Raw genomic sequence first — 57,671 nt, forward strand, 5'->3', positions numbered from 1 at the left:
TCAGGAGTTAGAATCTCAATAATAGTATTTGGCGATGATTTTCTAATTTCGCTAATACACTCCGCAAAATGCGTAGCTCCGCCATCATCAAGATCATCACGATCGACGGAAGTAATTACTACATGCTTAAGATTTAACTTTTGTACCGCTTCCGCTAACCTTTGCGGTTCGTGCGGGTCGAGCAAATCCGGTCTACCCGTTTTGACATTACAAAACCTACAGGCTCTAGTACAAACCGAACCTAAAATCATCACGGTTGCATGTTTTTTCGACCAGCACTCACCGATATTAGGACAAGCAGCTTCCTCGCACACAGTATTTAATCTCAGATTCTTTATTAAATCTTTTGTATTATAATATTCTGCGGAATTCGGAGCTTTTACTTTTATCCAATCCGGTCTTTTGTTTAAATTAGACATATACTCCTGTGAAATGAATAGTTGTATACGAAGGTCAATTTCAAAAAGAGCGAGGAGTTCACAAGGCAAGGAGCGGAGCGTATAATAATACGTGGCTACCTGCGCTCTTATAGAACGATAACGCCAATTTTTGAAATTCACCGAGTATAAAACGGAAATAATTTAATTAGTTTTGTTACTTCAGTTAGTACTTTTTGCTCGGCTTTACCATTATCTTCATTATTTTTTAAGCCGTCTAAAATATCTGCTACCATATGACCGACTAATACAAAATCCTTTTCTTTAAATCCTCTAGTAGTGCATGCCGGAGTGCCAAGACGAATACCTGAAGTGATAAAAGGCGAAGTTTCATCAAAGGGGATAGCATTCTTATTACATGTAATCCCTGCTCTATCTAAAGAATTAGCAGCAAGCTTTCCGGTAATTCCGTTTTTACGCAAATCCACTAAAACAATATGATTATCTGTTCCGCCTGTTAATATATCATATCCTCTTTCTTGCAAGCTACTTGCTAAAGCTTTAGCATTACTTATTACCTGCTTAATATAGCTTTTATATTCAGGCTGCAAATTTTCTAAAAAAGCTACGGCTTTTGCGGCGATTATATGCATTAACGGACCGCCTTGTAGTCCTGGAAATAATGCAGAATTTATCTTTTTGCCTATCTCTTCGTCGTTAGATAAAATTAAACCGCCTCGCGGTCCTCTAAGTGTTTTGTGAGTGGTAGAGGTAACAACATGAGCATAAGGAATAGGGCTTTGATGCTCGCCTGTGGCAACAAGTCCTGCAATATGAGCAATGTCTGCCATAAAGTAAGCCCCTACTTTATCCGCTATTTCTCTAAATTTAGCAAAATCAATATTACGAGGATAAGCAGAAAAACCGGCTATAAGTAATTTCGGTTTATGCAAATCCGCTAAGCGTTCAATCTCATCATAATCGATTAAATAAGTCTCTTTATTTACGCTATAAGAAACGGCGTTAAACCATTTACCGGACATATTCGGGGCTGCACCGTGTGTTAGATGCCCGCCACTATCTAAAGACATGCCAAGAATTGTATCACTCGGCTGTAATAAAGCAAGATACACGGCTTGGTTTGCTTGTGAACCGGAATGAGGTTGCACGTTTGCATATTTGCAGTTAAAGAGTTTTTTTACTCGCTCTATAGCTAAATTCTCAGCTTTATCGACTTCCTCGCAACCGTTATAAAAACGTTTGCCGGAATATCCTTCAGCATATTTATTAGTCAGAATCGACCCTTGAGCTTCAAGAACTGCAGGACTTACAAAATTCTCTGATGCAATAAGCTCAATTACGCTATTTTGACGAGCTTTTTCGTGCTTTATTATTTCATCAATTTCTTTATCCGTTTCACGTAAATTATTATTAAAAATATTCATTCATCCTCATATTTTTTTGGTTTTTTTCGTCATTGCGAGGAAAATTACGAAGTAATTGACGAAGCAATCTAGTAAAAAATTCTGTAAATCAGAATTTTTTTAATTATTTTTTTTGGATTGCCACGTCGCTTCGCTCCTCGCAATGACGATTTAGTGTCCACGCAGCTTACGGCTGCTCGCAATCGCGGTTATTTATAAAATTAATCGCAATCTCAAGTCCTCGTCCGTCTATTGAATGAGCAAGAGAAGTTAATTTATGCCCAGTATGCTCTATATGAAGCTTAGATAAATAGTTTGAAGCATTATACATCTCACTAACACCGACCACCTCATCTAATTCCCCATGAATTAAACATATAGGGGTAAGCTTATTATTAACTTCCATAGGTGGAATTAATGCACCCGAAAAACCTATAGTACAAAAAAACGGTTCTCGCTGAATCAGGGTTAAATATAAACCAATCATAGTACCTTGAGAAAAACCGATAATGATAGTATCTTTGTTGGTTAGATTGAGCTCTTCTTGCTTTTGTTTTATTATATCTTCAAGTTTAGAAATATTATTCGCAATTAGCTTTGCTATAATATGTGGACTACGGTCTTGCAAGCTAAACCATTGTCTACCGTAAGGCATAATATCATAAGCCTCGATACCATGCGGGGAAATAAAATGACAATTGGGTAAATCATTTTTGATATAAGGCACAAGTCCTATAAGATCGTGTCCGTCTGAACCGACACCGTGCAGTAATACTACTAGCTTCTTCGGCGGCTGCTCTTTACTTTCTACTTCTGGATATTCTAAATATTTGTTCATGTTTTTTATAAAATTGTTATTTTTCCGTCATTGCGAACGAGCGGAGCGAGTGCGGCAATCTCAGAAATTTAATACTACTTCATGAGATTGCCACGTCAAGGCTTCGCCTTTCCTCGCAATGACATTACTCTCTTAACATCTTCTCAAGCTCACCGCTTTGATATAACTCTTTAGCAATATCACATCCGCCAACCAACTCACCATTAATATATAATTGCGGGAATGTCGGCCAGTCGCTAAATTTTTTTAAATCTTCACGTAATTCAGCATCAAAAAGTACATTAATATCACGAAATTCTACACCTAATTTATTTAAAATAGCTACTACGGTTCCTGAAAATCCGCATGCAGGCGATTCTTTAGTACCTTTCATGAACAATACTACTTTATTATTTTTTATTTCATTTTCTATAAATTTAAAATTTTTATTTTCCGTCATTCAAAACCTGATATAAATATTATTCTCTAAAATATACTCTTCATAATACATCATGCAAGCACAAATAGTTAATAAAATTTTTGAGATTTTCAGCAAGAATAATCCAAATCCGAAAACCGAATTAATATATAAGAATGATTTCACCTTATTAGTAGCGGTAATATTATCTGCTCAAGCCACCGATATATCGGTAAATTTAGCGACTAAATCTTTATTTGAAACTTACGATACACCGGAAAAAATTTTAGAACTAGGTGAAGAAGGGCTTAAAAAATATATAAAATCTATTGGACTATTTAACAGCAAAGCAAAAAATATTATCGCATTATGTAAAATATTGATAAGTAATTATCAAGCTTCAGTACCGAATGATTTTAAGGAATTAATTAAACTGCCCGGTGTCGGTAGAAAAACTGCTAATGTTGTACTAAACTGCTTATTCGGTATGCCGACAATGGCAGTTGATACGCATGTCTTTAGAGTAGCCAAAAGGATTGGGCTTGCTAAAGGTAATAGTCCTGAAATAGTAGAAAAAGAGCTACTGCAAATTATTAATGAGAAATGGCTAACTCACGCCCATCACTGGTTAATTCTGCATGGCAGATATATTTGCAAAGCTAGAAAAGCCGATTGCGATATCTGCCCTATTAAAGAGTATTGTGAGTATTATATTAGATACGCATCACCAATTATTTCTGAATAATATTCGTGTTCTATAGGATTAGGTTTAGGGTCAAGCGTTGCTAATGTTTCTAAATCACAAGTAACGAGCGGTGCACTATTACATTGATCCTTGAATAGATAAGGATGTTTACAAAACCAAGCAAATTCTCCTCCCATTTGTTTAACAGTTAGTTCATGTAATATGTTGTTATTTTTATTATAAAGACTGAATAAAGTTTTGCCCTCATCCTCAATCAGTTTTATAGGAGCTTTGTTTCCATCTGAAATTTCTTTCTGATGTCCTATATAGATTTTATCTAAAACTTTTTTTCTTTCATATTCTTTAAGAATTATTTGTGTCATTGCTTTTGCCGGTACAGTAATCATATATTCTTTATTAGAGTAAATCTCTTTGGCACAAGCAGCAATAAAACTGTGAAGCTTAACTGCAAGATTTTTATGTTTTATAGTAGTACTAGATGCTGCTTGATATATTGGGGTTCTTGCTATACCGGAATGCGAAATAAAGCTTGCATTTTGAGAAGTCAGCATGGTTATAACCATCTCTATAGATAAAGGATCAAGCTGGTTACCTTTTTCCCATATTTTATTGGAAACAAAGGCTATATATACATCAGTTAAATCTTGATCATGATAATTTAAGCTAGCGGAAAAGGCTTTCCTTCCCATATCAAAGTTTTTTATCGCTAGATCATTGCCTTTATAAGATTTTTGAAAACTACTTTGTTTATTCAAAAAAACTTGCCAAGTAGATATATTTGCTCCGGTGGCTTTTACCATATAAAAATGCAAATCATCTTCCTGCTTATAATGATGAATTTCTGAGTTTACCTCTTGTGCTTTATATAATTTTGTAAAACTAGATTGTAAATCAGAATATTTTGCATCTACCTTCTTGAAGTTAAACTCAGAACAAATCCGCAAAGCCTGAATATACTGGATTTCCATATCATCAGGTGTTTTTGCTTCTTTACAGGCAGCTTTTATAAATTGACTTAACTGTCCTTCATCTTTAGTAAAATTATTTTTTTTAAATTCCTCTAAGAATTTTTTTAATAAATCCTCTTTTCTATGATCTGCTAACTTAACATAAGTATCATTAGTAATATTTATTCCTGTTTTTAATCTTAAATTAAAAATTTCCTCCATATATCTATTGAAGATATAAATTTTTATCGCTTGAGGCTTAAAAGATGAATTATCATTTACTTGCGAAATAAAATCATTTACTTCTTTCCAATTTTCATAAGTCGATATATCAAGAGAGATGATTTTATCTTTTACTATATCAGGGCTTTGAAGAAAATTAAAAATCTCTTGCAAACTTATTTCCTCTAAATTCGTACAATCTAAAACCCCATCTTGCATAGAAGATAATGCTTCTTTCAATTGATCATCGATTCCTTTCATGCTATAACTTTTTTTAAATATTAATTCTTAATTAAGTACTAAGAAATTAATAATTTGTCAACAAGTATTTTCAAGTTGACAATTTCTTGCTTAATTCATAATATCTAAGCTCAATTTGATAAAGGTAAAATTTATGCGTTCAGCACTTATAACTTCTATATTAGTAGCTGTAGCTTTCTTAACAAGTGCTTGTAATACAATGCAAGGGGCAGGTCAAGATATGCAGGCAGCCGGTAAAAAACTTGAAAATTCAGCAGAAAGAAATAAGCCTAAAAAAGGCTGCGGTTGCCATTAGCAACCCATGTCATTGCGAGGAAAAACTGTAAGTTTTGACGAAGCAATCTCAGGAGTCCTACTTATGAGATTGCTACGCTCCTTTTAGTCGCTCGCAATGACGATTAGGTCTCCACTCTACTTACTCTCATTCACTAATTTATATATCTCTTTCTTACTATAAGCATCTTTGAATTTGTCATAAGCAAGTTCGGTAGTAGTTTTGCTACTTAAATTTTTACTTAAGCAAAGTTCTATAAATTTTTCTAAATTTTTTTGTTGATTTTGTTCTTGTATATTTCCTGAAATCAACAATACTATCTCACCTTTTAAAATATTATTTTTATAGAACTCTATTATTTCATCTATATACCCTGTTTTTATTTCTTGATATATTTTAGTTAACTCACGAGCTACGCATATTTCTCGATTTCCAAGTATATCTTTAGCTACCGATAAGGTGTTTATCAAACGAGGAGCGGTTTCAAAAAAAATCAATGTAGCCTTAAGATTTACTAGCTCAGAAAAAATCTTTTTCTTACTTTCTATAGTTTTGGGTAAAAATCCGTGAAATAAAAATCGATCAGTAGGAAGAGCCGATAAAGTTAGGGCAGTAATCGGTGCAGATACTCCCGGTATTACATCTATATGACAGTTAAGATTACGCAAACCTCTAACTAACTTATAGCCGGGGTCAGAAATTAAAGGAGTCCCCGCATCAGAAATTAAGCTTATTATATTACCCGATTTTATTAAACTTATGATATTTTCTCTATCTTTCTCGTCACTATGATCATTATAAATTTGTAATTTAGTACGAATATCATGTTTTGCTAGCAATTTTTGCGATATTCTAGTATCCTCGCATAAGATAATATCTGAATTTTTTAAAGTCGATATAGCACGAAGAGTTATATCTTCAAAATTACCGATCGGTGTTGAAACAATATATAATCCCGGTTTGGAAAGATATCTAATCATAGTTTTTAATTTTAAGTAACATTATGGCTAGTATAAAACATAAACTACGAATCGTTCTATCATTTTTTTGTTTGATATATTTAACATCCTGTCAAACTCCTAAAGAAGAACCGATAATCGTCCCTAAAAAAGAACAAAAAGAAATTGAGATAGCAGTTTTAATGCCAAATCAAGGTCCTGATAGTATTGTTGGGAAACAATATAAAGATCTGATTAAAATGGGGCTGAACGACGGAGTAAAATCTTATATACATGTGACTTCTTATGATGGTTCGGACGAGAAAAACGTTTTAGCCGCTATGGATAAAATAGTAGCACGCAAAACCAAAATTATTCTAGGTCCTCTATATTCTAACTTTACCTCTCTAATAGCCGAAAAAGCAAAGGCAAATGATATTATTATAATAACCATGTCAAATAATCCAGCTCTTGCGGAAGATAAATTATTTGTATTCGGTCATGCACCTTTAAAACAACTGATACGCATCATCAATTATTACGCAGATAACGACCATAAAGATTTTATGGCTTTATTACCTAAAGGAAAACATTCACAGACTATTAGTCAAGTAATGCAAAATATATTGATTCAGAAAAATGCAACATTATCACGGAGTGAACTCTATGATGATAACCCTGAATCTATAGCAAAAGCCGTGAGAAATATTTCAGACAATACCGATATTATAAATGAACGTAGCGACACGACAAAGCCAGTTATTTATCTATCGGATGATCCAAAAAATTTAAACCTACTTGCAGATAGCATTAGTAAATATAATTTAGATAAAAAAGCGATTTTAATCGGTGATAACCGTATTGATGTCGATTACCCTGAAAATATCGATATTAGCTTTACCGGTTCTTTAAATTTACTCAATAGCAACGTTCCGGATAGGGCAAAAGACTTAGGTATTAACCATATGGGCTTCATGCATCTTCTTTCTTATGATTTAGGACGTATGACTGCAAACTATATAGGCAATGAATTTGCATCTGAAAGGTTTTTAAATAGAATGAACAGTAGACAACCTTATATAGGTTTATCCGGTAATATTCATTTCATCGATGGAGTAGCACAGAGACGGTATGACATTATCAGGAAAGAGAATGGTGTATATTCTACTGTTTCAGGGAATTAGGGCGTTGTTGTGTGGCGGAATCGTCATTGCGAGGAGCGAAGCGACGTGGCAATCCAGAAAATAATAAAAAAAATTCTGTAAATCAGAATTTTTACTGGATTGCTTCGTCGAATTACTACGTAATTCTTCTCGCAATAACGGTTTAGTTATCCACGCAGGCAACAACATCAAGTATATTAATTATTTACTTTTATCATTATCACTACCATCATCTTTCATGCCGTCTTTAAAAGCTTTAAGACCTTTGGCTAAATCGGACATAACTTGAGGTAATTTACCGGCACCGAATAATACAAAAATAATTAATAAAACTATTAATAAATGGCTAAAGCTCATTCCCATGATATTTTTGCTGTATAAGTTAAAATTTTATTATATAAGATATTATAGCTCTAATCTAGGATAAAATATTAAAGAAATGTTTACTAAAAAACAATTTTCAGAATTTTTTGCTACTTTTTTTTATATCGGGAAAATAAAATACTGTCCAGGCACTTTTGGATCGATTGCCGCTTTCCCTCTAACTTACTTCCTAATATATTTTATTGTTAATAATAAAATAATCATTCCTTTCTCAAGTCTTACTCTCGGTGAAGCTCAACTTGTCAGTATATTTATTATAAGCTTTAGCCTATGTTTGATACTCTTAATACTCGGTACTTATTTTACTAAAATATATTTAAATTATACAAATTCAGAAGACCCCAAAGAAGTGGTAATTGATGAAGTAGTAGGGCAAATGCTAACTATCGTTTTAGTATTTTTTTCTGCTTTATTTGCTAACGAATCGCATTTAATTAAATATTTTAGTCCGCTAACAATAAATATTATATTACTCTTCATATTACCTTTTTGTCTATTTCGGTTTTTTGATATATTAAAACCATGGCCTATTAATTGGTTTGATAAAAATATTAAGGGCAGTATAGGGGTTATGCTTGATGATTTGCTAGCCGCAATATTTGCTGCGGTAACTCAATACGCAATTATATTTGTATTAATAGATATAGGCATTGCTAACTAAAGATAAATATCGTCATTGCGAACATTCATAGAATGCGTGGCAATCCAGAAAATAATAAAAAAATTCTGTAAATCAGAATTTTTTACTAGATTGCTTCGTCAATTGTTACACAATTTTCTCGCAATGACGTTAAATTTTTAACTAGTCTATATTTAGTTAGAAATACCATAGATATAACATAAGATTATCATTGACTAATTTCTAATATAATAATATGATACGACAAATATTTATAAATTTTTAAAGAGATAGTTTTCATGTTCGCAGTTATAAAAGCAGGTGGAAAACAATATAAAGTAGACAGAAATAGTATTATTAAAGTCGAAAAAATTGATAGAGAACTTGGCTCTAAAATTCAGTTTGATCAAATTTTAATGATTGGCGAATACTCAAAGCCTTCTTTTATTGGTACTCCAATAGTTAAAGGGGCTGTCGTTACGGCTGAAATTACTAACCAACTTAAAGATAATAAAATTATAGTCTTTAAGAAAAAGCGTAGAAAAAATTATCGTCGTAAAGCCGGTCATCGTCAAGAACTGACGGAATTAAAAATATTAGATATTACCAAACAATAATAATAACTTAAAAGGAATTATAAAATGGCAACCAAAAAAGCCGGTGGTAGTTCTAGGAACGGAAGAGACTCGGCCGGTCGAAGGCTGGGAGTTAAAAAAGCCGATGGACAATATGTAATACCCGGTAATATTATAGTTAGACAACGTGGCACAAAAATTCATCCTGGAACGAATGTAGGGCTTGGCAAAGATCATACAATATTTGCTTTGATAGAAGGTAGAGTAGAATTTTTAACTAAGAGAAATCATAAAGTCGTGAATGTTAAAGAAATTGCAAGTGCTTAAGTATTGCGGTTTGATCTACTAAGTGTTAAGTGTGAAAAATGCTTTTTGTGGCATTGTTGCGTGGGTTGGAAAACCCGTTCGATGTCATACCGTGGCTTATTCACGGTATCTAGTAAAACAACTAAAAATACTAATAATATTAGTATTTTTAACTGGATTCCGTGAATAAATCACGGAATGACAGCGTTGGAATTGATTCACGCTGGCAATGCCTGCTCGCAGTGACGAAAAAACCGGTCTGCACAATAATGTTTAGATGACAGCAAACGGAAAGTTAATTATATAACATAATATTCTATAGGCTTCCTTTAGTTATGGCCTTAATAATTCAAAAGTTCGGTGGTACTTCCGTTGCAAATATTGATAGAATAAAAAAAATCGTTCCTATCATAAAAGCCGAAATAGCTAAAAATAACCAAGTAATTATAGTAGTTTCGGCTATGGCAGGTGTTACTAATCAACTTGTCACATTATGTAATGAAGTATCAAGCCTTAACAACATTTCTCAATTTGCAGAATATGATGTAGCACTTTCTAGCGGTGAAATAGTCACTGCTTCATTACTAGCACTCGCTCTTCAAGAAGAAAACATAAAAGCTCGATCATTTCTAGCTTGGCAATTACCGATTCTCACCGATAATAATCATAGTAAAGCTTTAGTAGAATCAATTACTACAGATTTACTAGAAAAATATTTACAGTTAAATACCGTCCCTATAATAGCCGGTTTTCAAGGAACTAACAAATCCAATAGGTTGACCACTTTGGGCAGAGGAGGTTCCGATACTACTGCCGCCTTAATTGCTGCAGCTATGAAAGCCGATAGATGTGATATTTATACTGATGTAGAGGGGATATTTACTGCCGATCCAAGAATTATTTCAAAAGCAACGAAGATAAAAGAAATAGATTTTTCAGAAATGTTAGAGCTAGCCTCAAACGGAGCAAAAGTATTACATCCTAGAGCTGTAGAGTTAATAATGCGATATAAAATAGATATGCGTGTTCTTTCAACATTTTCACCGAATATAGAAGGTACGTTAATTACTTCAAAGGATAAAAATATGGAAAACGGGGCTATTAGTGGTATTACCTCTAATAAAAATTTATTGAAAATATCTATAAAGAGCGTTTCGCTAAGTTTTCTGCAAATTGCAAATATGATTACGCAAAATAATAATCATATTGAGTTTATGCAAGAGATAAAACATAATGAAGAGTATAGTTTTATTACCAGTTTAGCTGATAAAAATAATTTACAAGCTTTACTTACTAACTTAAAAAATGATAAGCAGATACAAGATTTTACTTTTGATACCGAAATTGCTACAATTTCCATTATCGGTTATGGAATTAAAAATGATTATAAACTACTTGAAGCGATATTATCAAAGTTAGCAAAAGATAATATAAATGTTAATATGATGCAATTATCAGAAATCAAAATTACTTTATTAATAAATGATCAAGAAGTAGAAAAAACAATTTTAAATTTATATAATCTTTTTGAAATGTCTAATATAGTAAATTAAATAGCTTAAATTTACTATTTTCGTTATAATTATCTTCTATTTACCATTTATTAGTTATATATTAATAAATAAGTCTAAGCGACTATCTATGAAGTTATTTTAAAGTTAATTAAATTATTATCATTTAAAAAATTATTTTAACTCTCAATTTTTAGGAGTGAATTTTATAGGAAAAAATAATGAGCGAAGATATAAGGTCAAAAGAAAGATTTAATCGGATTAACGATATATCAGAAACAAGTAAAGATGGTCCAGAAGAAATTAGAAATAATTTTAAAAAATTTGTACTGAATATATTAGAAACAGACAATATAACCCCGTATAAGTTAAGTGAAAAAATAGGTACCCATGAAACAGCATGGAAAAATTTCCTAGATGGTCGTACAAAAATGCCTGATATGGGAGCAATTGTTGCTCTTGCAGATTATAAAAATGTTCCATTAGATGAAGTAATAGGCAGAGATATTAGTAAAGAAAGAGCAGTAGAAATAACACACGCTCCAAAAATGCCTGCTTTTATGGCTAAGTTTCCTAAATCAGATCTTGAAACCATTCATGCACTGCGAGATAAAATACAAGAATTTAAGCATAAACCATCTCCAGAAGTAATTAACGAAACTTCGGCAGTTCAAAAAACTCAAGGAAAAAAATCTTTTGCTGAACAAGTTAAAAACTCTAATAAACCGAAAGGAAGGTCTATCTAAATAAAAATATGTTTTTCAATATTGATCCTAATATAAAACCTAAAACCTTACTTGATATTCTAAAATGGAAAATAACTTCAAAACGACCAAAATGGCCGACGCTACTTCCTCTTACTTCCACTGATATTCCACCACAAAAAATAACTGATAATGAGACTATAAGAATATCCTATATAGGACATGTAACCTTTTTAATTCAAATAGATGGTTTAAATATCTTAACTGATCCGGTATGGTCGGAGCGGGTTAGTCCTTTTACTTTTGCAGGACCAAAGAGAGTAGTAAAGCCTGGTATTAATATTATCGATTTACCTAAAATAGATATTATAGTAATAAGTCATAATCACTATGATCACTTAGATATCAGAACAATTAAAGATTTATGGGTACGAGATAAGCCTAAGATTATTACACCTCTAACGAATGACGTAATAATCAAAAAACATATTACTAATGCAGAAATTATTACCTTAGGATGGGGAGAATCAAATAAGGAGCAAAATATTTATTTAGAACCGGCACAGCATTGGTCGGCTAGAGGAATATTTGATAAAAATAAAGCATTATGGGGAACTTTTATCATTAAAACTAAGATAGGAGATATTTGTTTTATAGGTGATTCGGGTTATAACGATACTCTTTTTAAAGAGATCGGAAAAAAATATAATATTTTAATAAGCCTTATTCCTATAGGGGCTTATGAACCAAGATGGTTTATGAAACCGGTGCATATGAATCCTGAAGAAGCCGTATTTACTCATTTGGACTTAAATTCTAAATACTCTATAGCTAGTCATTTTGATGTCTTTCAATTAGCTGATGAAGCCTTTAATGCGGCTCCTTTGGAACTCCGACAAGCTATGAAAAAACATAATATTGATGAAAATAAGTTTATTATCCCTGAAATAGGTAAGTTTTTTCTATTTGATGAAGCGATTTAGAATCTATAAAACCATAATACCGAAATCGTCATTGTGAGGAGCGAAGCGACGTGGCAATCCAGAAAAAGATTAAAAAAATTCTGTAAATAAGAATTTTTTACTGGATTGCTTCGTCGAATTACTACGTAATTCTTCTCGCAATGACGAAAAAACCGTTCTGAAGCCTTAATTTTATCACTCTTCAGTATCCTTACTAAACAACATAGTCATAGAATAAGCAAGTATGGCAAACATACAAAGATATAAAATCGGGAATAGATTGAAATCAAATGATTTTATCACTTTTGCACAAATATAATTAGCAGTACCGGACATTAACATTGAACCGATATTATGTCCTAAACTTATAACACGATAGCGTTCTTTAACTACAAAAGACTTAATAACTATACTATGAGCAAGAGCATTAAAAGGTGCAACTGATGCAGCTAACATTAAGCTAGCTGCAAGCCCTAAATTAGTCATTTGATATTTTACTGCTATCACAAAAAATACACTTGCTGTAATAGTACATATAAATGCGATTTTTAATACTGAATTAACTCCTAAGCGGTCGGCAATAAAGCCGGCAATCGGCATGCAAACAGCAAAACATATTACTATTAAGACTGAAAAAGAACTCATAATAATACCGACTGAAGGTAACACAATCGGTAAATATTGCTTCATAAAGATGATCGCAATTTGATATGTTGCTCCAAAACCTCCGGCTAAAAATATTAACCGTGCAATATTTTTCCATTGCTTTTTAATTATAGAGCTAAGTTTTTCAATAGAATCTTGGCTATGATGTGCTTTTTTAAACTCCGGTGTTTCATCAAATTTCCGGCGATAATAAAGAGTTATTAATGCAAGCGGTAAACTTAGTAAAAACGGAATACGCCAACCCCACTCCGGAAAAATATGAGAATTGAAGAAATTAGTTGCACCAATCCCGCATAATAAACCCATTACTCCTGTACATCTAGTTATGGCCGAGGCAGTAAATCGGTATTTTGCTCCTAAATGTTCAATAACATAAATCGCTGCACCGTCATATTCCCCTCCAATAAAAATACCTTGCATAAAGCGACATAAAACTAAAATTATCGTACTCCAAACTCCTATCGAAGAATAATCAGGCAATAAACCTATTATTAAGGTAGGTATTACAATACCGATAATTGTAAAACTTAAGGCTTTTTTTCGACCGTATATATCCCCTATACGTCCAAAAATATAAGCACCCATAGGTTTTGATAAATATGCTGCTGCATAAACGGCAAAAACATTTACAAGCTTTGTTAACGGATCAGTACCGGCTGAAAAGAATTTATCGGCGATAATTGCCGCTGAAAAACCATATAAACTATAGTCGTAATATTCAATAATAGTGCCTAAAAAAGCACCAAGAACTTTATTGCTTGATTTTGTTTGTTTCATTTTAAAGGTATACTGTGAGTAAACGAAAAGTAGGTAGACGAAGTTTAATTTAGAAAAGAGCAAGGCGTCTTGAAGCTGATAACCGCAGCGTACATACTAGTACGTGAGGATTATCAGCAAAAGACAACGTAGCCAATTTTTCAAATTAAACGAGTATACATGACCGCTTTGGCCGTTACTTAAAATCCTTCAAAGACCTTTATGTAAAGGTGGACTTCATATATCTAAACTGAATTAGTATTAGACAGGGACGATGTCCTAAAAGTTAGTGGTAGTCCTAGGTTAATATTAAGCTCACGAACCAAGCAGCCAAGAGCTAATATATCACTTTCCCATTTTACGTGCAAGGTTTTCTAGGTAACCTGCTATAGTAGTTAAGGTTTCTGCGAATTTTTCTTCGTCGGGATGATTTTTTTGAAAGCCGTTTTTATTAAGTTTTTCTGTTAGACTAGCTATTTCAGCTTGAGCATTAAGAGATGCCATAACTAATAATAGCTCAAAAGAGGCTGTGGGACTACCAAGTTTAATTTCCGCTATTTTATCATTCAATTTATTCGCTAAAGATAGTAATTCTTCCTCATCTCCATTATTACAATATAATTGAAAGCTCTTGTTATTTAATGTTACCGTAACAATTGACATAATTATTTTTGCTGTTTTTTTATTTCTTCAAGTTCATTAATATAAATGTTAATTTGATCTAGCATTTTTATATAATTATCTTTTAATTCTTTATTTTCGTTTTGTAATTTTTTAACTTCATTTTGATTATTCGTTTGTGCCTGCAATAACTCGTCAAGTTTATGCTCAACTTCTTCCATTAATCTCTTTAATATTTCATTATCCATTTTCTTCTAAGCATTAATTATGAATGGATGACTTACAATAATAATCGATAACATTATAATAGATATAAGTACTAATTGTTTTTTACGTTTATAATTTATCAATGCCGTAGCTCTTTTATTACTTAATAATTTTTCGGTTTCGTTCTGTTTAGTAGCTTCTATCTGCTCTGCATTTCGATCTTTTACATTAAGATAATCCAAGTATAATTTTAAGTAACCTTTTACGTATACTTCTCCCGGTAAAACCTCAAAATCACCCTCTTCTAAAGCTACCAAATATTTTTTTCTAATTTTTAAATCACTAGATACCTGATTTAAAGTTTTACCCGAATCTAACCTAATTTGCTTAAGCATTGACGACATAATTTACTCAAGTTTTTGTAAGAATATTTCAAATTTCTTATTTGCTAAAATAATTATATTTAAGTCTATAGTTTCTTGAGATTTAATTTCTTTAATAAAATCAAGAAAATTTCTAACTAAGTTATTATTATTATCAATCCATAAATCTAAATCAATAGTTGTTTTACATTTATTAATTATTTTTATTAATAATCTACGTTGTTTGTCATATAAATCATCTTTTAGCGATTGAATACCGAGGCGTCGCCAAAATGAATCGTTCAATTGCTTATCACAAGCTTTACGTAACCAATCAAGACTAAACATATCGCTTATAGCAAAATAAGCTTTTGCTACCTCTTTATCATTCCCTGAAGTTTGCTTTGTTACATATATAATGTCAAATACTGAAATTAAGTTGTCAAATGTAGCTATAGTAGCAGCAAATGATTTATCTACTCCGTTATCTGTATAATAATTTAATTTTTCTTCAAATCTTATTTTAGTTTTCCCGACTAATAAAGCTCCTACTATTTTTCTTAAATTTTGCACAGGAATTCTAAACTCCTCTATAGTTGAGCTAATATTAATAGGATGCTTTAAATTTTTAATAAACCAAGAAATACCACGGCGCATTAATTTTGTTGTTTCAGTAAACATATCGATTTTTACATTGTAATCAATATTAGTAGGCAGCTTACTTATCGTTTCCCATATCTCGTCAAGGTCAAAAATTTCGCAAATAATAGTATATGACCTTATTATATCGCACAGAGGTGCTCCAATCTCACGCTTTACAATACTAATAAGCGGTCCTCCAAGCTGATTAATTATTTTATTTATAGCGACAGTTTTTATAATTTCATGCTTAAGAGGATGAGATAAAATTTCATCACGAAACTTTTTTTGCATCATTTCTGGAAAATAATCTATAAGATATGCGTCAAAGTATTTATCATGAGAAAAAGTAGAATTAATTAACTCGTGATACGCTGACCTTTTACTATATGATAGCAGTACGCAAAGCTCAGGACGAGTTAGTACCTCACCGCTAATAGCTCTTCTATTTAATTCTTCTGCACTAGGCAAGAATTCATTTTCCCGTTCTAATACTTTTTCTTCTTCTAAAATGTCTATAAATTGACTAAGTATATTAACGGTTAAAGTAGGCGATAACTGCATAATAGTTATTGCTTCGGTTTGCTTATAATTATCAAGCAATACTAACTCTTCAACTTGGTAAGTCATATCATTTAGAAGTTTATTACGTTCTTCTAAAGTGATTTTTCCTGAGGTTACTGCGCTACTTAAAGCAATTTTGATATTTACTTCATGATCAGAGCAATCAACACCTGCTGAGTTATCAATAAAATCGGCATTTATACGCCCGCCTTTTTTGGCATATTCAACTCTACCTCTCTGTGATACGCCGACATTACCGCCTTCTGCTATGACCTTTGCTCTAATTTCCTCGCCGTTGCATCTGAGATTATCATTTGCTTTATCACCGATTTCTAAGTTATTTTCCGTTTTAGCTTTGATATAAGTACCTATTCCACCATTCCATAACAAATCAACATCTACTTTTAAAATAGCTTTAATTAATTCTTCCGGTGATAACTCATTATCATTTATATCAAGTAATTTTTTAATTTCCGGTGATAATTTTATTAATTTACTACTACGTTCAAATACTCCGCCTCCCTTAGAAATAAGTTTAGGATCATAATCAGACCAATTAGAACCCTTTAAATTAAATAAACGCAAACGTTCATTAAAGCTTGTTAAAGGATGAGGAGTAGGATCGATAAATATATGTTTATGGTTAAAGGCAGCGACTAACTTAATAGCCTCTGACCTTAGCATACCGTTACCGAATACGTCTCCTGACATATCCCCTATACCTACAACGGTAATAGGGTCTATTTGGACATCTAACCCTAAAGTTTTAAAGTGATTAGTTACGGAAATCCAAGCTCCTTTAGAAGTAATAGCCATTTTTTTATGATCATAACCTGCAGAACCGCCGGAAGCAAAAGCATCATCAAGCCAGTAATTATATTCTCTTGCCACGCTATTAGCATAATCTGAAAATGAGGCTGTACCTTTATCAGCAGCAACCACTAAATAAGGATCTTCTTTATCATAAATAATAACGTCTTTTGGATGAAGTACTTTACCGTCAACGATATTATCAGTTATGTCTAATAAACCTCTTAAGAAATTCTTATAGCACTCTACCACTTTTTCCATATATTCATCACGAGTAAGCCCTTCCTCAGTAAAATGAACATAAAAACCGCCTTTAGAGCCGACAGGGACAATAACGGAATTCTTCGTCATCTGTGCTTTCATAAGTCCAAGGACCTCAAGCCTATAATCTTCTGCTCTATCTGACCATCTAAGTCCTCCGCGTGATACAGGACCGCCTCTTAAATGAACAGCTTCAAAATCCTTAGAGTAAACAAATGCTTCAGCAAACGGAACAGGTTTAGGTAAACCAGGTACTTTTGAAGAATCAAACTTAAATGAAAAAACATGTTTATGCGGTTGATAGTAATTTGTTCTAGTAATAGCATTAACTATACCAAGCATACTACGTAGTACTTTATCTTCACTACTCATCTCAACGGTTACTAAGTAATTATTCAGTTTATCTTGAATTACATCACAATTATTATCAGGATGTTTAGGATTAAATTTTATATCAAACAGATTTACCAACATTTTTGTATATTCGGGATGTTTAAGTAGTGTTAGTTGCACATAACCTTTACCGTAACTAAATCCCGTTTGATGTAAATATCTTGTTAAAGCTTTGATGAGTTTAACTTGCTTCCAATTAAAACCGGCCAGCACTATCAGTTTACTTAAAGAATCATTAGCAAGCATCCCAAGTGCCATTTTATCTAAAGCTTCTTCAACATTTATTTTTAATTCGGTAATATTATCCTTTACAGGTACAATAGAAGTTAAAATAAAATTATATATCCAGCTTTCTTTAATTTCGAGAGCCTCCTTAATTGCAAAAGTTTGTTCATCAATTGCTTTAAAACCTAAATTTTCGATTGGCGGCAATATGTTAGAAAGGGCAAGTTTTACTTTTGGACTATATATTTTTAAGTAAAATTCCGTTTCATTTACAGAAACTAGATTAAACATACATTCTTGTGACTTGCTTGCTTCCGTTAAATATTCAATATCTATTAAAGCTATTTCCGGAGAAAATTTTTGTCTATAATCTGCTGGAAAAACATTATCAAAAAGCTTTAAATTAATACCTGCTTGATATTCACCGAATTTTTTAAAAAGCTTAAAATAAAAATCTTCACTCCAACGTGTAGAGATACGATCTAAATCTTGCTGTATTATTTCTGCTTCAAAATTTATTTTATGTTCCCCTTGTGCTTCAAGCGTTACAAAAAGATAAGAAAAATTACCGACTACTTCGGTTATATAGTTGGATAAAATTTTACTACCGAATTTTTCTGCTAAATAACAATCTATCATATTATGTATTTCAGCCGTTAAACGTTCTCGTGGCAGAAAAATTATGATATTAAGAAAAGAACTCGACCAATCATATTGAATAAATAATTTAAGCTTCTTACTCATCATACTTGAGAGCATATGTAAACACATACAATATAAATCGCCTTGATCAATTTGTATTAAAGCTTCTCTCGGTAACGACTCCATTAAAATTCTTAACTTATCGGCATTATAACCGGATAATGCAAAACCGGCTTTCTCAATTACAAAATTAAATTTTTGTCGTAGGATTGGAATATCACTTATTGAATGGTAATACATATTTGAATTATATATGCCGAAAATTATACTTCCCGAAATATATTCACCCGAAGAGCTAAATTTTTTCACTAAGATATAGTCGATTAAATTATCTGAATGGATAAGCGAGGCACTATTTATTTTACCGAGTATTATTAATTGATTTTGATATAAAGGACTCGCTGAACATTTTATAATATCATCAATCTCGTCTTTTACTTCTTGCCATATTTTTGCTGCTCCTATTTCATTGCTTAATTTTAAAGATTTTACCTCAAAATCAAGCGTCCCTAATAAAACCAAATTATCGTTTTGTAACCAATTTAAGAATTCTTTAGCCTCTTCAAAATTTAATTTATCATTATCAATTATATTTTTAGATAAATCTTGTAATTTTGTGAGTAATTGCGGTAAATGGCTATAGCTTTGCTCTAACTCTTCTAATCTTTCATTTATAGCCTCAGTTAGAAATGTAGTAGTTTTATCGTCAAAATTTCCTAAAATGGTTAAATGTAGTATCGATTCTGATTTTTTATCCGAGACAGAATTTTCTAATATTTTTTCTAATTCTCCTTTACTATTTCGGACGCAATTTATTACCGGATGGAGTAAAAACTTAGTTTGCAAATTCATGTTTTTAAGCAGACATATAATAAAATCAACAATATGCGGTTTATTATCAAGTAATATCAAGACATTTATTGCCGGATCATTTTCTATAACCGTCTTTGTTATTGCTATTTTTCTTGCTCTTTCTACCCTTTGCTTAAAAAACTTAAAGGCTTCATCTGCAAAATTTTGAAATAGTTTTTCTCTATTCTCAAAATCATAATCTATCGGAATATAATTTAAGAACTTTTGAACAAAATCTATATATATGGAACTTGATTCACGTTCCTTGCTAAGTTCTAGAATTTTAGTTTTATAATTCGGGATTTGACAATTTAAACGACTAAAATTTAAAGAGGTTGTTTTTGGGGTCATGATTTTCTCAAGAATAATATTATATGCTATCATGTACTATCTATGTACTATCATATGCTATGCTATTATATTATATATTATTTAATAAACAAGAGTGTATAAAATAAATGGAAACGATATTTGCACAAAGCTCTGCATTCGGTAAAGCAGGCGTAGCGGTTTTTAGGATTTCCGGTCCTAAAAGCTTAGAAGTTTTACAGCTACTTACCGGCAGAGCGGACTTTAAACCACGTATCATGTATTATCAACAAATTACAATTCCTGAAACTAAGGAGCTAATTGATAATGCTATGGTTGTTTATTTTAAGTCGCCTAATAGCTTTACCGGTGAAGACGTAGTTGAGATTCATACGCACGGCAGTAAAGCTATATCCATAATGCTTATTAACGCATTGTTAAATATAGCTGATATTCGTTTAGCAGAAGCAGGAGAATTTACCAAAAGAGCTTTTTTAAACAATAAGTTTGATTTAACGGCAGCAGAAGGGATAGCCGATCTAATTAACGCCGAAACCATTATGCAGCATAGGCAAGCAATTAGACAGGCAAGCGGTGGGCTTGAAGAATTATATAATAACTGGCGCACTCAGCTTTTAAAAATTATCTCTCTGCTTGAAGCTTATATAGATTTCCCTGATGAAGATATACCGGATAGCGTTCTTAATGACGTTAACAACACTCATAAAAACCTTGTAAATGAAATATCTAATTATCTTAACGATAATAGACGAGGAGAACTACTAAATAGCGGTCTTAAGCTTGCAATTATCGGTCCGCCGAATGTCGGTAAGTCTAGCTTATTAAATTTTTTAATGCAGAGAGATATAGCAATTGTCTCAAATATTGCGGGAACTACTAGAGATATAATTGAGGGGCATTTAGACATTGGCGGCTATCCTATTATTTTACAGGATACGGCAGGTATAAGAGAAGAAAGTAGTGACATTATAGAGCAAGAAGGTATAAAAAGAGCTATTAATTCGGCTAAAACAGCGGATATTAAAATTATTATGTTTGATGCCGAAAAATTGGACTCCTCTATAAATGAAGATATTACAGGTTTAATTGATGAAAATACTATCGTAATAATTAATAAAATCGATTTAATTGAACCGAACCAAATATTTTCGATTGAAAATAAATATAAATGCTTAAGAGTTTCAGTAAAAAATAATATTGCTCTTTCAAGTATATTAAAAAATATCGAAAATATTGCCGAAAATATGGCAGGTTTTACCGAAACTCCTTATATAACAAATCAACGTCATCGTCATTATTTAAAACAAGCTCTCTCACATTTAACGGCTTTTAGCTTAGATAATGATTTAGTTCTAGCAACTGAAGATATTAGAATGACGGCACGCTGCATTGGTGCTATTACGGGCGTTATTAACGTAGAAGAAATACTAGGCGAGATTTTTAAAAATTTCTGCATAGGTAAGTAAGATTATTTATTATGTCATTCCCGCAAAAGCGGGAATCCAGCATAAACATATAAAAAACTTAGTTTTTTATATGTTTATTTTTCAAATATACGATTTTGTACCAATACCAAGATTATTTTTTCTAGATTCCCGCTTTTGCGGGAATGACATCTCATACATTAATTTATTTTAACTTTATCTTGACAAAAACATTAACATACTCTAGAAACCACGTTTTATGGTTTTATTAATTAAATTAAAGGAGTAACATTATGGCACCTATATTAAATATAAATTTTAAATGCGTTATGCCTATATTTGGAAATAAAATGGTAAGCAGTTTACCGGGTAATGTAAAATATATCATTCATAAACTCGGTAATACTATACTTTCATCAGTATATAAGACGAATACTAAAGGGGAGTTCGAGGAAGGTTACTTAGTGAACAATACAGATTGTAACTGGGGGAATATTGCAGAATCTTTTTCAAAAAATCCTGATAATTTTGCAGTATTACACAAGCAATGTATAACAAAAAGCGGCTTAGACATTCCAATAAATAATATTTTTACCGATGCAGAAAATAATCCACATATACTTTTACAGCAAGCTATAACACCTCATCAAAACGGTACGGCTAACATTTTTGATCAGCTTTATAAAGTAACGAATGATTATATGTTCTCGCAAGGCGATATTACCGAAACTAACGGAGCTGATTTCTTAGGTTTAAATGAATGCACTAAAGAAGAGGCTATGAGTGTTTTACAAAGCTACAGTACCTACAAGAAACAGTTAATATCTATCGAAACGCTTACTAATATTCTTCAGGATACTCTAAATCATTTGGGCATATCTCAGGATAATGCTCAAGAAGTAGGGGTAAAAACTTTTGATGTATTGAAGATACCCGTTAAATTCACTACTGATAATCTTAAGATTATTCTAGATGCTTTTAACGTAACTTTGGACGATATATCCCCTACAGAAATAGGTAAAAATATTTTAGATTTACTAAGTAAACCTTTCACTGAGGCAACCACTTCCACTACAGAAAAACCTCACGACGACACAAATGGCGGTGGATATACCGGTGCTTATATCACCGCTACGGTATTTGGAATAATAAGTCTAGGTTTTGCAGCTAAATATGGATGGGATTGGTATAAGGGAAAAAATATAAAAGATAAAAATTTAGAGTTAGAGGGTGAAAACATAAAGTTAGAGGGTGAAAACATAAAGTTAGAGGGTGAAAACATAAAGTTACAAAAGGATAATATAAATCTTAGCACACTAATTGAATTTCAAGCTATATTAGATGAGATTATAGAAATTGGAAATTTAACAGATATACTTGCAATACTAAGCAAAACTAATCAAGATACGATAAATTTACATGATCAAGATTATGATATTTCTCTATTAAAATTAAAAATACAAGGTCTAGATAAAGCAATTATAAATTTAAATTCTGTCTCTAACATATGTACTAATATAAATTCTTTAGGTAACACATTACATAAAATATGTGAACTTCTTAATGGAAAGGATACTTTTATTTCTATTAAATCCTTTGTAAATTTAATAAAAGAATTGAGGAAAACGGATATTAAATCCGAAGAACACAAAAACTGTCTTGAGAAAATATTCGAGACGCTACTTGGAATTGATGAAACCTCAAGCGGAGAATATACTTATATTCCAGAAGAAGAGTTACAAAATCATGAAATGCCATTATTAGCCGATGTATCACTAGCTCTTCAGGCATAGGAGTATAGAACATTGTTAGTATCATAACAAACCATCATTGACTTTTTAAAAGTTATATATAAAATGATACTTGGAGTAGCAAAGTGCTATTTCGGGGTGTCGAAACCTCTGCCAAAAGTGAGAACATTTCTCACAAAACCGATGTAATCCTCGACTTCACGGTCGGGGAGATATTAGGTATGTCCAGAGCTTAAGGGTTACTGTAAGCTTAAAACCTAGTGTGGCTGACTTTTGGCAGTTTTCGACCTCCCCGACCACCAAAAGTTATGCTCATTGGTGGTTAAAAAACTTAAAGTATTTCAAATTAAGCCTAGGCTGTGTAAAGGAAAATCAATTTAATCTATTTTTGCTTTTTTTGGATATAAATTATAAGATTTTTTTGAAATAGGGGCAGCTATTACTGTAAAAATCTTATTAATTTTCCTTCACATAGCCTAATTACTCTGTAAGTTTAGGCGGTAAATAATCTCTATTGAACTTACTTTTTTACTAGTTTTATTTTCTAGGGTGTTTTCAGCTATACATTTTACTTGAAACCTTATTTTCTTCCATTCCTATTGCATTATTAGTTTTTGCTACTGACGAGTAGATAATTCAGCAAGATTCGTATGTATAAATTTTATAACTAATATTAGAAATAAAAAATCTTTTATATAAACAAAACTATTAGTTTAAATAAAATAACTTATCAATTGACTTTTAAAGGAAGTTAGGTATAAATTTTAACTGAAATAGCAAAACGCTATTTCGGGGTGTAGCAACTTCAAATACTAGATGGTAACGTCTACCAAAAATGACGCAATCCTCGATCTTACGGTCGGGGAGATTTTAGGCATGTTCAGAGCTTAAAGTAATGCTTTAAGCTTAAAACCTAGAGTAGCTGTTCTAGTACAGTTTTGCTAACTCCCCGACCACCAAAGTTAAACTTCGGTGGTTGAAACTTGAGCAATTTAAGTTTAATTAATCGGGAGTGTCAATATGTCCAACCAAAATAAAAAGACCTTATCTGAAATCACATTAGAATTTGCTGCAAAAGAAATAGAAGCTCTAAAAGCTGAGATCATGCTTTTGCTAGAAAACCCTCTAATAAACAGCGATATAGAAAGAATAGAACAACGTTTAGTCAAACTAGAAGAAATATTTGTTAATGGTTTGTATACTTGAAAATATCATCATCCCATTTTATTAACTACCTACTACAAAAATAAGCACTAAGATAATTTATAGTGCAAAACTGTAAAGTTTCTATATCCGTTTCATCATATTAATGTAGAGAGGTAGATGCTTTAAAAGGAGGAAGAATATACATAACCATACCCGCCAATATTAGCATGATTATTCCTAAAATAATACCTACTATATTAAATGCATTTATAAAAGCAATATTAACCTCCTTAATTAATTCGTGAGCAAATGAAGGCGGTAATTGTTGAGCAATAATTATTCCTTCACCGATTGAGTCACGAGCTATTTCTGCCATTGATACAGAAACACCATTAGGGATTACTAGATTGTTACTATATATAAAAGACGTAATACTCACAATAACAGCTATACCTAATACATTACCTAATTCATATGCTGTTTCTTGTAGTGCTGCTGCACCTCCGGATCTCTCTGCCGGCACTGCATTCATCATAACTGTTACGGTGGTAGAGAGACATAGACTACTTCCTATACCGAGCAATCCAAGATATATAGTATTCGATAGTAAATCTCTATAGTCTAATATACTAGGTAAAATCAATGATATAGTAGTAAAGATAAGCCCGCTAAATATTTAAATATTATTATACGTGCAGTAAATCGTGTGAGTAAATATGGCATAACTACAGAGGCAATTAAAGCAAAAATTGCTGCAGGCAACATATAAAGACCTGCATACAAAGGACTTAACCCTTTGATAAACTGTAACCATAAGGACATCAGATACATTATGGATCCTAAGACACAAGTAATCAGCAAATAAACTATCACTCCTATACTAAAATTGCTAATTAAGAATAAACGCATATCTACTAACGGATCATCACTTTTAAGTTGGCGTAAGGTAAATATTATTAGTAATACAATGCCAATTAATAGCATTCCACCGGATGCTAGATTCATAATACCGTATTTAGCCAACATCTTAATGCCTTGAACTAAAGCTGCCATCCCAAAAAATGATTGAAATACTCCTATCCAATCCCATGGTTCATTACTAGGATTAGATGATTCAGGAATCCAAACTATGCCAAAAGCAATAATTACTAATGCAATAGGTGCGTTTATAAAAAATGCAAATTGCCAACTTAAAAGCTCAACCAATACTCCTCCTAGTACGGGTCCTATAGCTGCTCCTACGGTTGCCATTATTCCCCACACGGATATTGCAATCATACGTTCATGTGTATTAGTAAAAATGTTACGCAATATTGATAAAGTGGAAGGCATAATCATTGATCCTCCTAACCCAAGTAAAGCACGACATAATACTAATCCCCATGAGCTATCAAATACATAAACTAACATTGAAGCGATAGAAAAAACTAAAAGCCCCCAAAGTAATAATCTTTTACGACCAAATCTATCTCCTAATGCACCTGCGGTAATTAAAAGACCTGATAATACTAAGGCATATGCATTGATTATCCATAATTGTTGTAAATTAGATGGTTTTAAATCAAGTATTATAGTAGGCATAACAGCATGCAAAATTGTAGCATCCATAGATACTAAAAGTAAGCAAATGCTTAAAATAATTAAAATATGCCATCTAAATTTATAAGATTGAGATAATGAATTATCTTTAGTGATATATTCAGTTTGTGAGAATTGTGATATCATATATGATAAGCTATTTAATCAAGGGCTTTACTAAATCTATCTTTTTCGGGAACTATGGGACTGTTAACAAGTAATTTAATTAGCTTTTAAATTTATAACACTAAGTAAATTTAACATCTAAGCATCACCTAGTATGGAAGTCAAGATTTAATCTTATAAGCACAATAACATAAATAAAATTTGATTTTTCTTTCTCAAGTTTATACTTTAATTGGTAAGAGCCTGTTCACAATCTTATTTTAATTAATAATTAAATAGGTTTTTAAACGAAAATTAATAAGATTTTTGTAGGAATAGTTATTCATATTTCAAAAAAATCTTATAATTTGCAGCCAAAAAGACCTGAAATATAGGTAAATTAATTTACTTTCATACAGCCTAAGCTACGTACGAAAATTTTTATTTTCATATATTTTTTTTGTCTGTAATACTATTTCACCGATTTTTCTCTGAAAAATCTCTATAGGCGGTAATTCTGTCCAATAACGTGCAACGTGAATACCACTTGCTGACATTTCTAAAAGTTCTACTTGAGCATCTGATTTTTCGGAACAGAGAATAATACCTATCAGGGAATTTTCAGCTTCAAAACATTCATTCTTCTTTAGCCAATTTAAATATAACTCCATTTGACCTTTATATTCTGCTTTAAACTTGCCTGTTTTTAATTCAACTGCTACTAATCTTTTTAATTTTCTATTAAAAAACAGTAAATCTAAATAAAAATGTTCATTATCTATAGTCATACGCTTTTGCCTTGCTACAAAGGAAAAGCCAATGCCGAGTTCTAAAATAAATTGTTCGATTTGCTGCAATATTGCATTTTCTAAATCACTTTCATAATGTTCATCCGGAAGTTCTAAGAAATCAAGTATGTACGGGTCTTTAAGGATTAAATCAGGCTCTAACTGAGAATTCATTTTTAATAATGATAATACTTGTTCGTTGTTAGGTTTCTGCGATAACTTAGTTCTTTCATATAGCATTTTATCGATATTGCTACGCAACTTCCTAACACTCCAATTTTCTTGTATAGACATATAAGCATAAAAAACTCTTTGATTCTGTTCTTTTAAAGGCAATAACTCAACGATATGACTCCAACTTAATTGGTGCGACACTGTCGCACTAATTTGTTGATTCTGAAAAGATTGATAAAATTGGTTCATTCGTATCAATGCTGTACGAGAAAATCCTCGCCCATATAAAGATAAAAGATCTTTAGCTAACATCTTTATAACTTCCTGCCCATACTCAGCTCTAGTACTTTTAAGTATTTCTTCCTGAATTCTTTTGCCGATATTCCAATATAACATCGTCATTTCAGAATTAACTTTAATGGCAACTCGTACTTTAGCATTATCAATAAGAACACTAATATCTTTTATTAAATCAGTAGTATTTGCTGTTATTTCATTCATAATGGATTTTCTATTAATATATTTTTTGATACTTTTAGTGTATTTTAAATAGATTTTCAATACTAAAAGTAGTATTTTTGGCTTTTTTTACTAATCGTAGAATATACATTTGGATACAAAATAAATAAAATTTGCTTTTTTTTCTCAAGCTTATATTTTAATTGGTAAGTTAATAATATGGAAATTTATGTCAAATACAGATAAGGAAAGAGCCATTGCCGCAGCACTCGCACAAATCGAAAAAAGCTACGGTAAAGGTTCGGTAATGAAACTAGGGCAGCGTCCAAATGTTGATATAGAAGCCGTATCAACCGGCTCACTTGGGCTAGATATAGCTCTTGGAATCGGCGGTGTTCCTAAAGGTAGAATCATTGAAATTTTTGGTCCTGAAAGCTCAGGTAAAACTACTTTAACGCTACATTTAATTGCCGAAGCACAGAAAAAGGGCGGCACATGTGCCTTTATTGATGCCGAGCATGCCCTTGACCCTGCTTATGCTAAAAAATTAGGAGTAAATATTGATGAGCTTATTATTTCACAACCAGATACAGGTGAACAAGCTCTAGAAATTGCCGATACGTTAATTCGTTCCGGCGGTATTGATATGATAATAATAGATAGTGTTGCGGCTTTAGTACCAAAATCAGAGATTGAGGGCGAGATGGGTGATGCCCAAATGGCTTCTCAAGCAAGATTAATGAGCCAGGCTTTACGTAAACTTACCGCATCAATTAATCGTACCAATTGTATTACTGTTTTCATCAATCAAATCAGAATGAAAATAGGCGTGATGTTCGGCAGTCCTGAAACTACGACAGGCGGTAATGCCTTAAAATTCTATGCTTCTGTTAGGATTGATATAAGAAGAATAGGCTCCATTAAAGATAAAGAAGAAGTAATAGGCAGCCAAACTAAAGTAAAAGTAGTCAAGAACAAAGTATCTCCTCCGTTTAAAACTGCAGATTTTGATATAATGTACGGTTCAGGTATTTCAAAAGAAGGCGAGATAATCGACCTTGGAGTTAAGCTTGATATTGTTGAGAAATCCGGCTCTTGGTTTTCCTATAATAACGTACGCATAGGACAAGGACGTGAAAACGTCAAACAATATTTAAAGGAACATCCACAAATTTCCAACGAAATTGAGAAAATAATACGCGAAAAATCGTCAAAAATTACTAATATAAATCTTGATAAAATTGAGGAAAAACATGATTGATTTAACCGGCAAAACTGCTCTAATTACCGGAGCTTCCGGAGGAATAGGCGGAGCTATAGCTAAATTATTGCATAAACTTGGAAGTCACGTAATTATTAGCGGTAGTAATGAGGAAAAATTAAAAGCTCTTGGAAATATTTTAAAAGATAATTACACTATAGAAATATGTAACCTTGCAGATAAAGAAGAGTGCAGCAATTTAATATCTAAAGCATCAAAGCTAGATATTTTAGTATGTAATGCCGGTATTACTAGCGATACGCTAGCAATTAGAATGAAAGATGAAGATTTTGACAAAGTTATTGATATTAATTTAAAAGCAAATTTTATTTTAAATCGTGAAGCAATAAAAAAAATGATGCAAAACAGGTATGGACGCATTATTAATATATCTTCAATAGTAGGAATTTCAGGTAACCCTGGGCAGGCTAATTATTGCGCTTCTAAAGCAGGCTTAATAGGCATGACCAAATCACTTGCTTACGAGGTTGCAACCAGAGGCATCACGGTTAATGCAGTAGCTCCAGGATTTATTAAATCAGATATGACCGATAAACTAAACGAAAAGCAAAGAGAAGCCATAGTACAAAAAATTCCGTTAGGCACTTACGGTATGCCGGAAGACGTAGCAAACGCAGTCGCATTTTTAACAAGCGATCAGGCATCATATATTACCGGCCAAACTATCCACGTAAACGGGGGAATGTTAATGGTGTAAAATTTTGTGCTAGCATAAAATAATTTTTTGTGCTAGAAGTTCTTTTAAAGATAAAATGCTATGAATATTTTAAATAAATATTCATACAGTTAAAATAAAGTCTAATAGCTGAATAACCGCTATTATACGGCATATAAAATTAAATGATTTATGGAGTTCAAAATTATGAGTACAACGGACAAGATCGAACAGAAAGTTATTGAAATGGTTGCTGAAAAGCTAAATAAAGATAAATCGATAATAACTACGGATTCAAGATTTATAGAAGATTTGAAAGCCGATAGTCTTGATACCGTAGAGTTAATGATGGCAATAGAAGTTGAATACGGTATTGATATCCCTGATGATGAAGCCACTAAAATTAAAACCGTATCCGATGTTATAAAATATATCAAAGAACGCCAATCTTAATCTGCATAAATTAAATCCCTAATTAGATAATTAAAAATGTCGAACCAACGAGTAAATAAAAGAGTAGTTATTACTGGACTTGGACTTGTTACTCCTATTGGGCTTAATGTTAGCTCATCTTGGAAAAATATTGTAAATGGGATAAGCGGTATAAAAACTATTACGGAATTTGACACTTCTAAACTTGCGTGTAAAATTGCCGGACTTATAGATAACTCTGAGAAAGATGGATTTAAACTTGAAAACTTCACACAAGCAGATGACGTTAATAGACTAAGTAAAATGGATAAATTTATCCATTACGGAGTAGCAGCCGCAACCGAAGCAGTTGAAGATAGCGGCTGGTTACCCGAAGATGAAAAATCTCGTGATAGAACCGGTTTGATATTAGGCTCAGGAATCGGTGGGCTTAAAATGATCGAAGATACCTCTATCAAACTTTATCAAGAAAATAACGGCAAAGTTAGTCCTTTCTTTATTCCTGCTTCATTAATTAATCTTTTATCCGGTCTTGTTTCTATAAAATACGGCTTTAGCGGTCCGAATCAGGCGGCAGTAACGGCTTGTTCTACGGGTGCTCACGCTATAGGCGATGCTATGCGTATGATAAAGCATGGCTATGCCGACGTTATGATCGCAGGCGGTGCAGAAGCTCCGGTTACACCTGTTGGAGTTGCAGGTTTCGTTGCTGCTAGAGCATTATGTACTAAATATAACGATAATCCTGAAAAAGCCTCAAGACCTTGGGATAAAGACCGCAGCGGTTTTGTTATGGGTGAAGGAGCAGGCGTTGTAGTCTTGGAAGAATATGAGCATGCCTTAAATCGAGGGGCTAAAATTTACGGTGAAGTTATAGGATACGGCTCTACAGGTGATGCGTACCATATGACAGCACCGCATCCTGAAGGTAGAGGAGCTTATAGAGCGATGAGAGATGCAATGCTAGATGCAGCTATCACTCCCGATATGATTGATTACATTAATGCACATGGCACTTCTACTAATCTCGGTGATGGAATAGAATTAGCTGCCGTACAAAAATTATTTTTAGAAGCGAATCCCCAAATTTTAATGTCTTCTACTAAATCATCAATAGGACATTTGCTTGGTGCGGCAGGAAGCGTTGAGTTTATCTTTTCAGCTCTTGCAATTCGAGATCAGATTGCACCGCCAACTTTAAATTTAGATAACCCTATGGATGAGGTTAAGATAGATTTAGTAAAATTAAAAGCTAGAGAAACTAAAATAGACTACGTGCTTTCCAACTCATTCGGGTTCGGCGGTACTAATGCTAGCTTAGTCATTAGGAAGATTTGAGCTTACTCTTATTACCCCCGCAACAACTTCTCTTGAACGCAAAAATAACATATACCTCAAGTAAATGAAAGTAGGTAGACGAAGTTTAATTTGGAAAAGAGCAAGGAGTTTATAAGGCAAGGAGCGGAGCGTACATTTAGTACGTGAGCACCGCAGAACTTATAAAACGACGTAGCCAATTTTGCAAATTAAACGAGTATACCATTATGACCCCAATTTATTACATTAAAGACGGTAATCTAAGCTTTGCAGATAAAGTAATCTTATCTGATTTAGAACTTTATTTATACAAAGGTGATAAGATTTGTCTTATAGGACGTAACGGCTGCGGAAAATCAAGCCTAATAAAAGTAATCTCAGGAGATTACGAACTAGATAACGGTGAACTATTTCAAGATCCTGCAATTACAACCGGCTATTTAAGACAAGATATTTCTATAAAGACTAATCTAACTGTTTACGATTTTATTTTACAACAAACATATAGTACAAAAGAAATAGATAAGTACCAAATCGATATCATCCTAGAAAAATTACAAATCAGCGGAACTGATAGCTTATCCACATATTCAGGCGGTCAGCTTAGAAGAGCAAGACTTGCTAAAGCCTTAATATTAGAGCCGGAAATATTACTACTTGATGAACCGACCAATCATCTAGATATTGAAACGATTGAGTGGCTAGAAGAATTTGTTAAATCTTATAACGGTGCTATTATTTGCGTTAGTCATGACAGAACATTCCTCTCAAATGTTACTAATAAAATTTGGTGGCTTGATAGAGGGATTTTACGTAAATCCGATAAAGGATTTAAATTTTTTGATGAATGGCAAAATGTTATAATAGAGCAAGAAGAAGCAGCTCTTCGGAAATTAAATAAAAAACTATCTCAAGAAAATGAATGGTTAAATACTGGGGTTACTGCTAGACGTAAGCGGAATCAAAAGAGACTTGAGGAGTTGAAAGCTTTAAGAGTAATAACAAGAAAACAGACTGAAAAACTAGCTAGTTCAAAACAAAGAGTTAGGGCAGAGCTTGCTGAAAATATAGCTAAAAGTAAATTCATTATTGAAGCAGATAATATTAGTTTCAGCTATAAAAATACTAAAATCATTGATAATTTCAGTTTTCGTGTAAAAAAAGGCGAGAAAATCGGTATAATCGGTGCAAACGGCTCAGGCAAATCTACTTTTATCAAATTACTGACAAAGCAACTTACACCTGACTTAGGTAAAATTATATATGGCGGTAATTTAGATATTTCATATTTTGATCAACATAGAGAAAAACTAGAGCCTAATCATACATTACAACAAACTTTATGTCCTACAGGCGGTGATCAAGTATTTTTACCAAATGATAAAACCATGCATGTTGCCGGTTATTTAAAACAATTCATGTTTGATCCTAAACTACTAAATGCAAAAACCTCTATTCTATCGGGCGGCGAAGCTAATAGATTATTACTTGCAAAAATTCTAATAAATCCAGGTAATTTACTTATATTAGATGAACCAACTAATGACCTCGATATGGATAGTTTGGAAATTTTACTAGATATACTTGCAGATTATTCAGGTACTTTAATAGTCGTGAGCCATGATCGTGACTTCTTAGATAGGTTAGTTACTAGAACTTTAGTTTTCGCTCAAGGTAAAATTCATGATTTAACAGGAGGTTATGAAGATTATAAACAATATTTTACTACGACTTCTATAGTTAAAAAAGCTTCAAAACCACTACCATTAACTTCTCAAAAAGAACCTCTAAATAAAAAGCTATCTTATAAATACCAGCGTTTACTTGAAACATTGCCCAACGATATTGAAAAGCTAGAAATATCCATCAAACACTTAGAAAAAGAACTTGAAGATGTTAATCTATATTTAGATAATCCTACAAAATATAACCGCATTACTAGTCAATTAATTAATGATAAAAAGAAGCTAGATGAGTTATTAAATCAATGGCTAGAAATACAAAATTAATTTTTGCTAAAATTTTCTTGACTTAATTGTTAATTTTTGTTAACGTTTTTTGGCGTTAATATTAAAGATGATTAGCATGTATGTCTGATATAACAGCTACATTAAAATATAAATTCGATAATTTAAAAGAGCACCTTAAAAACTCTTATTCTCGCTCTCAAATAGAAACAATTCTAGGAGAATTGAGTAGTTTACAAAGCGAAGCAGCTTCATATGGCTTGAATTTTGACATATCCAATCTAAAAGAGAATGCTGAAACTAAGCTCAAGAACTATGAAGTAGAACAATCTATTGAGAAAGCTAGAGTTCAAGAAGAAGAATTTCTAAAATTACAAAGAGCAATAAAACTTGCCGAAGAAGAAAAAGAAATCGCACAAAGAATTGCTGCCTTAAACAGCTATTACAATAAAGAATTTATTCCAAAGATTACTAAAAGTATCGAAAAAATAAATGAAGAAACTACTGAGCTCAAACATACAACTAATAAATTAGAAAAAGAAAATGTTATAGCTCCTGATGCACTTAATTCTCACATATTAACTCATGAAGAAATATTAGTACAGCATAAAGAACATAAAGAACTTTATGAACAACAAGGAAAAGTAAATAAAGAACATGAAAGTATAAATGCTGAATTAGGTGAATTAAATAAAGAAATAGAAAATTTAAATAAAGAATTACAAAAGAAAAATTTAACCCCTACAGAAATCAAAGATTTAAAAGATGAGTTAGCAGATTATCAAGAAGCATTAAAAGCTCGTAAATCACGTGCAGAGCAGTTAACTAAACTCAAAAAAACAACTGATAAGGAAATCGCTAAATATGAAGTAGCAAGAAAAGTACGTAGCGATGAAATCAAAAAATTTGGAAATGCCGTTAAAACACGGTATGAAAAAGATCCTGAAAAATTTTCAGAAGCATATGATAAATATAAGGCTCTTAAAAATCAGCATAAAGCTATTGAAACAGACGGCATTGTAAAAGATACAGAGCATCATAATAAAGTAATAAATAAAATTAATGCGGATAAAACTAAATCTTTAGCCGATAAAATGAGAGAGCAAACTAAAGTAAAAAATAATAATGTTGGGAGTTTATCCCCTTCTCGTACTCCTAATATTAATTCTACAAATAATAAAACGAGAGGAATTTAACTAAATAGTGAAATAATATGTTTAAAAATTTAACGCCTGAAGAAAGAAAAAAAAAATTACAAGAATTAAAATCTCAAACTACTACGGAAATAGAACGTACAAATGCTGACCACCAAAAATTTATTAATAATATTCAACATGCAACATTAGATTTAAACAGAGGAAACCAAGAATTAGAAGATATTAATACAAAACTTGCCGGCAAAGGTGCTAAAAAAGGCGGATGTGAAATAATATAAATTATTATTGCATCTTAAATGATTTACCCTGAAAATTACAAGTACAGCCTCCAGGTTCTGTGAAGCTTTCTAAAAAAATTTAATTTTGGTTATTTTTTGCTGCAAATTATAAGATTTTTTTGAAATATGAACAACTATTCCAACAAAAATCTTATTAATTTTCGCTAAAAAATACCTCAAAATAGCAAATCAATTAGAAAGCTTCACAAAACCTAATTTTCAGGGTAAGAAAAATTCTTTTCTCGTTCTGCAACTATAATCTCATGTATTTTTTTAAGCGTCTGGTCGAAATCATCGTTAGTAATTACATAATCGTACTCATTAGCATGTGACATTTCGTTTTGTGCCGACTGCATACGTAATTTTATTGCTTCTTCATTATCTGTCGCTCTATTTCTTAAGCGTTGTTCCAGTATTTCAATACTAGGAGGCAATATAAATATAGCAACAACATTAGTAGCGTTTTTCTTAATGCTCTTTGCTCCTTGCCAATCAATATCAAACAAAACGTCCAAGCCTTGATTTAATAACATTTTGACATATTCTTTAGGCGTACCGTAATAATTATAGTATATTTTAGCATATTCAAGAAATTTATTCTGCTTAACTAATTCTTCAAATTCTAGCTTGGTCTTAAAGTAATAGTTTATGCCCTCTACTTCTCCTAAACGTGGTTTTCTTGTAGTTGCCGAAATAGATAAACGCAAATTATTATCTATCTTCAATAATGCTTTAGCTAAACTTGACTTACCCGTACCTGAAGGGGAAGATAAAATTATAATCAGTCCTTTATTTTTTATTGTCATATTTTATGTTTTATTTCGTAGATACAGCATATTTCAGAAAGATTCAGACAAGATTCATTTAAATGCAAGCCTGCGAAAGCAGTAGATAAACTACGTGAGTACAGCCAAATCATACAAAATTCGCTTGCATCAAGCTTTATGAATTATGTCGTACTTTTCTTTTTATTACCTCATCCATAGTACAATTAAAGTATTTTGCTATTTTTAAGATTGTATCTATTTCAGGATTGAATTCACGATTAGCTTCCGCTCTCATAATTCTACTAACAGTAGTATAAGGGATATTAGTGACTTCAGCAAGATATTTACGATCTATCTTTTCTTGTTTTAATTTTTCTTCTAAAAATTCTTTCACTTTAGTAGCAAGTGCCATATTAATAACCTCTGAATAAATAAAGGATAGATATATACAAAGTTTGGCGAGTATTACCAGCCTTGTTACATGGATCAAAAAACCTACTCAATGTCATCCCATGGCTTGTCCACGGTATCCAGAAAAACAACTAAAAATACTAATATTATTAGTATTTTTAACTGGATCCCGTGAATAAATCACGGGATGACAGGAAGAAATCGAGCTATGCAACAACACGAGTATTACCAAACATTTTTTATAATTATAGGTAATTTATAAGACCTTATAATTACCAAATCAAACCTGATATTATAATTTCTATATTTAGAATTGCTACTTAAAAACATTTCAGCAGCCCTAGTAATTCTTCTTTGCTGATTGAAAGATACAAATCTATCATCAATTTTAGAGCTTCTTGCTTTAACTTCAATAAAAACAATTTCTTTATTACGTAACGCAATAATATCTATTTCACCGACATAATAACGTTTTCTATGATGTAGTATTTGATAAAATTTTAATTTATAGATTATTATACAAATATATTCGGCAATAATGCCGAAATAATCCTTTTTCATTATTCCTTAGGTAACAATACTTGCACAAATTCCGTTTTAGATAGATCAGCTGCTACATTTACCATAACATCATGTTCCGTAACTTTAGACACATAACCCACTAAAATACCTGCAGGATAAATATTACCGTGTCCGGAGGTTACTATTTCCTCATCTTTTTGTACTAAATGATTGTTAGGCAAGTATAAAATTTTACTATTATTATTATTACCTGCTAAAATACCTTGTTCTCTTGAAGAATTAGCTTTAATAGGTATTCTAGAATTAACATCGCTAATTAACATTACTTTAGCATAATTATTACTCACTTCTATTACTTTTCCTATTAATTTTCCTGAATTAACAACGATTTGATCAGGTTCAATGCCTTGCTTTTTACCTGCAGAAATCAAAGCAGTTCTAGAAAAGGGATTAAAGGAAACACTAAGTAATTTAGTAGTAATATATTCAAATTCTTCTTCCTCAGCAATCGTTAACAAATCTTTTAATGCAATATTTTCGGCTCTTACCGATTCTACTTCACTTTGCAAATGTTGTAATCTTGCTATTTCAAGTTTAAGTTCTATATTTTTTCGTTCTAAATCTTGAAAATAAACAAATTTTTGTGTTATTGAATTTATATATTCAAATATATCTTCATAAACTGCTAAACCGGTTGATACTATACTACCGGTTATCTCAAGAGATATACTAGATATTTTTTTAGGCGTAGTAAAAAATAAATATACAGACAATCCAAGCCCAAATATAACAAAAAAACGCTTAAGAGTATTTGATATTATTCTTATTAATTCTAATGAATTTGAAGAATTTTTTACTCTATTTGCAAGTATTGCCATTTTTAATCCTGTTTAAATAGTACATGTTTTAGCTTTGTAAAATCTTCAAGTACTTTTCCTGTTCCAAGTGCCACGCAAGAGAGGGCATCATCTGCAACTATTACCGGCAACTTAGTGGCTTCACTAAGAACAAAGTCAAGATTTCGTAATAATGAGCCGCCGCCTGTTAAAACAATTCCCTTATCAACTATATCTGAAGATAACTCAGGAGGGGTTGCCTCTAGTGCTACTTTTACCGCTTCAACAATTTGACTTACCGGTTCAATTAGACTATCAGCAATTTGTCTTTCGTTCAATATCATTTCTTTAGGAATACCGTAAATTAAATCACGTCCTTTAATTTCCATTTTTCTCGGTTCAGCGTTTTCATCTACATAAGCCGTACCTATTTCTTGCTTTATCTTTTCAGCAGTAGCCTCACCTATCAATAGGTTATAGTGCCTCCTTATATATGAGATAATAGCTTCATCCATCTTATCACCGCCGACTCTTACCGACCTTGCATATACTATGCCCCCTAGTGATAAAACTGCAACTTCCGTAGTGCCTCCTCCAATATCAACAATCATCGAACCGGTCGCTTCCGTTACGGGTAGCCCTGCACCAATCGCCGCCGCCATAGGTTCTTCAATTAAATAGACATCCCTACCCCCTGCACTTTCTGCTGCTTCTTGAATAGCACGACGCTCAACCGGCGTAGAACCGGAAGGCACACAAATAACAATTGTCGGACCAAAAAAAGAGCGACGATTATGCACCATTCTAATAAAATACTTTATCATTTCCTCTGCACCCTTAAAATCGGCAATAACACCGTCTTTTAAAGGTCTTTTTGCTTCAATATCCGTAGGAGTACGCCCAAGCATCATTTTTGCTTCATGACCATAAGCATAAGGCACAAAAGCACCGTCTTTTTTTATTAACGCAATAACAGAAGGTTCCCTTAGAACAATTCCACGACTTTTTTGATAGACAATAGTATTTGCCGTACCAAGATCTATAGCCATACCAGAAGAAAACCCTTCCAAAAATTTCATTATCATTTTATTTTTTCTCTCTAAATTCTAAAAACATTTCTATATAGTCAAATACATTGAATATAGACGAAGTTTAATTTGGAAAAGAGCTAGGAGTCTCAGAATTTTTGACCGCAGCGTAGGATAACTACGTGAGGATCAAAAATGAGAAACGACGACGCCAATTTTTCAAATTAAACGAGTATATATTAAATCTCTTTGTAATGTAAAATAATAAAGTTACTAATAAAAAATATTAGCATACTAGGCAATAAAATAGCAGCAATTAAAGATAAATTATTATAAGTAAGTATTTTTAATAATATTTCTGATAACGAATATGCTATAAAACCCGAAAATAAACCTAATATCAGTATTTTTTCTTGGGAATTATCACGCTGTTTAAGACTAATAAAACAACTTGCTAAAATTACGGTTGCCATCATCATTATAGGCTTAAATAATTGCTTGTAATAATAAATTTGATAATTAATAGCCGGTAAACCTGAATTTAATAATTCATTAATTAATTTAGGTAAAGCCCAAATAGAAACCATTTCAGGACGAATAAATTTATTTACTAAACTATTAATTGATAAATTTGTCTGTATAGTTAAATTATTGTAAGCCTTAGTTTCCTCTTTTGTAAAAACCTTAACCCTATTTAAATGTAACATTTTATTTTCAATAATACCGTATAATGCATCAATTCTCTTTAAAAAAGAATTATTACTATCAACAAATAAAATTGTAATATTATTTAATTTTTTCTCGGCAATATTAATAAATTGTGTTTGGATAATTTGATTTTCATCATTTAAAGATTCAAAAAATAATAAACCTGATTTAGATATTATCCCCTCACTCAAGGCTTTTTTAGTTAGTTTTGCTTCTAATAACTCATATTTTTGTAAGCCTATAGTACCGATAGGATTCAATATAGTCGTAAAAACTATACCTAAAATTAAAGTTACAATACATGGAATAACAAGCACTTGCCAAATATGAATACCACTAGATAACATAGCCGTTAATTCATTATTTTTTGTTAGATTTCTAAGAAAAAATAACATAGAGGTAAAACTAATTAACGAAGATACTTGACCTAGCAAATAAGGAATCTTATATAAGATAAGTCTCCAAAAAAAACTAAAAGGAACATAAATATTTTTGAATTTTTGTAAAAGATCAAAAATATTTGAGATGATTAATAGCCCAATTAAAAGAAATAATATAATAAAGAAACACTTAGAATATAATTTAGTAAGATACCAAGAAAGTGTTTTTAGATTAATCATTATAAATTCAGTGCTAATACGAATTTAAATAAGAATTTGTGTGGTGGGGCTGGTAGGACTTGAACCTACGACCACACCGTTATGAGCGGCGTGCTCTAACCAACTGAGCTACAGCCCCTTTTCATTTGAAATTTATATAATTATTATGCCGTTAAGTCTAGTAAAATTTTTATATTTTTGAGGTATTGTCTAATCGGTGTCATACCGTGGCTTGTCCACGGTATCCAGTAAAACAACTAAAATACTAATAATATTAGTATTTTTAACTGGATCCCGTGAATAAATCACGGGATGACGGCGGTGGAATTGATCCACACATCAACGCTTTCGCAATAATAACATCAAGTTATAAATAAAAAAGGTCGAGCTTATTACTCGACCTTTTAAACTACTAAATAATAAATTTAGTAAATAATTTTAGTGATGTACAACTGTTACAGCTCTACGATTATAAGCAAAAGCTTCTTCAGTATTACCCATCATAGCAGGTCTATCTTTACCATAAGAGATTGTATTTAATCTGCTATGGTCGATTCCTTTATGAGCTAAGAATTTTTTCGCTGCTGCTGCTCTTCTTTCACCTAAACCTAAGTTATATTCTCTGGTACCTCTTTCATCACAATGTCCTTCAACAGTAGCTTTTACTTCAGGATGCTTTGATAACCAGCAAGCTTGTCTTTCTAGTTCTTCTTTAGCCTTTGGTGATAAATCTGATCTATCAAAAGCAAACCATACTGCATTTCCTGCATGCTTCTCAAAATCTTTCATTAATGAGGTTTCTTCTCCTTGGTTCATGTTACCGTCAAATTGCGGTGCTCTTTTTTTTGTATTACACCCTGCAAGCACAAATAATGCAAGAAAAGCTAATGTAATTTTTGTTATTTTCATAATTAAACTCCTTAGAAGATTATAATTTATTAATATTGCATTCATTTTAGCTAGTCATAAAATTAAACTAACCAAAAGCTATGTGAGTTAGTATATATCATTATTTTATTAGTTTAAAGGCTAAAATATTATAAAATGCAATTACTCATGAATAAATGTGGTAAAAATATCATTTTTATAATACGAGTAGATACTTTGGATAAATAGATAAATGAAGTTTAATGTAGAAAAGAGGAATCGATTTTGAAGCTTATAACCGCAGCGTATATATAAATATATAATATGTGAGGATCAAGAAATATTAAACAACGAACGTAGCCAATTTTTGAAATTCTACCTGAGTATATTCACCATCTAATTAATGCACTGCCCCAAGTAAGACCTGCACCTATAGCTGAAAATAGTAAAATATCACCTTTTTTTATTTTATCTGATGTTTTGAGAGTACTTAAAGCAAGAGGAATAGAAGCCGCTGAGCAATTAGCATGTTTCTCGACGGTCTTTATTATTTTATGTTCCGGTAGGTTTAATGATTCGGCGAGTTTATTTATAATACGGATATTTGCTTGATGAGGTATAAAATAATCAATATCGCTTACACTGAATTGATTAGCACGCAGTAAATCTTCTATAGACTGTTGCATTTTTTCTATTGCATGACGAAATAATTTTTGCCCCTGCATAACTATTTTGCCACTAATACCGTTCATACTTACACCACCGTTTGTGTATAATATTTCATAATCAGCCCCACTTGAGAAGATATTACTATCTATTAAACCGGAATCATCACTACTACGCTGTAATATTACGCTACCGGCCCCATCACCGAATAAAACGCAAGTAGTCCTATCATTCCAATCTAATAATGACGTCATTTTCTCGGCTCCTATAAGCAAAATAGTTTTATATTTACCTGATGAGATAAGAGAATTCGCTACTTGTAAACCATAAACAAAGCCGGCACACACTGCTTGTAAATCAAAAGACGGTATATTAGTTAAACCAAGATAGCCCTGAAGTTTAGTGGCAACCGAAGGGAAACTATTATCGGGAGTAGTAGTGCATGTAATAATTAAATCGATATCGCTTGCCGATATTCTTGCATCTATTATAGCTTTTTTAGCTGATTTTAAAGCAAGATGGGAAGTATATTCGTTATCGTCTGCTATATGACGCTGCGTAATACCTGTTCTTGTTCTAATCCACTCATCGTTAGTGTCTACGAATTTTGCAAGTTCGTCATTACTAACTATTTTTGAAGGAAGATACCCACCGCAACCGATAATTTTACAGGTCATAAATCTTAAGCTTTAGGCTACTTCTTCTTCAGTTTCAATTTTCTTTGTTACTACTTGACGATTATTATAAGTACCGTCGACTAAAGAAACGTGATGCGGAAGCTTATATTCACCGGTTTGTGAATCAACTATTACGTTAACTTTACCAAGTGCTAAGTGCGAACGTCTCATATTACGTCTTGATTTTGATGTTTTCTTCTTTGGAACTGCCATTATTAGCCTCTCTAAATATAAATTAAAAAGTATTTGTCAAATTAGTGAAGCAGTATATTATAATCTTGTAATAAAATCTAGATAAAATTAAACTTATGAAAATTTTTATAACATACATTTTTAGTATATTAGCCTTTTTTTCCTTAAGCGGCTGCAAAACTATCGAAAATAGAGGGCAGTCCATCGATGATTCAGCACTTGTAAAATTAGAATCTAAAAAACTAAATAAAACAGAAGTCGTAGAGTTAATAGGTACACCTACTATGGTACCGGAATATTCCCAAAATACCTGGTATTATGTTGAAAGAGTTATGTCTCAAAGAGCTTGGCTCAATCCAAAAATTGAAAAGCAGAAGATAGTAAAAATTACGTTTGATGCTAATAATTTTATGCAGGAAGTAGTAGTAATAGATGATTCTCATAGACAAGATATAGAAACAGTCCGTGAATATACTAGGACATACGGAACGGAACTTAACGGACTACAAAAATTTGTTAAAAATTTAGGTAGATTCAATAAAACTACCGACGGAAATAAAAATAAAAGCAAGAATAAGAAGAAGAGATAAGTAACTTAGTCGCCATTGCTTACTATGTCATTCCTGCGAAAGCAGAAATCCAGTAAAAAATTAATGTCACCCCGTGGTCAAGCCACGGGATGACAGAGGTGAAATTGATCCACGCAGGCAATGCTTTCCTGCGAAAGCAGAAACAACACCAACATCCATACAACAAAAACTATCTAATATGATTTCGATATTTAGTAAATTAAAACAAAGTTTATCTAAAACTTCTAATAAAATATCGGAAGGTATCGACAAAATATTTTACAAGAAAAAATTAGACGCAGAAACTCTAGAAGAGCTGCTTATCTCAAGCGATATGAGCGTTTCAGTAGTAACTAATATCATTGAAGAGTTTAAAAAGGTAAAATTTGACAAAGAAATAGATAGTGATACAGTAAAAGAAGCCCTTGCTAAATTAATAGAGCAGCAGCTATCAAAATCAGAAATTCCTTTTACTTTAAATAAGAATAAATTAAATGTAATATTAGTTTGCGGTGTTAACGGAGCAGGTAAAACCACCACTATAGGTAAGCTTGCTGCAATGTATTCAGCACAAGGGAAAAAAGTAGCGGTTGCGGCCTGTGATACTTTTAGAGCGGCTGCCGTGAATCAGCTAAGCACTTGGGTAGATAGAGCAAATGCACTACTTATTACCGGTGAAGAATCGGCTGACCCTGCGAGTGTTGCTTACCGTGCTATGGAAGAGTCGATAAAACAAAATATTGATATACTTTTTATTGACACGGCAGGCCGGCTTCATAATAAGAAAAATTTGATGGATGAGCTGTCTAAGATTGTAAAAGTTATAAAAAAACTAGACGAGAATGCCCCCACTCATAGCGTTTTGGTAATTGATGCTATTACAGGACAAAATACTTATAACCAAGTAGAACATTTTAATGATGCTACTAATTTGACGGGGCTTATCGTAACTAAACTAGACGGTAGTGCTAAAGCCGGAGTGCTTGTCGGAGTAGTACAAAAATTTAATTTACCGGTGTACTTTATCGGTATAGGTGAGAAGATAGAGGACTTAAAAATATTCGACCGACATGATTTTGCTAAAAGTTTAGTGGGATTGTGAGTTTTGCTACGTCATTGTGAGAAGGTATTGTTGTATTGATACCGAGTCGTCATTGCGAGGAGCGAAGCGACGTGGCAATCCAGAAAAATAATAAAAAATTCTGTAACTCAGAACTCTTTACTGGATTGCTTCGTCAATTATTTCATAATTTCCTCGCAATGACGACTTAGGTATCCACACACCTCACCATGACGATAGAATTAAAAATAACATCATAAAATGACTCAAAAAAATACCTTATTACTAATAGACGGATACGGATTTGTTTTTAGAGCCTATTATGCACAGCAGCCTTTAACTTCGCCAAAAGGTGAGCCTGTCGGTGCTCTTTACGGCTTTGCTTCAATGCTTCTGAAATTGCTGAACGACTTTAAGCCTAAACATGTTGCTGTAGTATTTGACAGTGGCGGGAAAAATTTCCGCCATCATATTTATCCTGAATATAAAGCTAACCGTCCACCTCCCCCTGAAGATTTAGTCGTACAATTACCATTAGTTCGTGACGTTGCAAGTAGCCTCAATTTTCCTATTCTAGAGAAAAACGGTTATGAAGCCGATGACATTATTGCAACCTTTGCCGTTAAAACAGCTGCACTCGGCGAAGATGTAGTTGTCATCTCTTCCGATAAAGATTTATTGCAGTTAATGGGTGAAAACATCAAAATATATGATCCGTTAAAAGGAAAATATATTACGGAAGATGATGTTGTTAAAAAGTTTGGTACTACTTCTGATAAATTACGTGAAGTGATGGCTTTAATCGGCGATAGATCAGATAATATTCCGGGTGTGCCATCTATTGGACCAAAAACGGCAAGTAGTCTTATAACGCAATTTGGTTCTGTAGAAAATATATTTAACTCTTTAGACCAAGTCTCAAGTCTAAAACAACGTGAAACTTTACAAAATTCTAAAGAAGCGGCGTTAATTTCATGGCAGTTAATCGGGCTTGATTCTAATGTTGATTTAGATTTTCAGCTGAATAATTTAGAATGGTCACCTCCAAATAGCGATAAATTAATAGGATTTTTACAGGAATACGGTTTTAAATCTTTATATAAAAGAGCAGAAAATTTATTTGATATTAAAATTAACGACCATAAAGAGATAGCAGATAATAAAATAGCCGAAGCAAAAGAAATTAGTAATGCTAGTGAGTTAGCGGATTTTGCTAAAAAAGCTGAGAAAATAGGAATATTCGGGATATATTTACTGCAGCATAAAGGGAATGATGTTGCTTTTATTTTATCACTGCAAAACCAAAGCTATATTATTAAAATTTCTACCGCTTCCCATGATCTATTTTCCTATAATACTAAAAATAATAACGACTGGTTTTCGGATATAATCTTCAATTTACTAGCCGACAAATCCATAAAAAAAATTACCTATTCTCTAAAACCTATACTTAAATTTTATGCAGAGCAATCTCATGAGATTACGGCTATAGAGGATTTAGAACTAATGCAATATGCATTATCGGCAGGTTTATCACAGAAAAATTTATTTGAAGAGGCTTTGAAAGAGGATAATGTAATCAATGAAGCAGCAAAAATAGTAATAAACTTTATCTCACTTTATAAGCAAAATATATTGGAACTTAAAGACAATAAAGCCTTTAGACTTTATAGCGATATTGATTTACCTATTTGTTTTATTTTAGATAAAATGGAAAAAATTGGGATTAAAGTAGACGCAAACTATCTAAATCACTTATCCGCTGAATTTGGAACAGAAATTCTAAAACTTGAAGAAGAAATTTTTGCTCTTAGCGGAACTAAATTTAATATCGGTTCACCAAAACAATTAGGCGAAATCCTATTTGAAAAAATGCAATTACCTTTTGGTAAAGCTTCGGCTAAAGCAAGCTCTTACTCAACAGGTGCTGAAATACTCGAAAAACTTAGTGAACATGGGTATAATATAGCCGACTTGTTATTAAGATGGCGGCAGCTTACAAAATTAAAGAATACCTACACCGATAGTTTACCGAAACAGATAGATAATATAACTAAGCGGGTACATACGACATTTTTACAAACTTCTACCACTACAGGAAGACTTAGCTCACAAGAACCTAATCTGCAAAACGTACCTATTCGTTCTAGTGAGGGGAATAAAATCAGACAAGCTTTTATCGCTGAAGAAGGTTATAAATTAATATCTGCCGATTATTCACAAATTGAGCTTAGAATATTAAGCCATATCGCAAATATAGATGCACTAAAACAAGCATTCATCAATAAAGATGATATTCATACTCAAACTGCTTGTCAGATTTTTAACTTACAAAAACATGAGCTAACTAGCGAACATAGGCGTAAAGCAAAAGCCATAAATTTTGGTATTATTTACGGTATAAGTGCTTTTGGGCTTGCTAAGCAATTAAACGTTAGTAACAGCGAAGCATCAGAATATATCAAGAAATATTTTGCCGAATATAAAGGAGTGCAAGAATATATGGAGCAAACAAAAGCTTTTGCAAGTAGCAACGGCTATGTCACAAATTTCTTTGGCAGAAAATGTTTTGTACCTCTAATTCATGATAAAAAGCTTAAACAATTTGCAGAGCGTGCGGCTATTAATGCTCCGATTCAAGGAACTAATGCCGATATAATTAAAATTGCAATGATTAATCTAGATCAAGAAATAGAAAAGCGTAAGCTTAAAACAAGATTAGTATTGCAAATTCATGATGAATTACTATTTGAAGTGCCGGAGAGTGAAGTAGAACTCGTAACGCCTATTATCAAAAAAATCATGGAGAATTCTACTAAGATGGATGTACCGATTATAACCGAAGTAAGGGTTGGTAATAACTGGATGGAAATTCATTGAATAGTGCGTCATTACTGCATAGGTTTTGTCGTGCGGCTATCTAAGTCGTCATTGCGAGCAGCCGTAGGCTGCGTGGCAATCTCATGAAATAATGAGAAACTCCTGAGATTGCTTCGTCAATTACTACGTAATTTTCCTCGCAATGACGGAAAAATCGATCCACGCAACAATGCCCACTCGAATAACGTTAAAAATTAAAAAAGGAGCGTAATGTATGAAAAATTTTATATTCACATCTGAATCGGTTTCTGAAGGGCATCCGGACAAAATTGCCGATCAAATTTCAGATACAGTGCTTGATGAAATTCTGAAGCATGACCCTAGCGGTCGTGTTGCCTGTGAAACATTCGTAACAACCGGTCTAGTTTTAGTCGGTGGTGAAATTACTACTAGTACCTATGTAGATATTGAGCAAATAGTACGTAGTAAGATACAAGAAATCGGCTATAATAATCCAAATTATGGATTTGACGGTAGCTGCTGTGCCGTAATTTCATCCATCATTAAACAATCACCCGATATAGCTATGGGTGTTGACAATGCAAATGACGATGAAATAGGTGCAGGAGACCAAGGTATGGTTTTCGGTTATACCTGTAATGAAACAGATAGTTTAATGCCCGCACCGATTTACTACGCTCATCTCTTAATGAAAAGGCAAGCATATTTACGTAAAAAAAAATATACTGTCTTGGCTTAGACCTGATGCAAAGTCACAAGTCACGTTACGATATGAAAATAACAAACCGATTGCCATTGATGCAGTAGTTTTATCAACTCAACATCATCCGGAAATACAACAAAAAGACCTTATTGAAGCAGTAATGGAAGAAATTATTAAACAGGCGTTACCAAGCAATTTACTTCATAAAGATACTAAATATTTAATTAACCCGACAGGTAGGTTTGTTATAGGCGGTCCTGTTGCCGATTGCGGTTTAACCGGTAGGAAAATTATCGTGGACAGCTATGGAGGAATGGCAAGACACGGCGGTGGTTGTTTTTCAGGAAAAGATCCAACAAAAATAGATAGGTCGGCTGCTTACATGGCACGCTATATTGCTAAGAATATAGTAGGAGCAGGACTTGCCGATCGTTGTGAAATACAAATATCTTATGCAATAGGCGTTGCTGCTCCTGTGTCTATTTACGCTGAAACTTTCGGTACTAGTAAATTAAGTAACGAACAAATTACTAAGCTCATAACACAGCATTTTGATATGCGTCCAGGCAGAATTATTAAACATCTTAAGCTTCGCACTCCATGTTATCAAAAAACAGCTTCTTACGGTCATTTCGGTCGAGAAGACGAAAATTTTGCATGGGAGCAATTAGATAAAGTAGATATGTTGAGGTGAGTAATTATTGACATTTATTTATTCGTAATACATGATTATTTTTATCCTTGTTTAACTAATTAGTTAAAAATATGGCTGAGAATATAAATAATGATAGAAAGTTCGGTAACTTAGAAAATTATGATAATGAACTTACAAATACTGCTCTAAAAGAAAATAATCAAAATAAGCTGAGAGAGCATTATGAAAATATCACTCAAGCCTTAAATAACATACGGGAATATGAGTATGAAGCAAAAGCGACTCAGTACCGCGAAATGCTTGACGATGCCCGTACATATGATAAATCCACAAAAGACTATAATTTAGGCTCAGCTCATTTTATAACGGCTAGCGGTTATAAGGCCTTACTTGGAGCTTATAAAGCTTTAAATCCTGACGAAAATACAGATAAAAAATTAGACCATTTTATGAATGGCTTAGATGAGATTTATAAGCAATCCTTTTCAGCACGTAAAATTTAACTAGCTCAAATAAATTACCCCCCGCAGAACAGTTAAAAAAATTTTTAGAAAAAACTACAGACGAAATATATGATAAACTGCAAAAAACCGGAGAAGCATATTTATCATATTCTAATGCTCCTACTAATATAGGATTACATGCAAATGTTATAAAATATTCTAAAGAAAACGGAAAAAATTATCGTATTATATATAATGCCGGTGCTGGGGTAAGAGCAGATAATTCAAAGCTAAATCAAACACCAAAAGATCAATTATCTAAAATAAATGAAACAATAGAAGCAAGAAGTAAAGCAAAATTCAGCTCCATTAAGTATGAACTTAAAAATCAAACAGATAAAGAAGTAAAAGATAGTATATTTTCTATATTGTCTATAAATGAAATAGAAGCAATAAAAGCTCATAATAACGAGATCAACAGGTTCAAATCGGAGCAGCTTATTAACCCAACAGCTGATTCAAGAAGAACAGTTACCGGGCAAACTTTAGGGAATTGTAGCAGCAGGTCAATAAGAGAAGCTTTAAGAGACAATGTACCGGATTCAGAATTTCGTGAAATATATGATTTTATTACACAAAATCAAGTATCTCAAATAATATCAAACTTAGAAAGCGAACAAAAAAATTTAGCAAATACCTTAAATATATCTTTAATAAAAGAACAAACTATCTCAAATACAACTCATCAAAATCAATTCCAAAAAGATATTGCCAATTCGGCTACTAATTATTTTGATGCTTTTTTTTTATAATGAAGGGCATACACCAAGCACGAAGGAAAAGTTATTTAATAAAGTTGCTGAAGAATCTAATTTAAAGTATGTCAAGATTGATCTAGTAGATTTTTTATCTACCGTGTTTCCCTATAAGGACACTGATTTACCTATTACCGAAGATCTTTTAAAGCCTGTCATAAACCATATCCAAACTTGTTTTGAAGAACGCGAAATAGCTCCCTCAAAAACAGTTTTAGAAAATTATAGATTATATAAATCTAACAAAGAACAAATCATTAACGAGCTATCAGAAAAATGCTTAAATGATAAAGATGTAAATATACTTATCAAAGCACAAATACAAGCAAAAATAGAAAGCCGTCCATCTATAGATATTTTCCGGCAAATGAAACAAAGTAATACTAACCCTAAACCGCTAGAGCTATCGGAAGAACATAAGAAATTGGATGATGTCATAAAAGATATGGCACAAAAATACAAAATGACCATACCGGAAGCAAAAGCATCTGAAGAAATCACTCAAGTAGTTAAAGATTACAGTGAAAATAAATTTAATGAAGAAATAACACCTATCAAAGCTCAAAAATTAGTAGATGAATTTACGCAAGCAACGCTAGATATTTTTGGAGAGAATAAATTAATAGACTCACCTATAATTGAAACAAAAAACGAGCATATTAATATACCACTCCCGAACATAGAAAAACAAGAAACTATTAATCTTAACTTGGATACAATACACCCAAAAAATTTGCCTGTATCAAGCTTTTTGAATGACGCTGTACTTAAAGAAGAAAAACAAAATTTAGTAAATGAACTAATAATTGAAACTAATAAAAATCTACCTAATAGTACGAAAGTAGTAGACGATAAAAAACAAGAAGTTAAAACCGATAATATATTCAATAAAAACTCAGAGCCTAAAAAACAAACTATTAAAAACAAATTTTATAAGTATTTAAGCAAATTAACGGGAAAATTGGGATTAAAATCCATAAGTAATTACTTTAAAGATTTAATTAAAGAGCCAAATCTTGAGCAAAATATCAATTTAGAAAAAGAAGCAAAGCTAATAGCAGACAAACATCGACTAACAAAATATATGGAACTTAGCGATAATAAAAATAATAATGCAGTATTTAGCGGTAAAAAAACATCAAAGAATATTACTCAATTATGAAAACAATACAAAGAATTGCAATATACGAAGATCAACTTCAAAAAGAGCAAGGAGTTCACAAGAGGAGGAACGGAGCGTATACTTAATACGTGAGTACCGCAGTACTTGTAGAACGACGTAGCCAATTTTTGAAGTTCATCGAGTATATCCTTTTAAAATCTCAAAATCTTGCCCTTGAAGAAAAAACTTTTCAGGTAATATAATTTTTGCTACAAAATTCTTTACATCTTCGCTTTGTAAATAGATTGTAGCTTTAGCATTACTCTGGTCCCCGTTATTAGTGCGAGCTGCAAGCAAGGTTACTATCTGCCGTAATTCTTCATGATTTTGTGGGTAAAGCTGTAACTCAAATTGTTTATTATTAATTGCATCCTCAATTGATGAAAAGCTTTTTGCCGTTAGTTTTATTCCTCCTTCATCTTTAACTATATCACAATTAACAACTACCAAACTTTTAACATCAAGTAAATGTACATAATCTTTTAAAACTTCTTCACTAAAGATACTAAGTTCAAATATATTCTCAGGGTCGGAAAGCACGAGCGTCACGAATCTACCCCTTGCCGACATACGAGAATCCTTTTTTTGTATTACACCGGCAAGATTTATTCGGTTAGCACCGTCAGGTAAGTTATTATGTAAATCCGCACTATTTAAAATATTTAAACGGCTAAATATTTCTTGATACTGCGTAAGAGGATGATTAGAGATAAATAAACCCATAGCTTCAAATTCATAAAAAGCTAAAGTATTTTTATCGGCATAATCACTTGATACTAAAATAGTTGGACTTAAACTAGAAACTTTAATTAAACTAAATTGATTAGATTCTTGCTCTTCGTGATATGAAGTTGAATAAGCAAGCAATTTCGCAATACTTGAAAATAATTGCAATCGATTATCATGTAACTCATCAAAACAGCCGGATTTAATTAAATTTTCCAGTAATTTACTGTTAATAGATTTTGGCGGCAATCTTTCAATAAAATCGGTAATTGATTTAAACGGTCCTCTTGCCGCTCGCTCGTCTGTTACTAACTTACCAAAATTTGGCGTAACTCCCTTAATAGCCCCTAAGGCAAATATTATTGCATTTTCTTCTTTGTCGACAGACTTTACGCTAAAATACCCTTCAGAAATATTAATATTAGGAGCAATAATCTTTATGAAGTTGTCCTTTGCTTCTTGTAAGAATAAATTAATTTTGTCGTGATTATTTAATTCAAGGTTTAAACATGCTACTAAAAACTCTGCCGGATAATTAGCTTTAAGATATGCGGTTTGGTATGAAATAACACCGTAAGCCGCAGCATGTGCCTTATTAAAACCATATCCGGCAAATTTAGCCACGGTTGCAAAAATGGATTTAGCTTGAGATTCCAAAATATTATTAGCAATTGCCCCTTTAACAAAAATTTCTTCCTGTTCCTCCATTTCTTTTTTTATCTTCTTACCCATCGCTCTACGAAGTAAATCAGCAGCTCCTAGGGTATAACCTGCAAGAACCTGAGCAATTCTTTGTACCTGCTCCTGATATATCACCACGCCGTAAGTTTCTTCTAAGATTGGCTTTAATAGCTCATGTAAATAATCAGGCTGTTGTAATTTATGCTTACAAGCTATATAGGTAGGAATATTTTCCATAGGACCCGGACGATATAAAGCTCCAAGAGCTATCAAATCGTGTATAGAATCAGGTTTAAGGCGTCTAAGTGCATCTTTCATCCCGATACTTTCAAATTGGAAAACGCCGACTCCTTTACCTTTACACAACATTTGATAAGTCTTATTATCATCAAACGTCATATTGTTAAAATCTACTTCTATTCCTTGCTCTTTAAGTAGTTTCTTACAATCGGTAATAACCGTTAAGGTTTGAAGTCCTAAAAAATCAAATTTAATTAAACCGGCAATTTCAGAATATTTCATAGAATAACCGACTACCAACATATCGGAATTAGCATCTTTATATACCGGTACTATATCGACTAAATCAGTACCTGCTATTACGATTCCTGCGGCATGAGTTGAGGAATGCCTATGCAACCCCTCAAGAATTAATGAAGTATCAAGTACTAGCTTTATTAACTCCGCTTCACCCTCCAAATTGTACAGCCCATTACCTTTATAGGCATTTGCAAGCTCTGGAACTTCACGCATTGCCTGTTCTAGGCTAACTGGATTAACTGCACTAAAAGGTACAAGCTCCGTTAGATAATCAGCAAATTTATAAGGTAAGCTAAGCACACGAGCTACATCCTTAATTACAGCCTTTGCCTGCATCTTACCGAAAGTTATAATCTGCCCTACTCTATTATTACCGTATTTAGAACGTACGTAATTAATTACTTCCTCACGCCTTTCTTGACAAAAATCAATATCGAAATCAGGCATTGAAATACGTTCGGGATTTAAAAATCTTTCAAATAATAAACCAAATTTAATCGGATCGAGATCAGTAATAAGCAAGCTCCAAGCAACAACCGAGCCTGCTCCCGAACCTCTACCCGGTCCAACTAAAATACCCTCTTTTTTACTCCATTTAATAAAATCGGACACAATCAAAAAATAACCGGCAAAATTCATATTACAGATAATATCCAGCTCATAATTAAGACGAGAAAAATATTCGGTTTTCAATTCTTCTTGATTCTCTAATGAAATATTTTCAGATTTAAACTTTGTAGCAAGCCTTGCAAGCAACCCTTCTTTTGCATCTTTTCTAATTAAATCCGTTTCACTAATATCTTTGGTGGCAAAATTAGGCAGCATCGGCGGGTTTGCATGTGCTGCAAAATAACAACGCTCTCTTAAATTCACGGTATTTTGGATGGCACTAGGTAGATCAGAAAAAAGCTCTATCATCTCATGCGGTGACTTAAAATAACAATTCTCGCTAACTGTTTTACGATCAGGATATTCTTTAGTAACACCGGCTGATATACATAACAATACATCATGTGCATCATGCATGGTTTTTTCGCTAAACAAAACTTTATTAGTAGCAACAAGCGGAATAGATAATTCTGAAGCTATCTTAATATAGCTATTCTCAATAAACTGTTCTTCCGGTAGATCGTGTCTCATAATCTCAAAGTAAAACCGATCGCCTAAAATTTCCTGTAATTTACGTGCAAACAGCATTGCTTGCTCCTCATTGCGAGCTAGCAAGCATTTTCCAACAATACCGTCGGTATAACAGCATAACGCTATTAATCCCTCTTGATATTCTATTAAATCTTCAAAATCAATGTGATCGCATAGCTTACGATCATTTTTAGTAAAAGTAAGGCTTGATAGTTTGAGTAAATTTTTATAGCCGGTTTCATCTTTAGCTATAAGCAAAATTTGAGCAAAAATATCTATATCGTATTTTATATTTAGAATAACTCCGTGTATCGGCTGCAGTCCTTTTTTTACTGCGTATAATGCAAATTCTAACGAGCCGAATAAATTTCCCTTATCTGCCAAACAAATAGCAGGCATTTTATTCGATGAAGCAAGCTCTACTACTTTCTCTATAGTTAATGCACTTTCTAGAAAAGAATAAGAACTTTGAGTTCTTAAATGAATAAATTCAGGTCGCATTTTTTATTAATGTTAAAGTTTATTGTCTTCATGACACTGTGTCACCCCGTGGCTTGACCACGGGGTCCAGTCTTTTTTAATTATTTTACTGGATACCGTGGTCAAGCCACGGTATGACACCGAGTGCGTTTTCCGTTCCATACACTAAGGCTAAATTTTACTTCCGACTGCATAATATCTAAAACCGATTTTTTTCATTGCTTCATTATCTAGTATATTTCTAAGGTCAATGATTATCGGGGATTTTACTAAATCATAAATTCCTTGCCAATTAAGTTCTTTAAACTCTGACCACTCAGTTGTAATAACTATAATATCTGCCGATTTATAGGCTTCAGCTGCCGAATCTAAATATAGCAAATTTTTATGTTCCAAATTCTTTTTAGCATTTTCAAGACCGATAGGATCAAACGCTTTAACATATACATCTTTATTTAATAAAATCCTTATAATTTCAAGAGCTGGGCTTGCTCTAACATCGTCTGTTCCTGCTTTATATGTTAAGCCTAAAATTGCTATATTCTTACCTTTTAAATCTCCGCCTAACAAAGTAGCTATCTTATCTACCATATTACTTGGACGCTCTTTATTACTTTTAATTACTGCTTTAAGAATATTACAATCGATATGATGATTTTCTACAAGATTATTTAATGCTAGAATATCTTTTGGAAAACATGAACCACCAAAACCAGGACCTGCATTTAAAAAATTTTGACCGATTCTTTGGTCAAGCCCTACACCTTTAGACAAATCTTTAATATTACCACCGATTTTTTCGCATAAATCAGCCATTTCATTAATAAAAGCAATTTTGGTAGCTAAAAAACTATTTGAAGCATATTTAATAAGCTCACTAGTCACTAAATCGGTAACCACAAACTTTGCACCTTGTTCTATTAAAGGTGCATAAATTTTTCGCAATATTTCCTCTGATTCTTTATTATTTACACCAACAACTATACGATCAGGATATAAAAAATCTTCTACTGCACTACCTTCTCTTAAAAACTCAGGATTGGAAGCAACATTAAATGAAAAGCCTTTTGATTTTAAATAAGCTATAATATTATTGCAACTATACGGCGGAACAGTAGATTTTATGACTATTAAACAATCCTTATTTATATGCTCTGATACCTTATCAATAACATCATAAACATATTTTAAATCTGCTTCCCCCGACTCTTTTGAAGGCGTACCGACCGTAATAAATATTGCCTCGGCATTTTGAAGTTCATTATTATAAATATTTGTAAATTTTAACCTATCAGATTCTAAAGCCTGCTTAAAATACTCATCAAGTTTAGATTCATAAATCGGCAATATTTGCTTATTTAATTTGGATATTTTAACCTCATCATTATCAAGACAAGTAACATTATGACCTAAATAGCCCATAATAATACCTGAGACTAATCCCACATATCCGCTACCGATAAATGTAATATTCATAATTTTTTGTGATTTTTATATTAAATTTTTAGATTATATATTATATTTAACTAGCTTATAGCATTGTTGCGTGGATGCTGATGTCATTCCTGCGAAAGCAGGAATCCAAAAAAATAGTCTTAATCTTGACAAAATAAACCTAAAAAAACAAGTTTTTTGTAGGTTTTACTGGATTCCCGCTTTTAGCTAAGAATGACATAGAACGCATTTTCCGCCCCATGCAACACGCCTGATGATATCAATCGCTTCTGGCAATACTTATAAAGCTACTATAACAAAGTATAAAGCTTTTATCATATTTCAATAGATTTACAAGCTCAAATGAATTTTATTAAAAAAACCTTTATTAGTATTCTTATAATTCTAATTTCATTATCTTTGGCTATAACTCTAACTGTTTATAGTGCAAATAAAGGACACTTAAATGAACCTTTGAAAAAAATAATTGAATTTTATTTAAGTAAAAATGATATAAAGGCTGTACTACATAATTTAGAATTTAAAGAAAACCGATTATCCATAGATAAAATTTCCTTAAGTCTTATAGATAATGCCAGAGGGGAAATTAACGATTTTAATCTTTTCTTTAATTTCAAAAACTTCTTCTCTAATTCGTTAATAGAGGCTAATTTTAATATTGATAAAATTTCCGTAATCTCAAATAACGATGAAGAGATTATAAATACTTCAACAACCGGTGATTATTCGCTAAATATAATTAAAAAAGACTCCCTAACCGACATACGACTAACTTCAATAAAAAGTGATATCTTAACAGATGAGCAAGGAGCGGACTTACCTCTAGGAAATGCTTTATGCTCATATAAAACCGCCTATTCTAAAGATAATCCAAAGACCGTTAATTGCAAACTTACCTTTGGGGATAAAGCTTTTTTATCACTAAGCGGTATAATAACCGATAAAAATATCGATGTAAGTGCAGCTGCCGCAAATATACCTTTAATAATTTATCAAACAGTCGAAAAAATTATTCCGGATAACCCTATAATCTCATATTTACGAGAACATATAAAACAAGGTTACATCCAAAACGGAGAATTAAATATTAAATTAGATAAAAAATTTTTAAAAAAAAATATTTTAGTAGAAGATAATTTAAAAGCAAATTTACATATCTCAAATTTTGAATATAAATATCATACAGATTTACCGCCTTTGACTAAAGTTGATACTAATATAATCATTTCAGGACCGGAAATAAAATTTCTAATTAATGAAGCATATAGCGGTAAAAGTGTCGTTTCAGACGGTATTATGACTTTCAAATGGGAAGGACCGGATAAATCGCAATTTGTTTTTAATGCTACTGCTAAAGGGGAAATTAACGACTTAATTGCCTTTGTTCCAAATGAGGCATATCAAAATATTAAAGCTCAAAATATTGACCTAAAAAAAATCAAAGGAACGGCAAATTCAATAATAGAGATAATAATTCCTATTAGCCCCAATATCTCTAATAGCTACAATGTTTTGTCGACATTAACAAATATCTCTTTTAACAGTTTAGACAATAATATCCTATTACAAAACGGTGAAGCCAAAGGTAGCTTTAAAGACAACAAACTAAATATTAGCGGTAAAGGTAAAATTAATAATTATGCAAGCAGCTTTACTTATGATCATGATATATCAGATAAAAATAATGAGTGTTTACTTAAAATAAAAAGCAATATTACGGCAAATAATCAAAGATTTGGAGTATTTAAATTAATTTCAGGCAGCACCGTTTTAAATTTTGAGTATAAAAAACAGCATAATAATGAGAGTTTTATTACCGTTAATTCTAATCTTGATAGTTTAGAATTCTATATAGACAAAGTATCTATTCATAAAAAATTATATAAAAAAGCTAATTTATATTTATATACTAAATTAAATGATAAAAATTTCGATAGAAATATTGAATTTAATCTGTCGGGGCAGGATAATCTAAAAATTAACGGTAATGCCCTAATTAAGAAAAATATTTATAATATTAATCTAGCCTCTGTTAAACATAATCATACGGATTTAAAAGGAAAAATAATCATAGATAACCATAATCTTAATACGGAACTTTATGGAACCGGATTAGATTTATCAAATGCTAATATGATGCAGTTTTTAGAAAAAGAGGGAGATTCTACACGTAATATTAATTTAAAAACTAATATATCAAAAATAATTTTAAAGAATAATATAATTCTAGGTAATCTTGATTTAGCAATTAAATGTGATAAAGTGCGGTGTTTCTCCGGTTTTCTAAATGCTAATATTGATAATAAAAAAGTTAAGATGTCGCTTACCGCTAAGGACACTTTTGAACAATGGCTAATTGAATCCGATAATGCCGGAGCATTACTTAAGGGACTTGGAATGTATACCACTATGCAAAACGGTCAGATTAATATCAACTTAAATACAAGAAGATATGAAGTAAAAAAAGGGGAAATAGTGCCGATATTAGACGGCAAATTTTCTATAAAACATTTTACGGTAGTCGATACTCCTTTTTTAACACGGCTTGTTTCCTTTGTTTCGTTACCGGGTTTTCTTAGTTCAATAACTAATAATAAAAATATTTTATTTGAAGATATG

At 32.1% G+C, this 57,671-nt stretch carries 51 protein-coding genes, 1 tRNA gene, 1 other RNA gene and 4 pseudogenes (2 of these 57 running past the window's edge); 29 read left to right on the forward strand and 28 right to left on the reverse strand.

Annotation, left to right across the window (positions count from 1 at the left end):
• The 4 genes from lipA to grxD all read right to left on the reverse strand — a co-directional run.
• Positions 1–419, reverse strand: the 5' end (the start) of a protein-coding gene (gene lipA, locus H6P87_RS06060; protein WP_202069193.1) for a lipoyl synthase. Its footprint begins 487 nt before the window's first position; only the first 419 of its 906 coding nucleotides appear in the window; it begins with the start codon at positions 417–419; the stop codon falls past the left edge of the window.
• A 137-nt stretch (positions 420–556) separates the two neighbouring features.
• Complete coding sequence (gene glyA / locus H6P87_RS06070; protein WP_202069196.1) at positions 557–1,822, reverse strand: serine hydroxymethyltransferase; 1,266 nt, start codon at positions 1,820–1,822, stop codon at positions 557–559.
• A 166-nt stretch (positions 1,823–1,988) separates the two neighbouring features.
• Positions 1,989–2,639 (reverse strand): alpha/beta hydrolase family protein, encoded by a 651-nt coding sequence (locus H6P87_RS06080; RefSeq protein ID WP_202069198.1) that lies wholly within the window; start codon positions 2,637–2,639, stop codon positions 1,989–1,991.
• A 124-nt stretch (positions 2,640–2,763) separates the two neighbouring features.
• Positions 2,764–3,078 (reverse strand): Grx4 family monothiol glutaredoxin, encoded by a 315-nt coding sequence (grxD, locus tag H6P87_RS06085; protein WP_202069203.1) that lies wholly within the window; start codon positions 3,076–3,078, stop codon positions 2,764–2,766.
• Positions 3,079–3,130: 52 nt separating this feature from the next.
• On the opposite strand from grxD, the gene nth reads away from it, so the two are divergent.
• Positions 3,131–3,781, forward strand: coding sequence for an endonuclease III (gene nth, locus H6P87_RS06090; RefSeq protein ID WP_202069212.1), 651 nt, complete (start codon positions 3,131–3,133; stop codon positions 3,779–3,781).
• Here the strand turns inward: nth and H6P87_RS06095 are convergent.
• Positions 3,745–5,172 carry a hypothetical protein gene (locus tag H6P87_RS06095; RefSeq protein WP_246437855.1) on the reverse strand — a complete coding sequence of 476 codons (1,428 nt, stop codon included), beginning with the start codon at positions 5,170–5,172 and terminating at the stop codon, positions 3,745–3,747. The two genes, nth and H6P87_RS06095, sit on opposite strands and share 37 nt — an antisense overlap.
• Before the next feature lie 133 nt (positions 5,173–5,305).
• Here H6P87_RS06095 and H6P87_RS06100 point away from each other — a divergent pair, with 133 nt between their 5' ends.
• Positions 5,306–5,467 (forward strand): entericidin A/B family lipoprotein, encoded by a 162-nt coding sequence (locus H6P87_RS06100; protein ID WP_202069219.1) that lies wholly within the window; start codon positions 5,306–5,308, stop codon positions 5,465–5,467.
• A 116-nt stretch (positions 5,468–5,583) separates the two neighbouring features.
• Here H6P87_RS06100 and rsmI read toward each other — a convergent pair whose 3' ends face one another.
• Positions 5,584–6,426: a 16S rRNA (cytidine(1402)-2'-O)-methyltransferase gene (rsmI, locus tag H6P87_RS06105; protein WP_202069221.1), complete on the reverse strand. Its 843-nt coding sequence runs from the start codon at positions 6,424–6,426 to the stop codon at positions 5,584–5,586.
• Between the two features lie 23 nt (positions 6,427–6,449).
• Between rsmI and H6P87_RS06110 the strand changes: the two genes are divergently transcribed.
• Positions 6,450–7,568, forward strand: a complete 1,119-nt coding sequence (locus H6P87_RS06110) for a penicillin-binding protein activator (protein ID WP_202069223.1) — start codon at positions 6,450–6,452, stop codon at positions 7,566–7,568.
• Positions 7,569–7,748: 180 nt separating this feature from the next.
• Here H6P87_RS06110 and tatA read toward each other — a convergent pair whose 3' ends face one another.
• Positions 7,749–7,910, reverse strand: coding sequence for a twin-arginine translocase TatA (tatA, locus tag H6P87_RS06115; RefSeq protein WP_202069225.1), 162 nt, complete (start codon positions 7,908–7,910; stop codon positions 7,749–7,751).
• A 76-nt stretch (positions 7,911–7,986) separates the two neighbouring features.
• Between tatA and H6P87_RS06120 the strand changes: the two genes are divergently transcribed.
• The 7 genes and pseudogenes from H6P87_RS06120 to H6P87_RS06145 all read left to right on the forward strand — a co-directional run bounded on the left by H6P87_RS06120 (position 7,987) and on the right by H6P87_RS06145 (position 12,629).
• A complete protein-coding gene (locus H6P87_RS06120) occupies positions 7,987–8,592 on the forward strand; it encodes a phosphatidylglycerophosphatase A family protein (protein ID WP_202069227.1) in 606 nt (201 codons plus the stop codon).
• A 34-nt stretch (positions 8,593–8,626) separates the two neighbouring features.
• Positions 8,627–8,747: pseudogene (locus H6P87_RS07575) on the forward strand (lytic transglycosylase domain-containing protein); the annotation flags it as partial.
• 102 nt (positions 8,748–8,849) lie between these two features.
• A complete protein-coding gene (rplU, locus tag H6P87_RS06125; RefSeq protein WP_202069229.1) occupies positions 8,850–9,167 on the forward strand; it encodes a 50S ribosomal protein L21 in 318 nt (105 codons plus the stop codon).
• A gap of 24 nt (positions 9,168–9,191) precedes the next feature.
• The gene (gene rpmA / locus H6P87_RS06130) at positions 9,192–9,452 is read left to right on the forward strand and encodes a 50S ribosomal protein L27 (RefSeq protein ID WP_147143391.1); all 261 of its coding nucleotides are present in this window, start codon (positions 9,192–9,194) and stop codon (positions 9,450–9,452) included.
• A 314-nt stretch (positions 9,453–9,766) separates the two neighbouring features.
• A complete protein-coding gene (locus tag H6P87_RS06135) occupies positions 9,767–10,984 on the forward strand; it encodes an aspartate kinase (RefSeq protein ID WP_202069235.1) in 1,218 nt (405 codons plus the stop codon).
• A gap of 179 nt (positions 10,985–11,163) precedes the next feature.
• Positions 11,164–11,688 carry a helix-turn-helix domain-containing protein gene (locus H6P87_RS06140; RefSeq protein WP_202069237.1) on the forward strand — a complete coding sequence of 175 codons (525 nt, stop codon included), beginning with the start codon at positions 11,164–11,166 and terminating at the stop codon, positions 11,686–11,688.
• An 8-nt stretch (positions 11,689–11,696) separates the two neighbouring features.
• The gene (locus H6P87_RS06145) at positions 11,697–12,629 is read left to right on the forward strand and encodes an MBL fold metallo-hydrolase (protein WP_246437857.1); all 933 of its coding nucleotides are present in this window, start codon (positions 11,697–11,699) and stop codon (positions 12,627–12,629) included.
• Between the two features lie 174 nt (positions 12,630–12,803).
• Here the strand turns inward: H6P87_RS06145 and H6P87_RS06150 are convergent, their stop codons facing one another.
• From H6P87_RS06150 to H6P87_RS06175, 6 genes are all read right to left on the reverse strand, one after another.
• Entirely contained in the window at positions 12,804–14,051 is a 1,248-nt protein-coding gene (locus H6P87_RS06150) for an MFS transporter (protein WP_202069239.1), read from the reverse strand.
• Between the two features lie 156 nt (positions 14,052–14,207).
• Positions 14,208–14,366: non-coding RNA, 6S RNA (gene ssrS, locus H6P87_RS06155), on the reverse strand.
• A gap of 9 nt (positions 14,367–14,375) precedes the next feature.
• Positions 14,376–14,693, reverse strand: a complete 318-nt coding sequence (locus tag H6P87_RS06160; protein ID WP_040256352.1) for a cell division protein ZapA — start codon at positions 14,691–14,693, stop codon at positions 14,376–14,378.
• A 2-nt stretch (positions 14,694–14,695) separates the two neighbouring features.
• On the reverse strand, positions 14,696–14,899 hold the full coding sequence (locus tag H6P87_RS06165) for an RP576a family tick cell line-upregulated protein (protein ID WP_202069241.1): 204 nt from the start codon (positions 14,897–14,899) through the stop codon (positions 14,696–14,698).
• A 6-nt stretch (positions 14,900–14,905) separates the two neighbouring features.
• Positions 14,906–15,262, reverse strand: a complete 357-nt coding sequence (locus H6P87_RS06170; RefSeq protein ID WP_202069243.1) for a helix-turn-helix domain-containing protein — start codon at positions 15,260–15,262, stop codon at positions 14,906–14,908.
• Positions 15,263–15,265: 3 nt separating this feature from the next.
• Positions 15,266–20,017, reverse strand: a complete 4,752-nt coding sequence (locus H6P87_RS06175; RefSeq protein ID WP_202069245.1) for an NAD-glutamate dehydrogenase — start codon at positions 20,015–20,017, stop codon at positions 15,266–15,268.
• Between the two features lie 107 nt (positions 20,018–20,124).
• Here H6P87_RS06175 and mnmE point away from each other — a divergent pair, with 107 nt between their 5' ends.
• The 3 genes from mnmE to H6P87_RS06190 all read left to right on the forward strand — a co-directional run bounded on the left by mnmE (position 20,125) and on the right by H6P87_RS06190 (position 24,377).
• On the forward strand, positions 20,125–21,462 hold the full coding sequence (gene mnmE, locus H6P87_RS06180) for a tRNA uridine-5-carboxymethylaminomethyl(34) synthesis GTPase MnmE (protein ID WP_202069247.1): 1,338 nt from the start codon (positions 20,125–20,127) through the stop codon (positions 21,460–21,462).
• Between the two features lie 251 nt (positions 21,463–21,713).
• On the forward strand, positions 21,714–23,213 hold the full coding sequence (locus H6P87_RS06185) for a DUF5460 family protein (protein WP_202069249.1): 1,500 nt from the start codon (positions 21,714–21,716) through the stop codon (positions 23,211–23,213).
• Positions 23,214–24,191: 978 nt separating this feature from the next.
• A complete protein-coding gene (locus H6P87_RS06190; RefSeq protein WP_202069250.1) occupies positions 24,192–24,377 on the forward strand; it encodes a hypothetical protein in 186 nt (61 codons plus the stop codon).
• 100 nt (positions 24,378–24,477) lie between these two features.
• Here H6P87_RS06190 and H6P87_RS06195 read toward each other — a convergent pair whose 3' ends face one another.
• From H6P87_RS06195 to H6P87_RS06205, 3 genes are all read right to left on the reverse strand, one after another.
• Positions 24,478–24,960, reverse strand: a complete 483-nt coding sequence (locus H6P87_RS06195; RefSeq protein WP_246437859.1) for an MFS transporter — start codon at positions 24,958–24,960, stop codon at positions 24,478–24,480.
• Complete coding sequence (locus tag H6P87_RS06200; RefSeq protein ID WP_202069252.1) at positions 24,957–26,042, reverse strand: MFS transporter; 1,086 nt, start codon at positions 26,040–26,042, stop codon at positions 24,957–24,959. The genes H6P87_RS06195 and H6P87_RS06200 overlap by 4 nt, the downstream gene beginning before the upstream one ends.
• A 383-nt stretch (positions 26,043–26,425) precedes the next feature.
• Positions 26,426–27,463 carry a PDDEXK nuclease domain-containing protein gene (locus tag H6P87_RS06205; RefSeq protein WP_202069259.1) on the reverse strand — a complete coding sequence of 346 codons (1,038 nt, stop codon included), beginning with the start codon at positions 27,461–27,463 and terminating at the stop codon, positions 26,426–26,428.
• A 187-nt stretch (positions 27,464–27,650) separates the two neighbouring features.
• On the opposite strand from H6P87_RS06205, the gene recA reads away from it, so the two are divergent.
• The 7 genes from recA (at position 27,651) to H6P87_RS06240 (ending at position 34,509) form a co-directional block, all read left to right on the forward strand.
• Positions 27,651–28,682, forward strand: a complete 1,032-nt coding sequence (gene recA, locus H6P87_RS06210; protein ID WP_202069266.1) for a recombinase RecA — start codon at positions 27,651–27,653, stop codon at positions 28,680–28,682.
• Entirely contained in the window at positions 28,675–29,400 is a 726-nt protein-coding gene (fabG, locus tag H6P87_RS06215) for a 3-oxoacyl-ACP reductase FabG (protein WP_202069268.1), read from the forward strand. Before recA ends, fabG begins: the two co-directional genes overlap by 8 nt.
• A 150-nt stretch (positions 29,401–29,550) precedes the next feature.
• Complete coding sequence (gene acpP, locus H6P87_RS06220; protein WP_008579292.1) at positions 29,551–29,811, forward strand: acyl carrier protein; 261 nt, start codon at positions 29,551–29,553, stop codon at positions 29,809–29,811.
• Between the two features lie 36 nt (positions 29,812–29,847).
• A complete protein-coding gene (fabF, locus tag H6P87_RS06225) occupies positions 29,848–31,128 on the forward strand; it encodes a beta-ketoacyl-ACP synthase II (protein ID WP_202069278.1) in 1,281 nt (426 codons plus the stop codon).
• Between the two features lie 206 nt (positions 31,129–31,334).
• Positions 31,335–33,116 (forward strand): ABC-F family ATP-binding cassette domain-containing protein, encoded by a 1,782-nt coding sequence (locus H6P87_RS06230; protein WP_202069279.1) that lies wholly within the window; start codon positions 31,335–31,337, stop codon positions 33,114–33,116.
• A gap of 80 nt (positions 33,117–33,196) precedes the next feature.
• Positions 33,197–34,270 (forward strand): actin-based motility regulator RoaM, encoded by a 1,074-nt coding sequence (gene roaM, locus H6P87_RS06235; RefSeq protein ID WP_202069281.1) that lies wholly within the window; start codon positions 33,197–33,199, stop codon positions 34,268–34,270.
• Positions 34,271–34,287: 17 nt separating this feature from the next.
• Positions 34,288–34,509 (forward strand): hypothetical protein, encoded by a 222-nt coding sequence (locus tag H6P87_RS06240; protein ID WP_202069288.1) that lies wholly within the window; start codon positions 34,288–34,290, stop codon positions 34,507–34,509.
• A 212-nt stretch (positions 34,510–34,721) separates the two neighbouring features.
• Here H6P87_RS06240 and gmk read toward each other — a convergent pair whose 3' ends face one another.
• The 10 genes from gmk to rpmF all read right to left on the reverse strand — a co-directional run bounded on the left by gmk (position 34,722) and on the right by rpmF (position 41,803).
• The gene (gene gmk / locus H6P87_RS06245) at positions 34,722–35,315 is read right to left on the reverse strand and encodes a guanylate kinase (protein WP_202069290.1); all 594 of its coding nucleotides are present in this window, start codon (positions 35,313–35,315) and stop codon (positions 34,722–34,724) included.
• A 136-nt stretch (positions 35,316–35,451) separates the two neighbouring features.
• Positions 35,452–35,688, reverse strand: coding sequence for a helix-turn-helix transcriptional regulator (locus H6P87_RS06250; protein ID WP_039595196.1), 237 nt, complete (start codon positions 35,686–35,688; stop codon positions 35,452–35,454).
• 224 nt (positions 35,689–35,912) lie between these two features.
• Entirely contained in the window at positions 35,913–36,248 is a 336-nt protein-coding gene (locus H6P87_RS06255; RefSeq protein ID WP_202069292.1) for a YraN family protein, read from the reverse strand.
• Positions 36,248–37,087, reverse strand: a complete 840-nt coding sequence (gene mreC, locus H6P87_RS06260) for a rod shape-determining protein MreC (RefSeq protein WP_202069294.1) — start codon at positions 37,085–37,087, stop codon at positions 36,248–36,250. The genes H6P87_RS06255 and mreC overlap by 1 nt, the downstream gene beginning before the upstream one ends.
• A 2-nt stretch (positions 37,088–37,089) precedes the next feature.
• Complete coding sequence (locus tag H6P87_RS06265) at positions 37,090–38,130, reverse strand: rod shape-determining protein (protein WP_040256378.1); 1,041 nt, start codon at positions 38,128–38,130, stop codon at positions 37,090–37,092.
• A gap of 182 nt (positions 38,131–38,312) precedes the next feature.
• Complete coding sequence (locus H6P87_RS06270) at positions 38,313–39,401, reverse strand: LptF/LptG family permease (RefSeq protein ID WP_202069295.1); 1,089 nt, start codon at positions 39,399–39,401, stop codon at positions 38,313–38,315.
• A 41-nt stretch (positions 39,402–39,442) separates the two neighbouring features.
• A tRNA-Ile gene (locus H6P87_RS06275) sits at positions 39,443–39,519 on the reverse strand.
• A gap of 299 nt (positions 39,520–39,818) precedes the next feature.
• Positions 39,819–40,289, reverse strand: coding sequence for a peptidoglycan-associated lipoprotein Pal (gene pal, locus H6P87_RS06280; RefSeq protein ID WP_202069297.1), 471 nt, complete (start codon positions 40,287–40,289; stop codon positions 39,819–39,821).
• A gap of 347 nt (positions 40,290–40,636) precedes the next feature.
• On the reverse strand, positions 40,637–41,590 hold the full coding sequence (locus tag H6P87_RS06285) for a beta-ketoacyl-ACP synthase III (RefSeq protein WP_202069299.1): 954 nt from the start codon (positions 41,588–41,590) through the stop codon (positions 40,637–40,639).
• Between the two features lie 12 nt (positions 41,591–41,602).
• A complete protein-coding gene (gene rpmF, locus H6P87_RS06290; RefSeq protein WP_008579275.1) occupies positions 41,603–41,803 on the reverse strand; it encodes a 50S ribosomal protein L32 in 201 nt (66 codons plus the stop codon).
• Between the two features lie 95 nt (positions 41,804–41,898).
• Between rpmF and H6P87_RS06295 the strand changes: the two genes are divergently transcribed.
• The 8 genes and pseudogenes from H6P87_RS06295 to H6P87_RS07405 all read left to right on the forward strand — a co-directional run bounded on the left by H6P87_RS06295 (position 41,899) and on the right by H6P87_RS07405 (position 50,030).
• Positions 41,899–42,372 carry an outer membrane protein assembly factor BamE gene (locus H6P87_RS06295; RefSeq protein ID WP_202069301.1) on the forward strand — a complete coding sequence of 158 codons (474 nt, stop codon included), beginning with the start codon at positions 41,899–41,901 and terminating at the stop codon, positions 42,370–42,372.
• Between the two features lie 178 nt (positions 42,373–42,550).
• Complete coding sequence (ftsY, locus tag H6P87_RS06300; RefSeq protein WP_202070152.1) at positions 42,551–43,453, forward strand: signal recognition particle-docking protein FtsY; 903 nt, start codon at positions 42,551–42,553, stop codon at positions 43,451–43,453.
• Between the two features lie 219 nt (positions 43,454–43,672).
• The gene (polA, locus tag H6P87_RS06305) at positions 43,673–46,291 is read left to right on the forward strand and encodes a DNA polymerase I (RefSeq protein ID WP_202069303.1); all 2,619 of its coding nucleotides are present in this window, start codon (positions 43,673–43,675) and stop codon (positions 46,289–46,291) included.
• A 214-nt stretch (positions 46,292–46,505) separates the two neighbouring features.
• Positions 46,506–47,649 (forward strand): annotated as a pseudogene (metK, locus tag H6P87_RS06310) (methionine adenosyltransferase).
• A 71-nt stretch (positions 47,650–47,720) separates the two neighbouring features.
• Positions 47,721–47,984: pseudogene (locus H6P87_RS06315) on the forward strand (hypothetical protein); the annotation flags it as partial.
• 75 nt (positions 47,985–48,059) lie between these two features.
• A pseudogene (locus tag H6P87_RS06320) lies at positions 48,060–48,326 on the forward strand (hypothetical protein).
• 155 nt (positions 48,327–48,481) lie between these two features.
• A complete protein-coding gene (locus H6P87_RS06325) occupies positions 48,482–48,865 on the forward strand; it encodes a hypothetical protein (RefSeq protein WP_246437861.1) in 384 nt (127 codons plus the stop codon).
• Between the two features lie 964 nt (positions 48,866–49,829).
• Positions 49,830–50,030, forward strand: a complete 201-nt coding sequence (locus H6P87_RS07405) for a hypothetical protein (RefSeq protein WP_039595571.1) — start codon at positions 49,830–49,832, stop codon at positions 50,028–50,030.
• A 135-nt stretch (positions 50,031–50,165) separates the two neighbouring features.
• Here the strand turns inward: H6P87_RS07405 and dnaE are convergent, their stop codons facing one another.
• Complete coding sequence (gene dnaE, locus H6P87_RS06335) at positions 50,166–53,618, reverse strand: DNA polymerase III subunit alpha (protein WP_202069305.1); 3,453 nt, start codon at positions 53,616–53,618, stop codon at positions 50,166–50,168.
• Between the two features lie 150 nt (positions 53,619–53,768).
• Entirely contained in the window at positions 53,769–55,073 is a 1,305-nt protein-coding gene (locus H6P87_RS06340) for a UDP-glucose dehydrogenase family protein (protein ID WP_202069307.1), read from the reverse strand.
• Positions 55,074–55,394: 321 nt separating this feature from the next.
• Between H6P87_RS06340 and H6P87_RS06345 the strand changes: the two genes are divergently transcribed.
• On the forward strand, positions 55,395–57,671 hold the 5' portion of the coding sequence (locus H6P87_RS06345; protein ID WP_202069309.1) for a YhdP family protein. It continues 237 nt past the right edge of the window; 2,277 of the gene's 2,514 nt are visible here — the first part of the coding sequence; it begins with the start codon at positions 55,395–55,397; its stop codon lies off the right edge, out of view.

This window comes from Rickettsia tillamookensis, from assembly GCF_016743795.2.
GTDB lineage: Bacteria > Pseudomonadota > Alphaproteobacteria > Rickettsiales > Rickettsiaceae > Rickettsia > Rickettsia tillamookensis.

Excerpts from the sequence above, each read along its gene's own strand:
- glyA (WP_202069196.1), bottom strand. The coding sequence starts at position 1,822 with ATGAATATTTTTAATAATAATTTACGTGAAACGGATAAAGAAATTGAT.
- H6P87_RS06250 (WP_039595196.1), bottom strand. The coding sequence starts at position 35,688 with ATGGCACTTGCTACTAAAGTGAAAGAATTTTTAGAAGAAAAATTAAAA.
- acpP (WP_008579292.1), top strand. The coding sequence starts at position 29,551 with ATGGAGTTCAAAATTATGAGTACAACGGACAAGATCGAACAGAAAGTT.
- H6P87_RS06185 (WP_202069249.1), top strand. The coding sequence starts at position 21,714 with ATGGCACCTATATTAAATATAAATTTTAAATGCGTTATGCCTATATTT.
- rpmA (WP_147143391.1), top strand. The coding sequence starts at position 9,192 with ATGGCAACCAAAAAAGCCGGTGGTAGTTCTAGGAACGGAAGAGACTCG.
- H6P87_RS06160 (WP_040256352.1), bottom strand. The coding sequence starts at position 14,693 with ATGTCAATTGTTACGGTAACATTAAATAACAAGAGCTTTCAATTATAT.
- H6P87_RS06110 (WP_202069223.1), top strand. The coding sequence starts at position 6,450 with ATGGCTAGTATAAAACATAAACTACGAATCGTTCTATCATTTTTTTGT.
- H6P87_RS06190 (WP_202069250.1), top strand. The coding sequence starts at position 24,192 with ATGTCCAACCAAAATAAAAAGACCTTATCTGAAATCACATTAGAATTT.
- H6P87_RS06120 (WP_202069227.1), top strand. The coding sequence starts at position 7,987 with ATGTTTACTAAAAAACAATTTTCAGAATTTTTTGCTACTTTTTTTTAT.
- H6P87_RS06135 (WP_202069235.1), top strand. The coding sequence starts at position 9,767 with ATGGCCTTAATAATTCAAAAGTTCGGTGGTACTTCCGTTGCAAATATT.
- ftsY (WP_202070152.1), top strand. The coding sequence starts at position 42,551 with ATGATTTCGATATTTAGTAAATTAAAACAAAGTTTATCTAAAACTTCT.
- dnaE (WP_202069305.1), bottom strand. The coding sequence starts at position 53,618 with ATGCGACCTGAATTTATTCATTTAAGAACTCAAAGTTCTTATTCTTTT.
- gmk (WP_202069290.1), bottom strand. The coding sequence starts at position 35,315 with ATGACAATAAAAAATAAAGGACTGATTATAATTTTATCTTCCCCTTCA.
- fabG (WP_202069268.1), top strand. The coding sequence starts at position 28,675 with ATGATTGATTTAACCGGCAAAACTGCTCTAATTACCGGAGCTTCCGGA.
- rsmI (WP_202069221.1), bottom strand. The coding sequence starts at position 6,426 with ATGATTAGATATCTTTCCAAACCGGGATTATATATTGTTTCAACACCG.
- rpmF (WP_008579275.1), bottom strand. The coding sequence starts at position 41,803 with ATGGCAGTTCCAAAGAAGAAAACATCAAAATCAAGACGTAATATGAGA.
- H6P87_RS06140 (WP_202069237.1), top strand. The coding sequence starts at position 11,164 with ATGAGCGAAGATATAAGGTCAAAAGAAAGATTTAATCGGATTAACGAT.
- nth (WP_202069212.1), top strand. The coding sequence starts at position 3,131 with ATGCAAGCACAAATAGTTAATAAAATTTTTGAGATTTTCAGCAAGAAT.
- pal (WP_202069297.1), bottom strand. The coding sequence starts at position 40,289 with ATGAAAATAACAAAAATTACATTAGCTTTTCTTGCATTATTTGTGCTT.
- H6P87_RS06240 (WP_202069288.1), top strand. The coding sequence starts at position 34,288 with ATGTTTAAAAATTTAACGCCTGAAGAAAGAAAAAAAAAATTACAAGAA.
- grxD (WP_202069203.1), bottom strand. The coding sequence starts at position 3,078 with ATGACGGAAAATAAAAATTTTAAATTTATAGAAAATGAAATAAAAAAT.
- H6P87_RS06080 (WP_202069198.1), bottom strand. The coding sequence starts at position 2,639 with ATGAACAAATATTTAGAATATCCAGAAGTAGAAAGTAAAGAGCAGCCG.
- H6P87_RS06230 (WP_202069279.1), top strand. The coding sequence starts at position 31,335 with ATGACCCCAATTTATTACATTAAAGACGGTAATCTAAGCTTTGCAGAT.
- H6P87_RS06100 (WP_202069219.1), top strand. The coding sequence starts at position 5,306 with ATGCGTTCAGCACTTATAACTTCTATATTAGTAGCTGTAGCTTTCTTA.
- H6P87_RS06270 (WP_202069295.1), bottom strand. The coding sequence starts at position 39,401 with ATGATTAATCTAAAAACACTTTCTTGGTATCTTACTAAATTATATTCT.
- H6P87_RS06175 (WP_202069245.1), bottom strand. The coding sequence starts at position 20,017 with ATGACCCCAAAAACAACCTCTTTAAATTTTAGTCGTTTAAATTGTCAA.
- fabF (WP_202069278.1), top strand. The coding sequence starts at position 29,848 with ATGTCGAACCAACGAGTAAATAAAAGAGTAGTTATTACTGGACTTGGA.
- H6P87_RS06145 (WP_246437857.1), top strand. The coding sequence starts at position 11,697 with ATGTTTTTCAATATTGATCCTAATATAAAACCTAAAACCTTACTTGAT.
- H6P87_RS06265 (WP_040256378.1), bottom strand. The coding sequence starts at position 38,130 with ATGATAATGAAATTTTTGGAAGGGTTTTCTTCTGGTATGGCTATAGAT.
- H6P87_RS06340 (WP_202069307.1), bottom strand. The coding sequence starts at position 55,073 with ATGAATATTACATTTATCGGTAGCGGATATGTGGGATTAGTCTCAGGT.
- roaM (WP_202069281.1), top strand. The coding sequence starts at position 33,197 with ATGTCTGATATAACAGCTACATTAAAATATAAATTCGATAATTTAAAA.
- H6P87_RS06285 (WP_202069299.1), bottom strand. The coding sequence starts at position 41,590 with ATGACCTGTAAAATTATCGGTTGCGGTGGGTATCTTCCTTCAAAAATA.
- polA (WP_202069303.1), top strand. The coding sequence starts at position 43,673 with ATGACTCAAAAAAATACCTTATTACTAATAGACGGATACGGATTTGTT.
- H6P87_RS06170 (WP_202069243.1), bottom strand. The coding sequence starts at position 15,262 with ATGTCGTCAATGCTTAAGCAAATTAGGTTAGATTCGGGTAAAACTTTA.
- mreC (WP_202069294.1), bottom strand. The coding sequence starts at position 37,087 with ATGGCAATACTTGCAAATAGAGTAAAAAATTCTTCAAATTCATTAGAA.
- H6P87_RS06295 (WP_202069301.1), top strand. The coding sequence starts at position 41,899 with ATGAAAATTTTTATAACATACATTTTTAGTATATTAGCCTTTTTTTCC.
- H6P87_RS06200 (WP_202069252.1), bottom strand. The coding sequence starts at position 26,042 with ATGATATCACAATTCTCACAAACTGAATATATCACTAAAGATAATTCA.
- H6P87_RS06150 (WP_202069239.1), bottom strand. The coding sequence starts at position 14,051 with ATGAAACAAACAAAATCAAGCAATAAAGTTCTTGGTGCTTTTTTAGGC.
- mnmE (WP_202069247.1), top strand. The coding sequence starts at position 20,125 with ATGGAAACGATATTTGCACAAAGCTCTGCATTCGGTAAAGCAGGCGTA.
- recA (WP_202069266.1), top strand. The coding sequence starts at position 27,651 with ATGTCAAATACAGATAAGGAAAGAGCCATTGCCGCAGCACTCGCACAA.
- H6P87_RS06165 (WP_202069241.1), bottom strand. The coding sequence starts at position 14,899 with ATGGATAATGAAATATTAAAGAGATTAATGGAAGAAGTTGAGCATAAA.
- H6P87_RS06095 (WP_246437855.1), bottom strand. The coding sequence starts at position 5,172 with ATGAAAGGAATCGATGATCAATTGAAAGAAGCATTATCTTCTATGCAA.
- tatA (WP_202069225.1), bottom strand. The coding sequence starts at position 7,910 with ATGGGAATGAGCTTTAGCCATTTATTAATAGTTTTATTAATTATTTTT.
- H6P87_RS06255 (WP_202069292.1), bottom strand. The coding sequence starts at position 36,248 with ATGAAAAAGGATTATTTCGGCATTATTGCCGAATATATTTGTATAATA.
- rplU (WP_202069229.1), top strand. The coding sequence starts at position 8,850 with ATGTTCGCAGTTATAAAAGCAGGTGGAAAACAATATAAAGTAGACAGA.
- H6P87_RS06205 (WP_202069259.1), bottom strand. The coding sequence starts at position 27,463 with ATGAATGAAATAACAGCAAATACTACTGATTTAATAAAAGATATTAGT.